The 42405-nt window shown below is 70.4% G+C and carries 57 protein-coding genes; 3 read left to right on the top strand and 54 right to left on the bottom strand.

All coding sequences use genetic code 11. The features are described from left to right. Positions 1-102 precede the first annotated feature (102 nt). The 8 genes from AVP42_RS09740 to glmS form a co-directional block, all read right to left on the bottom strand. Positions 103-468 (bottom strand): DUF4190 domain-containing protein, encoded by a 366-nt coding sequence (locus AVP42_RS09740; protein WP_067948511.1) that lies wholly within the window; start codon positions 466-468, stop codon positions 103-105. 164 nt (positions 469-632) lie between these two features. Beyond that, on the bottom strand, positions 633-1682 hold the full coding sequence (gene tsaD / locus AVP42_RS09745) for a tRNA (adenosine(37)-N6)-threonylcarbamoyltransferase complex transferase subunit TsaD (RefSeq protein ID WP_067948513.1): 1050 nt from the start codon (positions 1680-1682) through the stop codon (positions 633-635). Next, complete coding sequence (gene rimI / locus AVP42_RS09750) at positions 1679-2239, bottom strand: ribosomal protein S18-alanine N-acetyltransferase (RefSeq protein ID WP_082847150.1); 561 nt, start codon at positions 2237-2239, stop codon at positions 1679-1681. The genes tsaD and rimI overlap by 4 nt, the downstream gene beginning before the upstream one ends. Beyond that, positions 2236-2859, bottom strand: coding sequence for a tRNA (adenosine(37)-N6)-threonylcarbamoyltransferase complex dimerization subunit type 1 TsaB (gene tsaB, locus AVP42_RS09755; protein ID WP_067948515.1), 624 nt, complete (start codon positions 2857-2859; stop codon positions 2236-2238). The genes rimI and tsaB overlap by 4 nt, the downstream gene beginning before the upstream one ends. A gap of 10 nt (positions 2860-2869) precedes the next feature. Beyond that, positions 2870-3433, bottom strand: a complete 564-nt coding sequence (gene tsaE / locus AVP42_RS09760; protein WP_082847151.1) for a tRNA (adenosine(37)-N6)-threonylcarbamoyltransferase complex ATPase subunit type 1 TsaE — start codon at positions 3431-3433, stop codon at positions 2870-2872. Then, positions 3430-4569, bottom strand: a complete 1140-nt coding sequence (gene alr / locus AVP42_RS09765; RefSeq protein ID WP_067948517.1) for an alanine racemase — start codon at positions 4567-4569, stop codon at positions 3430-3432. Before alr ends, tsaE begins: the two co-directional genes overlap by 4 nt. Continuing rightward, the gene (locus AVP42_RS09770; RefSeq protein WP_067948519.1) at positions 4566-4940 is read right to left on the bottom strand and encodes a holo-ACP synthase; all 375 of its coding nucleotides are present in this window, start codon (positions 4938-4940) and stop codon (positions 4566-4568) included. Before AVP42_RS09770 ends, alr begins: the two co-directional genes overlap by 4 nt. An 84-nt stretch (positions 4941-5024) precedes the next feature. After that, positions 5025-6875, bottom strand: coding sequence for a glutamine--fructose-6-phosphate transaminase (isomerizing) (gene glmS, locus AVP42_RS09775; protein WP_067948521.1), 1851 nt, complete (start codon positions 6873-6875; stop codon positions 5025-5027). 80 nt (positions 6876-6955) lie between these two features. On the opposite strand from glmS, the gene coaA reads away from it, so the two are divergent. Next, entirely contained in the window at positions 6956-7912 is a 957-nt protein-coding gene (gene coaA / locus AVP42_RS09780; protein WP_067948523.1) for a type I pantothenate kinase, read from the top strand. Between the two features lie 87 nt (positions 7913-7999). On the opposite strand, the gene glmM is transcribed toward coaA, so the two are convergent. From glmM to AVP42_RS09860, 16 genes are all read right to left on the bottom strand, one after another. Next, complete coding sequence (glmM, locus tag AVP42_RS09785) at positions 8000-9361, bottom strand: phosphoglucosamine mutase (RefSeq protein WP_067948525.1); 1362 nt, start codon at positions 9359-9361, stop codon at positions 8000-8002. Between the two features lie 21 nt (positions 9362-9382). Beyond that, positions 9383-9868, bottom strand: a complete 486-nt coding sequence (rpsI, locus tag AVP42_RS09790) for a 30S ribosomal protein S9 (RefSeq protein ID WP_067948528.1) — start codon at positions 9866-9868, stop codon at positions 9383-9385. A gap of 38 nt (positions 9869-9906) precedes the next feature. Continuing rightward, the gene (rplM, locus tag AVP42_RS09795; protein WP_067948530.1) at positions 9907-10353 is read right to left on the bottom strand and encodes a 50S ribosomal protein L13; all 447 of its coding nucleotides are present in this window, start codon (positions 10351-10353) and stop codon (positions 9907-9909) included. 137 nt (positions 10354-10490) lie between these two features. Beyond that, complete coding sequence (locus AVP42_RS09800) at positions 10491-11438, bottom strand: tRNA pseudouridine(38-40) synthase TruA (RefSeq protein WP_082847152.1); 948 nt, start codon at positions 11436-11438, stop codon at positions 10491-10493. A gap of 73 nt (positions 11439-11511) precedes the next feature. Then, the gene (gene rplQ, locus AVP42_RS09805; protein ID WP_067948532.1) at positions 11512-12066 is read right to left on the bottom strand and encodes a 50S ribosomal protein L17; all 555 of its coding nucleotides are present in this window, start codon (positions 12064-12066) and stop codon (positions 11512-11514) included. Between the two features lie 45 nt (positions 12067-12111). After that, on the bottom strand, positions 12112-13098 hold the full coding sequence (locus AVP42_RS09810; protein ID WP_067948534.1) for a DNA-directed RNA polymerase subunit alpha: 987 nt from the start codon (positions 13096-13098) through the stop codon (positions 12112-12114). 177 nt (positions 13099-13275) lie between these two features. Beyond that, positions 13276-13674, bottom strand: a complete 399-nt coding sequence (gene rpsK, locus AVP42_RS09815) for a 30S ribosomal protein S11 (RefSeq protein WP_067948536.1) — start codon at positions 13672-13674, stop codon at positions 13276-13278. A gap of 32 nt (positions 13675-13706) precedes the next feature. Then, on the bottom strand, positions 13707-14087 hold the full coding sequence (gene rpsM / locus AVP42_RS09820) for a 30S ribosomal protein S13 (protein WP_067948538.1): 381 nt from the start codon (positions 14085-14087) through the stop codon (positions 13707-13709). Between the two features lie 164 nt (positions 14088-14251). Further along, positions 14252-14365, bottom strand: a complete 114-nt coding sequence (rpmJ, locus tag AVP42_RS09825; RefSeq protein ID WP_056734976.1) for a 50S ribosomal protein L36 — start codon at positions 14363-14365, stop codon at positions 14252-14254. A gap of 71 nt (positions 14366-14436) precedes the next feature. Then, a complete protein-coding gene (infA, locus tag AVP42_RS09830) occupies positions 14437-14658 on the bottom strand; it encodes a translation initiation factor IF-1 (protein WP_011186713.1) in 222 nt (73 codons plus the stop codon). Between the two features lie 150 nt (positions 14659-14808). Continuing rightward, entirely contained in the window at positions 14809-15957 is a 1149-nt protein-coding gene (locus AVP42_RS09835; protein WP_067948541.1) for a mannitol-1-phosphate 5-dehydrogenase, read from the bottom strand. Continuing rightward, the gene (locus AVP42_RS16895) at positions 15954-16394 is read right to left on the bottom strand and encodes a PTS sugar transporter subunit IIA (RefSeq protein WP_067948543.1); all 441 of its coding nucleotides are present in this window, start codon (positions 16392-16394) and stop codon (positions 15954-15956) included. The genes AVP42_RS09835 and AVP42_RS16895 overlap by 4 nt, the downstream gene beginning before the upstream one ends. A gap of 135 nt (positions 16395-16529) precedes the next feature. Beyond that, complete coding sequence (locus tag AVP42_RS09845) at positions 16530-18083, bottom strand: PTS mannitol transporter subunit IICB (RefSeq protein ID WP_067948545.1); 1554 nt, start codon at positions 18081-18083, stop codon at positions 16530-16532. A gap of 18 nt (positions 18084-18101) precedes the next feature. Next, the gene (ptsP, locus tag AVP42_RS09850) at positions 18102-19787 is read right to left on the bottom strand and encodes a phosphoenolpyruvate--protein phosphotransferase (protein ID WP_082847153.1); all 1686 of its coding nucleotides are present in this window, start codon (positions 19785-19787) and stop codon (positions 18102-18104) included. Positions 19788-19832: 45 nt separating this feature from the next. Beyond that, entirely contained in the window at positions 19833-20099 is a 267-nt protein-coding gene (locus tag AVP42_RS09855) for an HPr family phosphocarrier protein (RefSeq protein ID WP_067948547.1), read from the bottom strand. A 91-nt stretch (positions 20100-20190) separates the two neighbouring features. Continuing rightward, entirely contained in the window at positions 20191-20499 is a 309-nt protein-coding gene (locus tag AVP42_RS09860; protein ID WP_067948549.1) for a hypothetical protein, read from the bottom strand. Between the two features lie 227 nt (positions 20500-20726). Between AVP42_RS09860 and AVP42_RS09865 the strand changes: the two genes are divergently transcribed. Next, the gene (locus AVP42_RS09865; RefSeq protein ID WP_067948551.1) at positions 20727-22601 is read left to right on the top strand and encodes a transcription antiterminator; all 1875 of its coding nucleotides are present in this window, start codon (positions 20727-20729) and stop codon (positions 22599-22601) included. Positions 22602-22611: 10 nt separating this feature from the next. On the opposite strand, the gene map is transcribed toward AVP42_RS09865, so the two are convergent. The 23 genes from map to rpsJ form a co-directional block, all read right to left on the bottom strand. Further along, positions 22612-23439, bottom strand: coding sequence for a type I methionyl aminopeptidase (map, locus tag AVP42_RS09870; RefSeq protein ID WP_082847154.1), 828 nt, complete (start codon positions 23437-23439; stop codon positions 22612-22614). A gap of 9 nt (positions 23440-23448) precedes the next feature. Beyond that, positions 23449-24084: an adenylate kinase gene (locus AVP42_RS09875; RefSeq protein ID WP_067948554.1), complete on the bottom strand. Its 636-nt coding sequence runs from the start codon at positions 24082-24084 to the stop codon at positions 23449-23451. Beyond that, positions 24081-25403 (bottom strand): preprotein translocase subunit SecY, encoded by a 1323-nt coding sequence (secY, locus tag AVP42_RS09880; RefSeq protein ID WP_067948556.1) that lies wholly within the window; start codon positions 25401-25403, stop codon positions 24081-24083. Before secY ends, AVP42_RS09875 begins: the two co-directional genes overlap by 4 nt. Before the next feature lie 115 nt (positions 25404-25518). Beyond that, on the bottom strand, positions 25519-26178 hold the full coding sequence (gene rplO, locus AVP42_RS09885; RefSeq protein ID WP_082847155.1) for a 50S ribosomal protein L15: 660 nt from the start codon (positions 26176-26178) through the stop codon (positions 25519-25521). Beyond that, positions 26178-26363: a 50S ribosomal protein L30 gene (gene rpmD, locus AVP42_RS09890; protein ID WP_067948559.1), complete on the bottom strand. Its 186-nt coding sequence runs from the start codon at positions 26361-26363 to the stop codon at positions 26178-26180. Before rpmD ends, rplO begins: the two co-directional genes overlap by 1 nt. Continuing rightward, entirely contained in the window at positions 26363-27058 is a 696-nt protein-coding gene (gene rpsE / locus AVP42_RS09895) for a 30S ribosomal protein S5 (RefSeq protein WP_067948561.1), read from the bottom strand. Before rpsE ends, rpmD begins: the two co-directional genes overlap by 1 nt. After that, positions 27055-27414 carry a 50S ribosomal protein L18 gene (gene rplR, locus AVP42_RS09900; RefSeq protein WP_067948563.1) on the bottom strand — a complete coding sequence of 120 codons (360 nt, stop codon included), beginning with the start codon at positions 27412-27414 and terminating at the stop codon, positions 27055-27057. The genes rpsE and rplR overlap by 4 nt, the downstream gene beginning before the upstream one ends. 2 nt (positions 27415-27416) lie before the next feature. Next, positions 27417-27953 (bottom strand): 50S ribosomal protein L6, encoded by a 537-nt coding sequence (gene rplF / locus AVP42_RS09905; protein ID WP_067948564.1) that lies wholly within the window; start codon positions 27951-27953, stop codon positions 27417-27419. A gap of 4 nt (positions 27954-27957) precedes the next feature. Beyond that, positions 27958-28356: a 30S ribosomal protein S8 gene (rpsH, locus tag AVP42_RS09910; RefSeq protein ID WP_067948566.1), complete on the bottom strand. Its 399-nt coding sequence runs from the start codon at positions 28354-28356 to the stop codon at positions 27958-27960. Positions 28357-28509: 153 nt separating this feature from the next. Further along, complete coding sequence (rplE, locus tag AVP42_RS09915; RefSeq protein ID WP_067948568.1) at positions 28510-29100, bottom strand: 50S ribosomal protein L5; 591 nt, start codon at positions 29098-29100, stop codon at positions 28510-28512. Beyond that, the gene (gene rplX / locus AVP42_RS09920) at positions 29100-29459 is read right to left on the bottom strand and encodes a 50S ribosomal protein L24 (RefSeq protein WP_067948569.1); all 360 of its coding nucleotides are present in this window, start codon (positions 29457-29459) and stop codon (positions 29100-29102) included. Before rplX ends, rplE begins: the two co-directional genes overlap by 1 nt. Before the next feature lie 2 nt (positions 29460-29461). Beyond that, entirely contained in the window at positions 29462-29830 is a 369-nt protein-coding gene (rplN, locus tag AVP42_RS09925; RefSeq protein WP_067948571.1) for a 50S ribosomal protein L14, read from the bottom strand. Positions 29831-29863: 33 nt separating this feature from the next. Beyond that, positions 29864-30178 (bottom strand): 30S ribosomal protein S17, encoded by a 315-nt coding sequence (rpsQ, locus tag AVP42_RS09930; RefSeq protein ID WP_067948573.1) that lies wholly within the window; start codon positions 30176-30178, stop codon positions 29864-29866. Between the two features lie 2 nt (positions 30179-30180). Further along, positions 30181-30504 (bottom strand): 50S ribosomal protein L29, encoded by a 324-nt coding sequence (rpmC, locus tag AVP42_RS16900; protein ID WP_067948575.1) that lies wholly within the window; start codon positions 30502-30504, stop codon positions 30181-30183. Beyond that, positions 30504-30923 (bottom strand): 50S ribosomal protein L16, encoded by a 420-nt coding sequence (rplP, locus tag AVP42_RS09940; protein ID WP_067948577.1) that lies wholly within the window; start codon positions 30921-30923, stop codon positions 30504-30506. The genes rpmC and rplP overlap by 1 nt, the downstream gene beginning before the upstream one ends. Positions 30924-30925: 2 nt before the next feature. Further along, the gene (gene rpsC, locus AVP42_RS09945) at positions 30926-31675 is read right to left on the bottom strand and encodes a 30S ribosomal protein S3 (protein ID WP_067948578.1); all 750 of its coding nucleotides are present in this window, start codon (positions 31673-31675) and stop codon (positions 30926-30928) included. Further along, a complete protein-coding gene (gene rplV / locus AVP42_RS09950; RefSeq protein ID WP_067948581.1) occupies positions 31675-32040 on the bottom strand; it encodes a 50S ribosomal protein L22 in 366 nt (121 codons plus the stop codon). Before rplV ends, rpsC begins: the two co-directional genes overlap by 1 nt. Before the next feature lie 25 nt (positions 32041-32065). Next, positions 32066-32347: a 30S ribosomal protein S19 gene (rpsS, locus tag AVP42_RS09955; RefSeq protein ID WP_067948583.1), complete on the bottom strand. Its 282-nt coding sequence runs from the start codon at positions 32345-32347 to the stop codon at positions 32066-32068. Positions 32348-32362: 15 nt separating this feature from the next. Beyond that, a complete protein-coding gene (gene rplB, locus AVP42_RS09960) occupies positions 32363-33199 on the bottom strand; it encodes a 50S ribosomal protein L2 (protein WP_067948585.1) in 837 nt (278 codons plus the stop codon). Between the two features lie 19 nt (positions 33200-33218). Further along, positions 33219-33521 (bottom strand): 50S ribosomal protein L23, encoded by a 303-nt coding sequence (rplW, locus tag AVP42_RS09965; protein WP_067948587.1) that lies wholly within the window; start codon positions 33519-33521, stop codon positions 33219-33221. Continuing rightward, a complete protein-coding gene (rplD, locus tag AVP42_RS09970; protein WP_067948589.1) occupies positions 33518-34171 on the bottom strand; it encodes a 50S ribosomal protein L4 in 654 nt (217 codons plus the stop codon). Before rplD ends, rplW begins: the two co-directional genes overlap by 4 nt. A gap of 2 nt (positions 34172-34173) precedes the next feature. After that, entirely contained in the window at positions 34174-34830 is a 657-nt protein-coding gene (gene rplC / locus AVP42_RS09975) for a 50S ribosomal protein L3 (protein WP_067948591.1), read from the bottom strand. 8 nt (positions 34831-34838) lie between these two features. Beyond that, complete coding sequence (gene rpsJ, locus AVP42_RS09980; protein ID WP_017201594.1) at positions 34839-35147, bottom strand: 30S ribosomal protein S10; 309 nt, start codon at positions 35145-35147, stop codon at positions 34839-34841. 513 nt (positions 35148-35660) lie between these two features. Between rpsJ and AVP42_RS09985 the strand changes: the two genes are divergently transcribed. Continuing rightward, a complete protein-coding gene (locus AVP42_RS09985; protein ID WP_067948593.1) occupies positions 35661-36137 on the top strand; it encodes an OsmC family protein in 477 nt (158 codons plus the stop codon). Positions 36138-36204: 67 nt separating this feature from the next. Here the strand turns inward: AVP42_RS09985 and tuf are convergent, their stop codons facing one another. The 7 genes from tuf to AVP42_RS16690 all read right to left on the bottom strand — a co-directional run. After that, on the bottom strand, positions 36205-37398 hold the full coding sequence (gene tuf / locus AVP42_RS09990; RefSeq protein ID WP_067948595.1) for an elongation factor Tu: 1194 nt from the start codon (positions 37396-37398) through the stop codon (positions 36205-36207). A 114-nt stretch (positions 37399-37512) separates the two neighbouring features. Continuing rightward, a complete protein-coding gene (gene fusA / locus AVP42_RS09995; RefSeq protein WP_067948597.1) occupies positions 37513-39627 on the bottom strand; it encodes an elongation factor G in 2115 nt (704 codons plus the stop codon). 127 nt (positions 39628-39754) lie between these two features. Further along, a complete protein-coding gene (gene rpsG, locus AVP42_RS10000; RefSeq protein WP_067948599.1) occupies positions 39755-40225 on the bottom strand; it encodes a 30S ribosomal protein S7 in 471 nt (156 codons plus the stop codon). Then, complete coding sequence (rpsL, locus tag AVP42_RS10005) at positions 40225-40599, bottom strand: 30S ribosomal protein S12 (protein ID WP_022889720.1); 375 nt, start codon at positions 40597-40599, stop codon at positions 40225-40227. Before rpsL ends, rpsG begins: the two co-directional genes overlap by 1 nt. A gap of 308 nt (positions 40600-40907) precedes the next feature. Next, entirely contained in the window at positions 40908-41555 is a 648-nt protein-coding gene (locus AVP42_RS10010; RefSeq protein WP_067948602.1) for a spermidine/putrescine ABC transporter substrate-binding protein, read from the bottom strand. A gap of 72 nt (positions 41556-41627) precedes the next feature. Beyond that, entirely contained in the window at positions 41628-42104 is a 477-nt protein-coding gene (locus tag AVP42_RS10015; RefSeq protein WP_067948604.1) for a DUF6121 family protein, read from the bottom strand. Between the two features lie 9 nt (positions 42105-42113). Next, positions 42114-42405: hypothetical protein (locus tag AVP42_RS16690; protein WP_197466999.1), on the bottom strand; the 292-nt coding region annotated here is incomplete at its 5' end.

Below are 42405 nucleotides of genomic sequence, written 5' to 3' on the forward strand. Positions count from 1 at the left end.
CGGCTCGGCCGGGACCGACGGCTCGGACGGCGTGAGCGGCTCTGCCGGCTCGTCGGGCTGCCTGGGATCGCTCATGTCGAGCCCCTCTCGTACTTCCTTCGATCAGTAGGTGGTGACGTTGCCGCTGCTGATGGCGGCGCCGAGGATGGCGAACCAGACGATCGCGATGATGATGCCGACCACCAGGAGGACGTACCCGATGATCAGGCCGGCGATCGCGAGGCCGCGGCCCTGCTCGCCCGTCTTCTTGATCTGGCTGAGCGCGATGTGGCCCGTGATGATGCCGACGAGCGGGATGAAGAACGACGACACCAGCGAGACGATCGCGAGGACGTTGGTCTTCTGCGACGCCGGGGCGCCGTAGGACTCCGTACCCGAACCGTACGAGGGCGCGCTGCCGTAGGCGGGCGCGGGTGCGGGCGGGGGCGGCGGGACGTCGGAGCGGTTGGGCTCGTTGGGGTCGGTCATGCTGGACTCCTCGTGTGGTTGCCTGGACCCGGCCATGCTGGCAGCGCCACCGGGTGATGTCAACGACCGGCGACGCGGGTCGACGCACCCCGTCATGGGGGCGCACACGCCACAGTAGCGCCCCGCTCGGGCGCCGCGCATCGGGGAGGACTCCCCATTCGCGTTCAGCCCTGGATGTCGGTGACGGGGAGGGTCGAGTCGGCACCGAAGTCGAGCCCCGACGGCTCGTGCCCGGCCATGATGAGCCGCGCGCCCAGCGCCGCGATCATGGCGCCGTTGTCGGTGCACAGCGACAGCGGCGGGATGCGCAGGGCCACGCCCGCGGCATCCGCTCGCTGCTCGGCCACCTCGCGCAGTCGCCGGTTGGCGACGACGCCGCCGCCGAGGAGCAGCCGCGGCACGCCGAGGTCGGTGCACGCGGCGATCGCCTTCGACACGAGCACGTCGACGACGGCCTCGCGGAAGCTCGCGGCGACGTCGGCGAGCGGCACGGGCTCGCCGGCCGCTTCGCGCTGCTCGACCCAGCGGGCGACCGCGGTCTTCAGGCCGGAGAACGAGAAGTCGTAGCGGTGGCGCTCGAGGTCCTTCGGCCGCGTGAGTCCGCGCGGGAAGCGGATCGCGTCGGGATCGCCGCCCACGGCGGCACGGTCGATCTCGGGCCCGCCCGGGTAGGGCAGCCCGAGCAGCCGGGCGACCTTGTCGAACGCCTCGCCCGCCGCGTCGTCGATGGTCTCGCCGAGCAGCTCGACGTCGGAGTCGAGGTCGCGCACGAGCAGCAGCGACGTGTGCCCGCCCGACACGAGCAGGGCCACGCTCGGCGTCTCGAGCGGGCGGTCGCCGATGAGATCGGCGCCGACATGGCCCACGAGGTGGTTCACGGCGTAGACCGGCTTCTCGAGCGAGAGCGCGAGCGCCTTCGCCGCCCCCACCCCGACCATCAGCGCCCCGGCGAGCCCGGGCCCGTTCGTCACGGCGACCGCATCGAGGTCGGCGAGGTCGACGGACGCCTCGTCGAGGGCCGCCCGGATGGTCGGGCCGAGGGCCTCGAGATGCGCGCGTGCGGCGACCTCGGGCACCACGCCGCCGTAGCGCGCGTGCTCCTCCATCGACGAGGCGATCGCGTTGGCGAGGAGCTCGGTGCCTCGGACGATGCCGACGCCGGTCTCGTCGCACGAGGTCTCGATGCCGAGCACGAGCGGGGCGTCGCGGTTCACGGGGCGTCTCCTGCGGGGGTCTGCGTGGTGGGCGTCGGGGCCGGGTCGCGTGCGTCGTCGACGATGGCGACGGATGACGCGGGGCGGGCGACCGCCGGCGGCACCGCCAGTCGCATGACGACCGCGTCGACGCCGTCGGGCTGGTAGTAGCCGCGGCGCACGTCGATCTCGACGAAGCCCAGCGACTCGTACAGGCCGCGAGCGACCGGATTGTCGGCCCGCACCTCGAGGAAGAGCTCGGTGACGCCGCGGCGTCGCGCCTCGTCGATGAGCGCGTGCATCAGGGCGCGCCCGAGCCCGGCACCGCGACGCGACGGGTCGACGGCGATGGTCTGGATGTCGCCCTGGCCGGAGCCCCGCGGGGCGAGGAGCCCGGCATAGGCGAGGATCGCCTCGGGGTCCCGGTCGTCGATCGCCACGAGGTAGTGGGTGTGCTGCGCCGACAGCTCCGAGCGCATCGCCGACTCCGGCCAGGCGTCGGAGGCGAACGTCGCGCGCTCGAGCGCCATGACGGCGTCGAGGTCGTCGGGACGCGCGTGCCGCAGCATGAGGCTCATCCGAGCACCCGCTTCGGGCCGGCCGACACGGTCACGTCGGGTGCGCGGAGGTAGAGCGGCTCGTCGTCGGCGAGCGGCAGGCGCCCGGTGGCGTAAGCGAGCTCGGCGAGCAGTCCGAGCGCGCCGGCCGATACGCGGTCGGCGTCGAGGCGCATGCCGCCGGCCTCGGGCACCGCGTCCCGCGGAGCGAGGCGCGGACCGCCGCTGCGCACGGGCAGGCCGTCGGCGTCGAGTCCGTCGTACTCGGACACGGCGGACTCGCGCCGTCGAGCATCGGTGACGACCTGCAGCCTCCCGGTGCCGCCGTCGACGTACCAGGCGAAGGCGATCGCGTCGTGGCTCACCACCGGGACGAACGGCCGGTTGGCGCCGAGGGCGAAGGCGTGGGCGGCGGCGATGCCGACGCGCAGGCCGGTGAAGGGACCGGGCCCCATGCCCGCCGCGACGGCGGAGAGGTCGGCGGGCCGGACGCCCGCGGCCGCCAGGGCGTCGCGGATGAACCCGCCGACGACCTCGGCGTGCCGCATGGTGTCGGCCGTGCCCGCCTCGGCGAGGACGCCGGCCTCCCGGTCGACCACGGCGACGCTCGTGCCCGTGGACGTGTCGATCGCGAGGAGCATGGCTTCCAGCCTAGTTCGCGGCGTCGCGCGCGGAGCCGGGTCCGGCCTCGAGCCGAACCGCCGTGGCGTACGGCGTGTCCGCCCAGCGCGGCCCGTGCCCGACGAGCTCGACGGTGCGGGGCTCGTCGGACTCGAGGTCCTCCTCCGCGTCCGACGCGTGCTCCGCGTCGTCTCCGTCGGTCGCGACGCCGCCCCGCCGTCGGGCGATCACCACCTCGAGCCACGAGTCGCTGACCCCGTCGAGCAGGCCCGCGCCCCACTCGACGACGACCGCCGCGTGGTCGAAGTCGAGGTCGAGGTCCTCGAGCTCGGCCGCCCCGGACAGGCGGTAGGCGTCGACGTGCACGAGCGGCGCCCCGCCGACGAGGCTGGGGTGCGTGCGGGCGAGCACGAAGGTCGGACTCTGCACCGGACCGCGGACCCCGAGTCCGTCGCCGATGCCGCGCGTCAGCGTGGTCTTGCCGGCGCCCAGGGGTCCGGTGAGCACGACGAGGTCGCCCGCACGCAGCTGCCGGCCGAGTTCGCGGCCGAGCTCCTCCATCGCGTCGGCGTCGGGCACGATGCGGGTGCTCATGCGTCCTCCACGTGGGTGCGCGGAACTCGCGGCCCGATGCGCGTGACGATCTCGTAGCCGATGGTGTCGGCGGCGGCGCCCCAGTCGTCGGCGGAGGGCGCTCCCGCCTGCGGGTCGCCGACGAGCACCACCTCGTCGCCCACGGCCACCTCGTCGTCGCCCACGTCCACCAGGAACTGGTCCATCGCGATGCGGCCCACCACGGGATGGCGGCGTCCGCCGATGAGGACCTCGGCCCGACCCGACGCCTGCCGCGGCACGCCGTCCGCGTAGCCGAGCGGCACGAGCGCGAGCGTGGTCTCGCGCTCCGCGCGCCAGACGTGGTTGTACGAGACCCCCGTGCCGGGGTCGACCCGCCGCACCGCGGCGACGCGGCCGCGCAGGGTCATGACGGGCGTCAGGCCGAGGTCGGCCGCGGTCGTGCCGTCGCCGAACGGGGGGACGCCGTAGAGTCCGATGCCGATGCGGACCAGGTCGAGCCGGGCCTCGGGGAACCGCAGGGCCGCGGCCGTGGACGCGAGGTGCCGCAGTTCGGGGCGGAGGCCCGCCCGGCGCGCCTCGTCGACGCCGCGGAGGAAGGCGGCGAGCTGCTCGGCGTCGGTGTCCGGCGAGGTGTTCGCGAGGTGGCTGAAGATCCCCCGCACGTGGATGCGTCCGGCGGCCTCGAGCTCCGCGGCGCGTTCGACGGCGGCCGGCCAGTCCTCGGGGGCGATGCCGTTGCGGCTGAGGCCGGTGTCGAGCTTGAGGTGCACGTTCGCCGTGCGGTCGACGGATGCCGCGGCATCCGCCATCGCCTCGAGCTGGGCGACGGACGAGACGCCGAGGTCGACGTCGCGCTCGATCGCGTCGGCGAACCGGGCGTCGGGGTCGTGCAGCCATGCGAGGACGGGCGCGTCGATGCCCGCCTCGCGGAGCGCGAGCGCCTCGTGGAGGTCGGCCACGCCGAGCCATCCGGCGCCCCCCTCGAGCGCGGCGCGGGCGACCGGCACGGCGCCGTGACCGTACGCGTCGGCCTTGACGACCGCCATGACGGCGGCCGGGGCCACCCGCTCGCCGATGGTGCGGAGGTTGCGGCGGACGGCATCGAGGTCGATGACCGCCTCGCGGAAGGGGCCGGGCAGGGATCGGTCGGTCACGGCGTGGTTCCTCGGGTCTCGGCTCGCTCGAGCACCACGAAGGCGCTCGCGATGCCGGCGTCGTGGCTCATGGAGAGGTGCACCCGGTCGATGCCGAGGTCGGCGACGTGTCGGGAGAGCGCGCCGGACAGCGCGAAGTCGGGATTGCCGTCGGCGTCGTTCACGATGCGCATGTCGTGCCAGCGGATGACGGCGTGCCCCCCGAGCGCCTTGATCAGCGCCTCCTTGGCGGCGAAGCGGGCGGCGAGCGACCGCGCGGGCCGGTTGCGTTCGCTCTCAGCGAACAACCGGTCGCGCAGGGCCGGGGTGCGCTCGAGCGAGCGCTCGAAGCGCGCGATGTCGACCACGTCGATGCCGATGCCCGCGATCACGCGATCCTCCTCGACTCCACGTTTCCGAGTCTGCCGTACCCGTGCCGTCGCGGGCGCCGATGACCGGCGCCCGCGACGGAGCGGTCACTCGACCGTGACGGACTTCGCCAGGTTGCGCGGCTGGTCGACGTCGAGGCCCTTCGCCTGCGAGAGCTCCATCGCGAAGATCTGCAGCGGCACGACGGCCAGCAGCGGCTCGAACAGCGGTCCGGCGAGCGGGATGCGGATGACCTCGTCGGCGAACGGGAGCACCGCGGCGTCGCCCGCCTCGGCGATCGCGATGACGCGAGCGCCGCGGGCGCGGATCTCCTGGATGTTCGAGACGACCTTCGGGTGGAGGGTCGCCGAGCCGCGCGGGCTCGGGACGACCACGAACACCGGCTGGCCCGGCTCGATCAGGGCGATCGGGCCGTGCTTGAGCTCGCCCGCGGCGAAGCCCTCGGCGTGGATGTACGCGAGCTCCTTGAGCTTCAGCGCGCCCTCGAGCGCGATCGGGTAGCCCACGTGGCGGCCGAGGAAGAGCACCGAGCGGGTGTCGCTCATCCAGTGCGCGAGCTCGCCCACGCGCTCGCCCTGCTCGAGGACGGTCGTGATCTTCTCGGGGATCGCCTGCAGCTCGGCGACCTGCGCCGCGAGCTCCTCCTCCGAGAGGGTGCCGCGCACGCGCGCGAGGTGGAGGCCGAACAGGTAGAGGGCCGTGATCTGCGCCACGAAGGCCTTGGTCGACGCGACCGCGACCTCGGGGCCGGCGTGCGTGTAGACCGCCGCGTCGGACTCGCGCGGGATGGTCGCGCCCTGGGTGTTGCAGACCGAGATGGCCTTCGCGCCCTGCTCGCGGGCGTACTTGACGGCCATGAGCGTGTCCATCGTCTCGCCCGACTGGCTGATCGAGACGACGAGCGTGCCGTCGTCGATGACCGGCTCGCGGTAGCGGAACTCGTGGCTCAGCTCGACCTCGACCGGGATCCGTGCCCACTGCTCGATGGCGTACTTCGAGACCATGCCCGCGTAGGCGGCGGTGCCGCACGCCACGACGGTGATGCGCCGGATGGACCGGAGCGCGTCGTCGCCGAGCTGGTCGAGTTCGGGGATCGAGACCACGCCGTCGACGATGCGACCGCGGATGGTGTTCGCCACGGCGTCGGGCTGCTCGGCGACCTCCTTCGCCATGAACGAGGACCAGCCGCCCTTCTCGGCCGCGGAGGCGTCCCACGCGACGTCGAACGGCTCGACCTCGACCGCGTTGCCGTCGAAGTCGGTCACGGTGACCTCGCCCGCGGTGATCGCGACGATCTGGTCCTGGCCGATCGCGACGGCGCGCTTGGTGAACTCGACGAAGGCCGCGACGTCCGAGCCGAGGAAGTTCTCGCCATCGCCGAGGCCGATGACCAGCGGCGAGTTGCGGCGGGCGCCGACGACCACGCCGGGCTCGTCCTTGTGGACCGCGAGGAGCGTGAAGGCACCCTCGAGGCGGCGGACGGTGCGACGGAAGGCCTCGCGCAGGTCGCCCGTGGCGCGGTACTCCCGGCCGAGGAGGACCGCGGCCACCTCGGTGTCGGTCTCGCTGAGGAACTCCGCGCCGTCGGCGAGGAGCTCCTCCTTCAGCTCGGAGAAGTTCTCGATGATGCCGTTGTGGATGAGCGCGAGCTTGTCGTCGTCAGCCAGGTGCGGGTGGGCGTTGCGGTCGGTCGGGCCGCCGTGGGTCGCCCAGCGGGTGTGCCCGATGCCGGTGCCACCGCGGTGGATCGGGTGGCGGCCGAGCTCGTCGGCGAGGACCTGCAGCTTGCCGGCGCGCTTGGCGAACTCGAGGTCGCCCTCGTCATCGACGACGGCGACGCCGGCCGAGTCGTAGCCACGGTATTCGAGGCGGCGCAGGCCACCCATGAGGACGTCGAGGCTGTTGCGCTCTCCGACGTATCCGACGATTCCACACATGCGCACGATCCTACCGGCGTGTTCCTGAGCGCCGGACCGATGGCCCGCGACCGCGCTCGGGCCGCGACTACACTGTCACGGTGCCGGATCCGCAGAGCCCGTCGACGCACGCTCCCCAGATCTCCCCGTTCATCGAACTGAGCCGGGCCGACTGGGCGGCGCTCGCCCCGTCGATGCCGTCGCCGCTGCGCGAGACCGAGATCGTCCAGCTCCGCGGGCTCGGCGAGCCGCTCGACCCGGTCGAGGTGGCCGAGGTCTACCTGCCGCTCAGCCGGCTGCTGAACCTCTACGTCGGGGGCACCAAGGCGCTGCACGAGGTCACCAGCACGTTCCTGCGCGAGCGGTTCGCGTCGACCCCGTTCGTGATCGGCGTCGCGGGCTCGGTCGCCGTGGGCAAGTCGACGATCGCGCGACTGCTCCGGGAACTCCTCGCGCGCTGGGAGCACACGCCCCGCGTCGAGCTGGTCACCACCGACGGCTTCCTGTTCCCCAACGCCGAGCTCGAGCGTCGCGGTCTCATGGAGCGCAAGGGGTTCCCCGAGTCGTACGACCGCCGCGCGCTGCTGCGCTTCGTCAGCGAGGTGAAGGCCGGCGCCCCCGAGGTGCGTGCGCCGTTCTACTCGCACCTCGCGTACGACATCATCCCCGACGCGCAGGTCACGGTGCGGCGACCGGACGTGCTCATCGTCGAGGGGCTCAACGTTCTCCAGCCGGCCTCGCCGGGCCACAAGCTCGCGGTGAGCGACCTGTTCGACTTCAGCATCTACGTCGATGCGCGCACGAGCGACATCGCCCGCTGGTACGAGGAGCGCTTCCTCAAGCTCCAGCGCGGCGCGTTCACGAACCCGCGCTCGTACTTCCACCGGTTCGCGAGCCTCAGCGAGGACGAGGCGCGCGCCCGCGCGCGGTCGATCTGGCAGTCGATCAACGAGCCGAACCTGCTCCAGAACATCCGTCCCACGCGGTCGCGCGCGTCGCTCGTGCTCCGCAAGGGCAGTGACCACGCGGTCTCGAGCGTCCTGCTGCGCAAGCTCTGACGCGCGGTCCGGCGCAGGTGACGGATGCCGCGGCATCCGTCACCTCGAGGGCGAGCGGATGCCGCGGCGACGCCGTGGGACGGCGGGTCAGTTGGCGAGGCGCTCGCGCACCACGGCCGCGAGCTTCTCGGCGTGGGCCTCGGCGGCCTGCTGGTCGGCGGCCTCGACCATGACGCGCACCATGGGCTCGGTGCCCGAGGGGCGGAGGAGCACCCGGCCGGTGTCGCCCAGCTCGGCCTCGGCGGCCCGCACCGCGGACGCGATCTCGGCGTCGTCGGCCATCGCGTGGTGGTCGACGCCGCGCACGTTGACGAGCACCTGCGGGTACACGGTCATGATCGAGGCGAGCTCGGCGAGCGACTTGCCGGTGCGGGCCATCTCGGCGACCAAGTGGAGCCCGGTGAGCACGCCGTCGCCCGTGGTCGCGAACTCGCTCATGATGACGTGACCCGACTGCTCGCCGCCGAGCGCGAACCCGCCCTCGGCGAGGGCCTCGAGCACGTAGCGGTCGCCGACCTTGGTCTCGACGACGCGGATGCCGCGCTCGGCCATCGCGCGCTTCAGGCCGAGGTTCGACATGACCGTGACGACGAGGGTGTCGTCGGTGAGCGTGCCGCGCTCCTGCATCGACACCGCGAGGATCGCCATGATGCGGTCGCCGTCGACCACGTTGCCGTCGGCGTCCACGGCCAGGCAGCGGTCGGCGTCGCCGTCGTGCGCGATGCCCACGTCGGCGCCGTGCTCGCGCACGGCCTGCTGCAGCAGCTCGAGGTGGGTGGAGCCCACGCCGTCGTTGATGTTCATGCCGTCCGGGTCGGCGCCGATGACGACGACCTCGGCGCCCGCGTCGCGGAAGGTCTCGGGCGAGACGCCGGCGGCCGCGCCGTGGGCGCAGTCGAGCACGACCTTCAGTCCCTCGAGCCGGTTCGGCAGCGTGGCGAGCAGGTGCACGACGTAGCGGTCCTCGGCGTCCGCGAAGCGGCGGATGCGGCCGACGCCGTCGCCGGTCGGGGCGAGCTTCTGCCGGCCGAGGTAGGACTCGATGCGGTCTTCGACCTCGTCGGGGAGCTTGGTGCCGCCGAACGAGAAGAACTTGATGCCGTTGTCGGGCGCGGGATTGTGCGACGCCGAGATCATCACGCCGAAGTCGGCGCGGATGCTGTCGATGAGGAACGCCGTCGCGGGCGTGGGGATGACGCCCGCATCGAGCACGTCGACGCCGGAGCTCGCAAGTCCGGCGGAGACGGCGGCGGTGAGGAACTCACCGGAGACGCGGGGGTCGCGCGCGACGACGGCCACGGGGCGGCGGCCGGCGGCGCGGAGTTCATCGGCGTGCCGGCCCTGGGTGAGGACTGCGGCAGCCGCCTGGGCGAGGCCCAGGGCCAGGTCAGCCGTGAGTTCACGGTTGGCCAGGCCCCGGACCCCGTCGGTTCCGAAGAGCCGAGGCATACGGGGGACCCGTTCTCGCGCTTAGCGCTTCGAGAACTGGGGCGCCTTGCGGGCCTTCTTGAGACCGGCCTTCTTGCGCTCGATGACGCGGGCGTCGCGCGTGAGGAAGCCGGACTTCTTCAGCGTGGGACGGTTGTTCTCGCGGTCGATCTCGTTGAGCGCACGGGCGATCGCGAGGCGCAGGGCGCCGGCCTGGCCCGAGGGGCCGCCGCCGGTGATGCGGGCGATCACGTCGTACGAGCCCGAGAGCTCGAGGACGGTGAAGGGGTCGGTGATGAGCTGCTGGTGCAGCTTGTTCGGGAAGTAGTCCGCGAACTCACGGCCGTTGACCGTGATGGTGCCGGCGCCGGGCACGACGCGCACGCGGGCGATGGCCTGCTTGCGGCGGCCGACGGCCGAGCCCGAGACGTTCAGCACGGGACGGGCGGCAGCGGCCTCGGCGGCCGGAGCGGACTCGGTGGTGTAGCTCTCGGGAGCCTGGTCGATCTGGTCTGCGATCTTCGCCATGGTGGTCTCTCTGAATCCTTTTCGCGTCGGCGCCGGGCTTACTGGGCGACCTGGGTGAGGGTGTACGGCTTCGGCTGCTGAGCCGCGTGCGGGTGCTCCGGGCCGGCGTAGACCTTGAGCTTCTTCAGCTGCTGGCGGCCGAGCGAGTTCTTCGGGAGCATGCCGCGGATCGCCTTCTCGACGGCGCGGACGGGGTTCTTCTCGAGCAGCTCGGCGTAGCCGACCGCCTTGAGGCCGCCCGGGTAGCCCGAGTGGCGGTAGGCCTTCTTCTGCTCGAGCTTCTGGCCGGTGAGGGCCACCTTGTCGGCGTTGACGATGATCACGTGGTCGCCGGTGTCGACGTGGTTCGCGAAGATCGGCTTGTGCTTGCCGCGGAGGATCGCCGCGGCGTGGCTCGCGAGACGACCGAGCACGATGTCGGTGGCGTCGATGACGACCCAGTCGCGCTGGATCTCGTTCGCCTTCGGGGTGTAGGTGCGCGTCACAGTAGTGCTGCTTTCTGATCGAGTGAGGGGTTCGTGAATCCCGCTCCGGCGGGAGTTCGCTCGCGATGCGAGGAGAACGCCACGGTGGAGGGCTCAACATCGGATGCCGACGCAGTCGACGGCACCAAAGGGAAAGCTTAGCCGACGACGCCGTCCACGTGCAATTCCCGACGTGCGCGCGTCTGCTCCGCGCGGGCCGCCAGGTCCTCCTCGGGCGGGTAGCCCACCTCGGTGAGGGTGAGCCCCTTGGCCGGGAGCACCTTGAACGCGCTCGTCCGGGTGCGCGCGTGCATGAGCTCGCCCGGCTGCTCGACCCCGAGCCGCCCCTCCCCCACGGCGACGCCCGAGCCGACGAGCGCGCGGACCATAGAGTGGCAGAACGCGTCGGCCTGGAGCGAGGCGACGAGGACGCCGTCCGCGGCCCGGCGCCACCGGAACGACTGCAGCGTGCGGATCGTCGTCGCGCCCTCGCGCGGCTTGCAGAAGGCAGCGAAGTCGCCGAGGCCCACGAGCGTCTGCGCGGCCACGTCCATCGCCTCGACATCGAGCTCCCTCGGGTACCAGACCGTGCGGTGGCGCTGCAGCGGATCGTGCTCGGCGTCCGCGTCGGCGATGCGGTACTCGTACCGTCGCCAGACGGCCGAGAAGCGAGCGTCGAAGCCCCCGGGCGCGGGTCGCACCGACCGCACGACGACGTCGTCGTCGGCCGACCCCAGGACGCCGCGCAAACGACGCACGAGCACCGCGCCGGGATCGGCGTGCGGATCCGACTCCGCCGTGCCCCGACGGGGGCGCGCGACCGCCCGGAACGCCGCCCGGTCCACGTCGAGGTGGGCGACCTGCCCGGTCGCGTGCACCCCGGCGTCCGTCCGGCCCGCGACGACGAGGCGGGGCGCGACGCCCTCGCGGCGGAAGAGCGTCTCGAGCGCCTGCTCGATCGTGCCCTGCACGGTGCGGAGGCCGGGCTGGCGGCTCCAGCCGGCGAAGGCCGTGCCGTCGTAGGCGAGGTCGAGCCGCAGTCGAACGACGGATGCCTCGGCATCCGCGTCGCCGTCGACGCCCGTGGTCGTGGTGGCCTCGTTCACGGACCCAGCCTAGATGCGCGAGGGGCCCCGGTGCGGATGCACCGGGGCCCCTCGTCGAGCGGGAGCGCGAAGGCTACTTCGCGGCGGCCTCCTCGGCCTCGGTCTCCTCGGCCGGAGCCTCGGCGGACTCCGCCGACGCCTCGGAACCGGCGGCCTCGTCGACCGCGGCCTCGGACTCGGTCACGACCTCGTCCTGGGGCTCCTCGGCGGCGGGCTCCTCGGCGGGAGCGGTCGCGGCGGCCGGCTTCGCGGCGCGCGCCTTCGGCGTCACGGGCTCGAGGACGAGCTCGATGACGGCCATGGGCGCGTTGTCGCCCTTGCGGTTGCCGATCTTGGTGATGCGGGTGTAGCCGCCCTCGCGGTCGGCCACCTGCGGCGCGATCTCGGTGAACAGCTTGTGCACGACCGACTTGTCGCCGATCACGGCGAGCACGCGACGGCGCGCGTGCAGGTCGCCGCGCTTGGCGAACGTGATCAGGCGCTCGGCGAGCGGACGGAGGCGCTTGGCCTTCGTCTCGGTGGTGGTGATGCGCTCGTGCGTGTACAGCGCGGCGGCGAGGTTCGCGAGCAGCAGGCGCTCGTGCGCGGGTCCGCCTCCGAGGCGGGGTCCCTTCGTGGGCTTCGGCATGGTGGTATCTCCAGTGTTGGGGGGTTGGTGCGGCCCGGGGCCTGCTTAGTTCTCGTCCTCGAAGCCCGTGTAGAAGTGGGCGCCGTCGAAGCCGGGGACCGAGTCCTTCAGCGACAGGCCCATCTCGGTGAGCTTGTCCTTGACCTCGTCGACCGACTTCTGGCCGAAGTTGCGGATGTTCATCAGCTGCGACTCCGACAGGGCCACGAGCTCGGACACCGTGTTGATGCCCTCGCGCTTGAGGCAGTTGTACGAACGCACCGACAGGTCGAGGTCCTCGATCGGGATCGAGAGCTCGCTCGAGAGGACGGCGTCGACCGGCGCGGGGCCGATCTCGATGCCCTCGGCGGCGGTGTTCAGCTCGCGGGCGAGGCCGAACAGCTCGACGAGCGTGCGACCGGCCGACGCGATCGCGTCGCGAGGCGTGATGGCGGGCTTGGACTCGACGTCGACCACGAGGCGGTCGAAGTCGGTGCGCTCACCCGCACGCGTCGCCTCGACGCGGTACGTGACCTTCAGGACCGGCGAGTAGATCGAGTCGACCGGGATCTGGCCGGCCTCGGAGTACTCGTTGCGGTTCTGGCTGGCCGAGACGTAGCCGCGGCCGCGCTCGATCGTGAGCTCGAGCTCGAACTTCGCCGAGTCGTTGAGCGTCGCGATGACCAGGTCGGGGTTGTGCACCTCGACGCCCGCCGGAGCGGAGATGTCGGCGGCGGTGACCTCACCGGCGCCCTGCTTGCGCAGGTAGGCGGTGATGGGCTCGTCGTGCTCGCTGGAGACGACCAGGTTCTTGATGTTGAGGATGATCTCGGTGACATCCTCCTTCACGCCCGGCACGGTCGAGAACTCGTGGAGCACGCCGTCGATGCGGATGCTCGTCACGGCGGCGCCGGGGATCGAGGAGAGGAGGGTGCGACGGAGGGAGTTCCCCAGGGTGTAACCGAAGCCCGGCTCGAGGGGCTCGATCACGAAACGCGAACGGAACTCCGAGATGTTCTCTTCGGTGAGCGTCGGACGCTGTGCGATCAGCACGGTGTGATTCCTTTCGGCAGGGTGTCCGCTATATGACACCTGCGAGTTCGAGGATCTTGAGTTGTGAGAGAGAACGGATGCCCGGTGGTCGAGTAGCGCCCGGCGCAGCCGGGCGCGTACCGAGACCGTGCGATCTCGGTACGGCCTGCGGCCTACTCGATCACCGGGAACGGAGTGCTAGACGCGGCGGCGCTTCGGCGGGCGGCATCCGTTGTGCGCCTGGGGCGTCACGTCGTTGATGCTGCCGACCTCGAGGCCCGCGGCCTGGAGCGAGCGGATCGCGGTCTCGCGGCCCGAGCCCGGACCCTTGACGAAGACGTCGACCTTCTTCATGCCGTGCTCCTGCGCCTGGCGGGCGGCCGACTCGGCGGCCAGCTGCGCGGCGAACGGGGTCGACTTGCGCGAGCCCTTGAAGCCGACGCCGCCCGAGGAGGCCCAGCTGATCACGGCACCGTTCGTGTCGGTGATCGACACGATGGTGTTGTTGAACGTCGACTTGATGTGGGCCTGGCCCACGGCGACGTTCTTCTTGTCCTTGCGGCGCGGCTTGCGAGTAGCCGCCTTGGGTGCTGCCATGTTCGAAATCTCCTAGATCTTGGCGCGAGCGGTTACTTGCGGCCGGGCTTCTTCTTGCCGGCGACGGTGCGCTTCGGGCCCTTGCGGGTACGAGCGTTGGTCTTGGTGCGCTGACCGCGGACCGGGAGGCCGCGACGGTGGCGGATGCCCTCGTACGAGCCGATCTCGACCTTGCGGCGGATGTCGGCGGCCACCTCGCGGCGGAGGTCGCCCTCGACCTTGTAGGTACCCTCGATGTGGTCGCGGAGGGCGACGAGCTGGTCGTCGGTGAGGTCCTTGACGCGGATGTTCCCGTCGATGCCGGTCTCCGCGAGCGTCTGCAGCGCGCGAGTGCGGCCGACGCCGTAGATGTAGGTCAGTGCGATCTCCACGCGCTTCTCGCGCGGGATGTCGACTCCTGCCAGACGTGCCATGGTGGCTTCTCCTGTTGGATGTGTCGGAGGTGTGGAGCACTTCCGGTGCCTCGGCCTCCGTCCGAGGGTGTCCCCTCCCGGTGATCGAGTAGCGACGGAGTCGCGTACCGAGATCTCGGGAGGTTCGTGGAAGTGCCGTATTCAGTTCGCGTCGGCGCGGGCGACTAGCCCTGGCGCTGCTTGTGGCGCGGGTTCTCGCAGATCACCATGACGCGCCCGTGGCGGCGGATGACCTTGCACTTGTCGCAGATGCGCTTGACGCTGGGGTTGACCTTCACAGTCGTTGTTTCCTTAGTTCGCTGTCCTCGTGCCCGCGGGGTGCCGCGGGCCGTTACTTTCCGAACAGTCCTTACTTGTAGCGGTAGACGATGCGGCCGCGGGTCAGGTCGTACGGGCTCAGCTCCACGATCACGCGATCCTCGGGGAGGATGCGGATGTAGTGCTGGCGCATCTTTCCGGAGATGTGGGCGAGCACCTTGTGCCCGTTGGTCAGCTCAACCCGGAACATCGCGTTCGGGAGTGCCTCGATGACCGAGCCTTCGATCTCGATGACGCCGTCTTTCTTGGCCATAGCCTCACTATCGCTTGGAGTTTGGGTATTCGGTCGTGCGATGATGATGCACGACCTCGACGGGGCCCATCGGGCATGCCGAAGCGGGCGTGCAAAACACCAAGGGTCAACTATAGGCGAATCCGGCTCGATTCGCCAGTCGGCCGCGTGTCAGCTTGCGGTGCGGCGCGTCACGGCCGCGACCAGGCGATCGTGCAGCGGATGCCCCGGCTCGATGCCGCACACCTCGCGCACGATGGTCTCCGCGTCATCCGTTCGCACGCGCTGCTGCAGCTCGACGCTCTCGGGATCGGCCGGCACGTCGAAGCCGAGCGCCGCCTCGACGGCGTCGAGGAGCCCGTCCACGGGCAGTCCGCGTTCCGCGAGCTCCGCGGCGGGTCCGATGAACCGCTCTCGCCGGCCGAGCTTGCGCAGCGGCTGCCGCCCGACGCGCTCGACCGTGTCGGGCAGCGCCGCGTTGCGGAATCGGCCGAGGATGGTCGCCCGGTACTGCGCCTGCTCCTCCTCGGTGAAGCCGTGCTTGGCGACGATGAGCGCCGAGGTCTCCTCGAGCACGCGCTCCACGCGCGCGGCGACCGACGGGTCGGCCAGTGCGTCGGCGATGCGCTCGTGCCCGGCGAGGAACCCGAAGTACGCCGTGGACGCGTGCCCGGTGTTCACCGTGAACAGCTTGCGCTCGATGTAGGGGCCGAGCCGATCGACGAAATGCGCGCCCGGGATGGGCGGCGGCGCGTCGCCGAACGGCGGACGCTCGATCGCCCACTCCGAGAACGTCTCGACCGTCACGTCGAGGCCCGACTCCCCCGGCTGGCCCGGGACGATCCGGTCGACGGCGGTGTTCGCGAACACCGCGCGACGCTCGAGCGCGAGCCACTCGTCGGGTCCGGCGAGCTTCGCCGTCTCGTCGCGAAGCAGGCTCGTGGCGTCGATGGCGTTCTCGCACGCCATGACGGCCAGGGGCGCGGCATCCGGCGCCCGGTCGCGCAGCGCCTGCAGCACGTGCGGCGCGATGAACCGGAGGATGTTCGGGCCCACCGCGGTCGTCAGCACGTCCGCGTCGGCGAGCTCGGCGGCCAGCGCCGCGGCATCCGCCTGGGAGTTCACCGCCCGGTACCGGTCGACGCGCCGGTCGCGCGCCCCCTCGCCCACCTCGTGCACCGTGTAATCGTCGGATGCCGCGAGCGCATCGATGAGCTCGGCGTTCACGTCGGCGAACACGACCTCGTACCCGGCGTCGTGCAGCAGCAGCCCGATGAACCCGCGACCGATGTTGCCGGCGCCGAAGTGGACGGCCTTCACGAGTCGTTCACCTCGGAGAGGAGCGCGACGAGCTCATCCGACGAGCCGGCCGCGAGGAGCTTGTCGACCTCCTCCTCGTCGGAGAAGACGATCGCGATCTTCGACAGGATCTCGAGGTGCTCGTCGCCGCGGCCGGCGATGCCGACGACGAAGCGCGCCTGCTCGCCGCCCCACTCGATCGGCTCGTCGTAGCGGAGCAGCGACATCGCCGAACGCCGGATGAGGTCCTTGGCCTCGTTCGTGCCGTGCGGAATGGCGAGCCAGTTGCCCATGTAGGTCGACACGGAGCCCTCGCGCTCCAGCATCGAGTCGACGTACGCGGCGTCCACCGCGCCCGCATCGACGAGCACCGCGCCCGCCGCTCGGATGGCGTCCTCGCGGGTCGCGCCGCCCGGCACGATCCGCACGTTCTGGGCGGGCAGGATCTGGTCGCTCATGGGTGCTCCTTCTTCGTCGCGGTTCTCGTGGTTCGGTCTTCGTCGGGCGGGCGATGCGGGTGGCGGATGACGCGACCGCCCGGGCCGGACCCCTGCAGGGCTCGACCCGGGCGGCGCGTCATCCGTTCGGGATCGTCAGCTCCGACCCTTCTGGGCCTCGATCATCTCCACGACCTCGTCGTACTTCGGCGAGTTCATGAAGTTGTCGACCGAGATGTGCACGGCGTCGGGCGTCTGGTGACGTGCGCGCTCCGTCAGCTGGTTCTGCGTGATCACGAGGTCGGCCGACGTGTCGAGGTTCGCGATCGCCTTGTTGACGACCGTGACATCGTCGATGCCCGCCTTCTTGATCTTGTTGCGCAGGACGCTCGCGCCCATCGCCGACGAGCCCATTCCGGCGTCGCAGGCGAAGACGACGTTCCTGATCTCGCGGATCGTGCCGGTCGCGGGACCGCCGCCGCCGCCCGCCTGGGTCGCCGCACCGCCGCGCAGGTTCGCGAGCGCGTCCGAGCTCTTGCCCTTGGCGGCCTCGGTCTGCGTGACGGCGGCGCCGAACGCGTCATCCGTGACGGCCATCGCCTGCAGGTCGCGGCGGCGCGTGGCCCGCAGGATGACCGCCGAGATGAGGAACGTGACCGTCGCCGAGAGGATGACCGACAGGATGACGCCGAGGTAGCTGTCGCTCGCCGTCTGCGCGATCACCGCGAAGATGCTGCCCGGCGCCGCCGGGGCGCGCAGGCCCGCGTCGAAGAGCATGTTGGTCGTGACGCCGGTCATGCCGCCCGCGATGAGCGCGAGGATCAGGATCGGCTTCATCAGCGCGAACGGGAAGTACACCTCGTGGATGCCGCCGAAGAACTGGATCACCGCGGCGCCCGGTGCCGACGCCTTCGCGGCGCCGATGCCGAAGAACGTGAACGCCAGGAGCAGGCCGACGCCCGGTCCCGGGTTCGCCTCGAGCAGGAACAGGATCGACTTGCCCTCCTCCGCGGCCTGCGTGAGGCCGAGGGGGGTCAGCACGCCGTGGTTGATGGCGTTGTTCAGGAACAGCACCTTCGCCGGCTCGATGATGATGCTGGTCAGCGGCAGCAGGTTCGTCTCGACGAGCCAGTTCACCGCACCGGAGAGGGCGTTCATGATGCCGTTCACCAGCCAGGCCACCGGGTAGAACCCGACGACCGCCATGACGAAGCCCCAGATGCCGGCCGAGAACATGTTCACGAGCATCTCGAAGCCCGCCTTGACCTTGCCCTCCCAGAGCGAGTCGAGCCGCTTCATGGTCCAGGCCGCGAGCGGGCCGAGGATCATCGCGCCGATGAACATGTGGATCTGCCCGAGCTGGTTGTCCTCGGGCAGCGTCGCGTTCACCTGCGCGATGAGCAGGTCGGAGCCGGCGATCGCACCGAAGGTCGCGATGCTGCCCACCACGCCGCCGCGGATGCCGTACACCATCGAGCCGCCCGTATAGCCGATCAGGATCGGCAGCAGGTAGTGGATGAACGGCCCGACGATGGTGGCGAGGTCCGCATTGGGCGTCCAGCCGACCCCGATGAAGAAGGCGGTGAAGATGCCCCACGCGATGAGCGCGGGGATGTTCGGCATGATCATGCCGGAGAGGAACGTTCCGAAGCGCTGGACGTGGACTCGGGCTCCCCCGGGTCGCTTCGCCTCAGCTGACGTCGTCGTCATTGCTGCCTCCAGTGCAGGTCACGGCACGGGTGTACCGGTGGGAGTGGGTGCGGATGCGGCGGCGGCCTCCTGGGCCGCCTGCTTCGCCTCGGCCGCTCCCTCAGCGGCCAGGGCGGCCCGGGCGATGCGCTCGGCATCCTCCCGGGTGTGCCGCGCGAGGGAGGCGCGGACGTCTGCGAGTGCCGATGGGGACATCGACAGGCTGGTGGCGCCGAGGCCGACGAGGACCACGGCGAGGAGCGGGTCTGCGGCGGCCTCGCCGCAGATGCCGACGGGGCGGCCGTCGACCCGGCCCGCCTCGCCGACCTGTGCGACCAGTCGCAGCACCGCCGGATGCCACGCATCCTGCAGGTTCGCGACCGTGCCGAGCAGCCGGTCGGCCGCCATCGTGTACTGGGTGAGGTCGTTCGTGCCGATCGACGCGAAGTCGGCGACCTTCAGGATGTGGTCGGCGATGAGCGCCGCGGACGGCGTCTCGACCATGACCCCGGCGACCTTGATGCCGAGCTCCCGGCAGAGGTTCGTGAAGTAACGCGTCTCCTCGACGGTCGCGATCATCGGCGCCATGACCCAGAGGTCGGCCTCGGTCGCGGCATCCGCTGCGGCGAGCGCGGTGAGCTGCTCGCGGAGGATGACCTCGGAGTGCCGGAGGGCGCGGATGCCGCGGAGCCCGAGCGCCGGGTTCTCCTCGGGTGCGTCGTTGAGGAACGACAGGGGCTTGTCGGCGCCGGCGTCGAGGACGCGCACGACGACCTTCCGCCCGGGGAACGCGCTCAGCATGCGCGTGTACTGCGCCTGCTGCTCGGTGACCGACGGCGCGGTGTTCGCATCGAGGAAGAGGAACTCCGTGCGGAACAGGCCCACGCCCTCGGCGCCGAGCCTGGCCGCCTCCTCGGCGCCGTCGGCCGAGCCGAGGTTCGCGAGCAGCGGCACGGGCGTGCCGTCGGCGAGCGCGCCGGGCGTGACGGGCGCGGCGGCGCGGGCCGCGCGCTCGGCGATGCGCTCGCGCGCCTCGGCGATCTGCTCCGGCGTCGGGTCCTGCACGACCAGGTCGTTCGCAGCGTCGACGATGACGGTGTCGCCGTCGGCGAGCGTCGCGGCATCCGCTGCCCCCACGACCGCGACGATCGACTTCTCGCGGGCGAGGATCGCGGTGTGCGAGGTCGGGCCGCCGTCGATGGTGACGAGCCCCAGCACCTGCCCGAGGTCGAGCAGCGCGGTGTCGGCGGGCGCGAGGTCGCGGGCGACGAGCACGAACGGGTGGCCGGGGTTCGGCACGCCGGGAGCGGGCACCTTGAGCAGGTGCGCGACCACGCGCTGGGAGACGTCGTCGAGGTCGGCCGCGCGCTCGCCCATGTAGCCGCCCATCGCGGCGAGCATGTCGCGGAACGACGCGAACGCCTCGAACACGGCGCGCTCGGCGGTCTTGCCGTCGGCGAGTCGCTTCACGATGTCGTCCACGAGCGTCGGGTCCTCGGCCATCATGGCCTGCGCCTCGAGCACGTCCTGCGCGGCACCGCCGGCCTGCGCGCCCATGCGCTGCAGTTCGCCGGCCACGACCGAGAGCGACGCGCGGGCGCGTTCCTCCTCGCGGGCCGGGTCGAGGTGACTCGGCCGGTCCACCGGCTCCGGCAGCCGCTCGGCCATGCGCACGACCGGTCCGACGGCCACGCCCTGGCCGATCCCCGTGCCTCTGAACTCCATCACTCGCCCCTCCGATTCGATTCGTCGGGCGACGGATGCCGCGAGCTACTCGTCGTGATCGGTGCTGAGCAGCTCGACGAGCTCGTCGAGCACGCGCTGCTCGTCGCCCCCGTCGACCGCCACGGTGACCTCGTCGCCGTGGTCGATGCCCTGCGCGATGACGGCGAGGATGCTCGCCGCGTTGACGGGAGTGCCACCGGCTTTCGCGATGGTGACCGTCGATCCCGACGACGCGGCGGCCTGGGTGAACAGCTTCGCCGGCCTGGCGTGCAGTCCGTGGCTCGATCCGACTCGAACAGTGCGTTCCACCATGTTGCAGGCCTCCGTCGCTGGCGTCCGTTCCCGACTTCACCATAGACCCGGGTGTCCGCGCAGGGAACGGGGTTGCGCGGCGTGGGGGCGTTCACGATCGGGCTCCCGTGATCGCGATCGCGAGGTCGAGCGCGGCGTCGCCGTCGAGCGCTCGGGTCTCGCCGGGCAGCACGGCGACGGGCACGGATGCCGCGGCGGCCTGCTGCTCGAGGGCACCCAGTCGCTCGGCGAGGTGCGTCCCCACGAGCAGGGCGTCGGCGTCGGCGAGCTCGGCGGCGAGGGTCTGCTCCCCCGCGGCGCGCACCTCGACGTCGATGCCGCGCGCCTCGGCGGCCCGGCGGATGCGCAGTGCGGCGAAGGTGCTCGACGCACCCGCTCCGCACACGACGACGATCCGCATCGCCTGCCTCCTCGCCCGGCTTCGCCCGGTCCTCTTCGATCGGTCACGGCGGATGCCGCGAACATCCCGAGTCTGCTCGCCCGCCCGGACCGCTGCCACCAGACCTGCTTCCGCACCCCCGGAAGTTCTGCGGCATCCGCTGCCCCGGGCGTGCCGGTGGTGGTTGACTGGCTGGACCGCCCCGCGAGCGCGCGGCGCGGCGGAGTCCCGATCGGAAGCGAGTCGACGTGCCGGAGAAGTGGGAGCGCCTCGTCGAGGTGCTCGCCGACCACGACGACTGGGTCACCGCTGCGCGCCTCGCCGACCGGCTCGGCGTGACGACGCGGACGGTGCGCACGTACGCGGCGCAGGCGAACGCGGGCGGCGAGCCCGTCGTCGACTCGGGCCCGGACGGGTATCGACTCGACCGCGCGGCCTGGGCACGGCGCGCGCAGCGAACCGGGGACGCCGCCGACGCGGGACCCGAGGGGCGTCGCGCCCGACTCATCCGCGACCTCGTCGACGCGCCGGACGGCCTCGACGTCTTCGACGCCGCCGAGCGGCTGCACGTGAGCGAGTCGACGCTCGAGTCCGACCTCGGACGGGTCCGGGCGCGGCTCCGCGGCACGGGACTCGCACTCGAGCGCGAGGGCAGCGTCGTCCGGCTGCGCGGGCCGGAGACGGCGATGCGGCGGCTCGTCGGCGCGCTGGTCCGCGAGGAGGGCCGGCGCGGCATCCGCGACCTCGCGACGCTCCGCGCCGGGTTCCCGCCGGTCGAGGGGTTCCGTCGCGGACTGCTCGACGGCCTGCGCGCCGCCGGATGGGCGCCCAACGAGTACGCGCTCGACGACGTGCTGCTGCACGTCGCGATCGCGGTCGACCGCGTGTCGCACGACCGCACCCTCGAACGCGACGAGGGCACGGCGGCCGGCTCCCCCGCCGACGCCCTCGTGACCCTCGTCGACGAACTGGTCCGCGACGAGTTCGACGTCCACCTGCCGCCCGCCGAACTGGCGCACCTCGCTCGACTCATCGGCACGCGGGCGGCCACCCGACGCGACGGTCCCGCCCGCATCGACGTCATCCGGGGCATCGTGGGCCGGATCTCGCAGGAGTGGCTCGTCGACCTCGGCGACGACGAGTTCCTCGAGCGCCTCGCGCTGCACGTCGACAACCTCGCGGCGCGCGCCGCCGAGCAGAGCTACTCGCGCAATCCGCTCACCGCCTCGATCAAGGCCGCCTACCCGCTGATCTACGACCTCGCCGTCTACCTGGCCGCGGAACTCGGGCGACTCGAGGGCATCACGGTGAACGACGACGAGATCGCCTACCTCGCGATGCACCTCGGCGCCGCGCTCGAGCGGACGCGGTCGCGCGGCGATGCCGTGCGCGTCGCGGTGGTCGCACCGGAGTACCACGACGCCCGGGACCTCCTGCTCGAGCGACTGCGCGCCGGGCTGGACGACGACGTCGAGCTCCTCGTCGGCGGCGCCGTGCCGCTCGAGGGGCCGGCGGCATCCGGCGACGACGCCGACCTCGTCGTGTCGGTCCTCCCGCCGCGCGTGCCGCAGCCCGGCGTCGTCACCGTCGCACCCTTCCCGACCGCCGACGACGTCGAGCGCGTGCGGCAGGAGCTCGCGCGGATCCGCCGCGGGCGACGCCGTGCGCGCCTGGCGTCGACGCTCACGAGGACCATCGGCCCCGACCTGTTCGTGCGCGGGGTCGGCGGACGCGGGCGCGAGGAGGTCATCCGCCTCCTCGGCGACCGGCTGCTCGCGGCGGGCGTCATCGACGACGCCTACCTCGAGGGGGTGCTCGAGCGGGAGCGCATGTCGTCGACCGCGTTCACCGACCTGCTCGCCGTGCCGCACGCGATGACGATGACGGCGGAACGCAGCGCCATCGCCATCGCCATCGACGAGCGCCCGATCGCGTGGGGCGAGGCCGAGGTGCACGTGGTGGCACTCATCGCGTTCGCGGAGTCGGGCCGGGCCGAGTTCCAGGCCGTGTTCGACCAGTTCGTCGAGGCCTTCTCCGACCCTGAGAACGTGCGCCGGCTGGTGCGCGGCGCGGTCGACTACCCAGGATTGCTCGCCGAGCTGTCCGTGCTCATGGCCCCCTGAGGCCGCGCGCTCAGGGGATCGGCACGGGCGCCACGCCGAACGGCGCGAGCCCCGCAGCGCCGCCGTCGGGCGCCGTCAGCACCCAGATGCCGTCGCGGTGCACCGCCACGCTGTGCTCGAAGTGGGCGCCATCGGCCCCGTCCGACGTCGCCACGGTCCACCCGTCGTCGCGGACGAACGTGTCGGGCCCACCGGCGACGACCATCGGCTCGATGGCGACGACGAGGCCGGGCTGCACGCGCGGCCCCCGTCCGCGCACGGCGTGGTTGTAGACCGTGGGCTCCTCGTGCATCTCGCGCCCGATGCCGTGGCCGCCGTACCCCTCGATGATCGAGTAGGGGCCGGATGCCTCGACCGAGGCCTCGATCGCCTCGCCGACCTCGTTGAGGTGACGAGCCGTCGCGAGGCGCGCGATGCCCGCCCAGAGCGCCCGCTCGGTCGCGTCGGCCAGCGCCTGGCGGGCCCGGACGACGTCGGGCCGCCCGGGATCGGGCAGGACCACCGTGAAGGCGGCGTCGCCGTTCCATCCGTCGATCTCGGCACCGCCGTCGACCGAGACGAGGTCGCCCGGGGCGAGCGCCCGGTCGCCGGGGATCCCGTGGACCACGTCGCTGCCGACCGACACGCAGAGCGTGTGGCCGTAGCCGGGGACCAGCGCGAAGTTCGGGCGGCCGCCGCGCTCGCGGATGAGCGCCTCGGCGGCCGCGTCGAGCTCGAGCGGGGTCGCGCCGACGGCGAGCCGTTCGCGCACGAGCGCGAGGGCGGCCGCGGTCGCCTCGCCCGCCGGGATCATCGCGCGCAGCTCGGCGGGCGACTTCAGCGGGTGGCGGCGGAACACGCGCTCGGGCTAGGCCGCGCCGGTGGCGGCGGCGGCGCCGTCGCCGTTCGGCACCAGGCCGCGCTCGGCGAGCGCGTCGAAGATCCGCCCGGTGACGTCGTCGAGCGTGCCGACGCCGTCGATGCGGAGCACGAGGTCGCGCTCGCGGTACACGTCGAGGATCGGAGCGGTCTCGCGCTCGTAGATGGCGAGGCGGTTCGCGATGACCTCCTCCGTGTCATCCGTGCGGCCCTGGTCGAGGGCGCGCTGGCGCAGACGCGCGATGCTCTCGTCGCGGGGCACCACGAGCTCGATCACCGCGTCGAGCGCCTCGCCGCGGCCGGCGAGGAACTCGTCGAGGTGCGCGACCTGGCCGCGGTTGCGCGGGTAGCCGTCGAGCACGAAGCCGCCCGCGGCGTCCGGCTGGGCCAGGCGGTCGCGCACGAGTTCGCTCGTGAGCTCGTCGGGGACGAGGTCGCCCGCCTCGATGATCGCCTGGACCTGCTTGCCGAGCTCGGTGCCGCCCTTGACGTTCTCGCGGAAGATGTCGCCGGTCGCGACCTGCGGCACGTCGAAGGCCTCGGCCACGAGCACGCCCTGCGTGCCCTTGCCGGACCCCTGCGGGCCGACGATCAGGAAGCGGGCGGAGGGTGCGGGGTGCGTCATCGGAGGAGTCCTTCGTAGTGGCGCTGCTGGAGCTGTGCGTCGATCTGCTTCACGGTCTCGAGGCCGACACCCACGATGATGAGGATCGACGCGCCGCCGAAGGGGAAGTTCTGGTCGGCGCCGACGACCGCGAACGCGATCAGCGGGATGAGCGCCACGAGGCCGAGGTAGAGCGAACCCGGCAGGGTCACTCGGGTGAGCACGTAGTCGAGGTACTCGGCCGTCGGGCGCCCGGCACGGATGCCGGGGATGAAGCCGCCGTACTTCTTCATGTTCTCGGCGACCTCGTCGGGGTTGAACGTGATCGCGACGTAGAAGTACGTGAAGCCGACGATGAGCAGGAAGTACACGAGCATGTACAGCGGGCTGGAGCCCTGCGTGAGGTTGTTCGTGACCCACACGACCCAGGGCTGCGGCTCCTCGCCGGCGGCGGGCTGGTTGAACTGCGCGATGAGCGCCGGCAGGTACAGCAGCGACGAGGCGAAGATGACGGGCACGACGCCGGCCATGTTCACCTTGATCGGGATGTAGGTGTTGTTGCCGCCGTACGTGCGGCGGCCGACCATGCGCTTGGCGTACTGCACCGGGATGCGGCGCTGCGACTGCTCGACGAAGACGACCGCGAGGACGATGACGAGGCCGATGGCCAGCACGACCGCGAACGTGTCGAAGCCGCGCGAGACGGCGATGCCCCACAGCGAGCCGGGGAACGTGGCGGCGATCGAGACGAAGATGAGCAGCGACATGCCGTTGCCGATGCCGCGCTCGGTGACGAGCTCGCCGAGCCACATGATGAGGCCGGTGCCGGCGGTCATGGTGATGACCATGAGGAGGATCGCGTACCAGGCGTCGTTGGTGATGAGCTGCGTGCACGCGGGGTCGGAGTTCGCCGGGAACAGCGCACCCGAGCGGGCGACCGTGATCAGCGTGGTCGACTGGAGGACGCCGAGCGCGATTGTGAGGTAGCGCGTGTACTGCGTGAGCTTGGCCTGGCCGGCCTGGCCCTCCTTGTAGAGGGTCTCGAAGTGCGGGATGACCACGCGGAGCAGCTGCGTGATGATCGACGCCGTGATGTACGGCATGATGCCGAGCGCGAAAATCGACAGCTGGAGGAGCGCGCCGCCGGAGAAGAGGTTGACGAGCTCGTAGAGGCCCGAGGCCCCCTGGTTCGCCGCCAGGCACTGCTGGACGTTCGCGAAGTCCACGAACGGCGCGGGGATGAACGAGCCGAGTCGGAACAGGGCGATGATGCCCAGCGTGAACCCGATCTTCCGGCGAAGGTCGGGGGTGCGGAAGATCCGCCCGATGGCGTTGAACACTCGTCCTCCTGTTGCTCCGTCGTGGAGTCAGTCGTTATGCGGCTCGAGCCTGTCGAGACCCCCGTGAATCATACGCGAGGTCCCGACAGGCCCGAACTCGTTGTGGTGCAGCGGCCTACTTGACCGAACCGCCGGCGGCGACGATCTTCTGCTCGGCGGAGCCGGAGACCTTGTCGACCGCGACGTTGAGCTTCACCTGGATGTCACCGTTGCCGAGCACCTTGACGCGCTCGTTCTTGCGGACGGCACCCTTGGCCACCAGGTCGTCGACGGTGACGTCGCCGCCCTTGGGGTAGAGCTCGGCCAGCTTCTCCAGGTTGACCACCTGGTACTCGACCCGGAACGGGTTCTTGAAGCCGCGCAGCTTCGGCGCACGCATGTGGTACGGAAGCTGCCCGCCCTCGAAGCCGGGGCGGATGTTGTTGCGGGCCTTCGAGCCCTTCGTGCCGCGACCGGCGGTCTTGCCCTTCGAACCCTCACCGCGTCCGACGCGGGTCTTGTCCTTCTTGGCACCGGGCGCCGGGCGCAGGTGGTGCACCTTCAGCACGGGCTCGCGCACGGCGTCGTCGGCGGCCTTGGGGGCGGCCTTCTTCGCCGGGGCCTTCTTCGCCGGAGCCTTCTCGGCCGCGGTGTCGTCCGCCTTGGCGGACTTGGCCGGGGCCTTCTTCTCGGCGGCCTTGGCCGGAGCCTTCTTCTCAGCGGCGGCCTTGGCCGGCGCCTTCTTCGCGGGAGCCTTCTTCGGGGTCTCCTCGGTTGCCTTCTTGTCGTCGGCCATTAGTCGATCTCCTCAACCTTCACGAGGTGGGCGACCGTCTTCACGTAACCGCGGTTCTGCGGCGTGTCCTCGCGGACGACGGAGTCGCCGATGCGCTTCAGTCCGAGGCTGCGGAGCGTGTCGCGCTGGTACTGCTTCTCGCTCACCTTGGACTTGATCTGGGTCACCTTGAGCTGCTTGGCCATCAGGCACCTGCCTTCGCTGCTGCGGCGGCCTCGGCCGCCTGGGCCTCGGCACGCAGCAGACGGGCCGGGGCGACCTCGTCGTAGTCGAGACCACGACGGGCGGCGACGGCGCGGGGCTCCTCGAGCTGCTTCAGCGCCTCGACCGTGGCGTGCACGATGTTGATGGTGTTCGACGAACCGAGCGACTTGCTCAGCACGTCGTGGATGCCCGCGCACTCGAGCACGGCGCGGACCGGACCACCGGCGATGACACCGGTACCGGGGCCGGCCGGACGCAGGAGGACGACACCGGCGGCCGCCTCGCCCTGCACCGGGTGCGGGATGGACGAACCGACGCGGGGAACGCGGAAGAAGTTCTTCTTCGCCTCCTCGACGCCCTTCGAGATCGCGGTCGGCACCTCGCGGGCCTTGCCGTAGCCGACGCCCACGAGGCCGTTGCCGTCGCCCACGACGACGAGCGCCGTGAAGCTGAAGCGGCGGCCGCCCTTGACGACCTTCGACACGCGGTTGATGGTGACGACGCGCTCGAGGAACTGGCTCTTCTCGGCGTCGCGGTCGCGACGGTCACGGCCCTGGCCGCGGTCGCGGCCGCCACGACGGCCCTCGCGCTCGTTGCGCTGCGGCTCCGAGGAAGCTGCCGTCTCGACGGGTGCCTCTGCGGTCACCTCGGTCTCCTTCACAGTGTTCTCGCTCACAGGTTCAGCCCTGCCTCTCGCGCTCCGTCGGCGATCGCTGCGACACGACCGGCGTACTTGTTGCCGCCGCGGTCGAACACGACCGACTCGATGCCCGCCTGCTTGGCCCGCTCGGCGACGAGCTCGCCGACCTTCTTGGCCTTGGCGGTCTTGTCACCGTCGAACGCGCGGAGGTCGGCCTCCATGGTCGAGGCGGATGCCACGGTGTGGCCCTTGCTGTCGTCGACGACCTGCACGAAGACGTGGCGGGCCGAGCGCGTCACCACGAGACGCGGGCGCAGCTCGGTACCGACGATCTTCTTGCGAAGCCGGGTGTGGCGGCGCGAACGCGCAGCCGACTTGCTCTTGACGGCCATGATTACTTACCAGCCTTTCCGGCCTTGCGACGCACGACCTCGCCGGCGTAGCGGATGCCCTTGCCCTTGTAGGGCTCGGGCTTCTTGATCTTGCGGATGTTGGCGGCGGTCTCGCCGACGGCCTGCTTGTCGATGCCCGAGACGGTGATCTTGTTGTTGCCCTCGACCGTCAGGGTGATGCCGACCGGCGGCTCGACGGTGACCGGGTGCGAGAAGCCGAGCGCGAACTCGACCGAGGAGCCCTTCTGGGCGACGCGGTATCCGGTGCCGACGATCTCGAGGCCCTTGGAGTAGCCCTGGGTGACGCCGATGATGTTGTTCGCGATGAGGGTGCGCGTGAGGCCGTGCAGCGAACGCGAGTCGCGCTCGTCGTCGGGGCGGGTGACGAGGACCTGGTTCTCCTCGACCTTGACCTCGATGGGCTGCGCCACGGTGAGCGCGAGCTCGCCCTTCGGGCCCTTCACGGTGACGGCGCGGCCGTCGACCTTCACGTCGACACCGGCGGGGATGTCGATGGGGAGTCGTCCGATTCGTGACATGGAACTACCACACGTAGGCGAGGACTTCCCCACCCACGCCCTTCTTCTCGGCCTGGCGGTCGGTGAGCAGACCGCTGGAAGTGGACAGGATCGCGACGCCGAGGCCGCCGAGCACCTTGGGGATCTCGGTCGACTTGGCGTAGACGCGGAGGCCGGGCTTCGACACGCGCTTGATGCCCGCGATCGAACGCTCGCGGTTCGGGCCGAACTTGAGCTGCAGCGTGAGCGTCTTGCCCACGCGCGCGTCGGTGACCTCGAAGCCGGCGATGTAGCCCTCGCTCTTGAGGATCTCCGCGATGTGCGCCTTCAGCTTGGAGTGAGGCATCGACACGGAGTCGTGGTGCGCCGAGTTCGCGTTGCGCAGGCGCGTCAACATGTCAGCGACCGGGTCGGTCATCGTCATGACGGATGTTTCCTAACGTTCACCAGGTTTCAGGACCCGTTACACGGGGACTGACCTGTGGTGGTGGCGGGACGCGGTTGCGAACCGCCGGATGCCGGAGCCGGCCGGACCTCGGGAGAGGCCCGGCCAGCGGGCACAAACTCGTAGAGTCTACTACGCGTTGTCGGTCGACTTGAACGGGAAGCCGAGCGCCCTGAGCAGCGCACGACCCTCGTCGTCGGTCTTGGCAGTGGTCACCACGGTGATGTCCATGCCGCGGACGCGGTCGATCTTGTCCTGGTCGATCTCGTGGAACACGGACTGCTCCGTGAGACCGAAGGTGTAGTTGCCGTTGCCGTCGAACTGCGCGTCCGAGAGCCCGCGGAAGTCGCGGATACGGGGCAGCGCGAGCGAGAGCAGGCGGTCGAGGAACTCCCACATGCGGTCGCCGCGCAGCGTCACGTGGGCGCCGATGGGCTGACCCTCGCGGAGCTTGAACTGGGCGATCGACTTGCGGGCCTTGGTGACCTGCGGCTTCTGACCGGTGATGCGGGTCAGGTCGGCGATGGCGCCGTCGATGACCTTGCCGTCACGGGCCGCCTCGCCGACGCCCATGTTCACGACGATCTTCACGAGGCCGGGGACCTGGTGCGGGTTGGCGTAGCCGTTCGCCTCGGTCAGCGACTTCGTGATCTCGGTCTGGTACTTCTGCTTGAGGCGCGGCTGGATCTTGCCAGCCGGCGCGGCAGTTGCGGTGTCGGTCATTACAGGTCCTTACCTGACTTCTTCGCGTAGCGGACGCGGACGGTCTTCTCGACGCCGTCCTTCGTCACGGTCTCGTTGCGGAAGCCGACGCGGGTCGGCTTCTTCGTCTCGGGGTCGACGAGCGCGACGTTCGACACGTGGATCGGAGCCTCGTGGGTCTCGATGCCGCCGGTCTTCGTGCCGCGCTGCGTCTGGCCGACGCGCACGTGCTTGGTGACGTAGTTCACGCCCTCGACGACGACGCGGTTCTGGTCGACGAGCACCTCGATGACCTTGCCCTGCTTGCCGCGGTCTCCGCCGCGAGCCTGGCTGCGGCCCGAGATGACCTGGACGAGGTCGCCCTTCTTGATCTTCGCCATGGTTACAGCACCTCCGGCGCCAGCGAGATGATCTTCATGAACTTCTTGTCGCGGAGCTCCCGGCCGACCGGCCCGAAGATGCGGGTGCCACGGGGGTCACCGTCGTTCTTGAGGATCACCGCGGCGTTCTCGTCGAACTTGATGTAGGAGCCGTCGGGACGACGGGTCTCCTTCACGGTGCGGACGACGACGGCCTTGACCACGTCGCCCTTCTTCACGTTGCCGCCAGGGATCGCGTCCTTGACGGTGGCGACGATGACGTCGCCGAGGCCCGCGTAGCGGCGGCTGGAGCCACCGAGCACGCGGATGGTGAGCAGCTCCTTGGCACCCGTGTTGTCGGCGACCTTGAGCCGGGATTCCTGCTGAATCACTTCGTACTCCTTCTGAGAGGCAAGCCCTGGGGCTTACTTGGCCTTCTCGACGATCTCGACGAGGCGCCACCGCTTGGTGGCGCTGAGCGGGCGGGTCTCGGAGATCACGACGAGGTCGCCGATGCCGGCGGTGTTCTGCTCGTCGTGCGCCTTGACCTTCGAGGTACGGCGGATGACCTTGCCGTACAGCGGGTGCTTCACGCGGTCCTCGACCTCGACGACGATGGTCTTCTCCATCTTGTCGCTGACGACGTAGCCACGGCGGACCTTGCGGTAGCCGCGGGCGTCGGCGTCCTTGACGTCGTGCTCGGCCGACTCGTGGCCCTTCGTCTCCTTGGCGGTTGCCATGACTAGGCCTCCTTCGTCTCTGCGGCCTCAGCCGTGGCATCCGCCTCGGCCTTGGCCTTCTTGGTCTTCTTGGCCGGGGCGGCGGGCGCCTCGACCGGAGCCGGCGTCGCACGGATGCCGAGCTCGCGCTCACGGATGACCGTGTAGATGCGAGCGATGTCGCGCTTCACGGCACGCAGGCGGCCGTGGCTCTCGAGCTGTCCGGTGGCGGCCTGGAAGCGGAGGTTGAACAGCTCCTCCTTGGCCTTCTTGAGCTCGTCGACGAGACGCTCGTCCTCGAAGGTGTCGAGCTCGACGACAGCGAGCTCCTTGGATCCGACGGCCATTATGCGTCGCCCTCCTCGCGCTTGATGATGCGTGCCTTGAGGGGCAGCTTGTGGATGGCACGGGTCAGGGCCTCGCGAGCGAGTTCCTCGGAGACGCCCGAGACCTCGAAGAGGACGCGACCCGGCTTGACGTTGGCGACCCACCACTCGGGCGAACCCTTACCGGAACCCATGCGGGTCTCGGCCGGCTTCTTCGTGAGCGGACGGTCGGGGTAGATGTTGATCCACACCTTGCCGCCTCGCTTGATGTGACGCGTCATGGCGATACGAGCGGACTCGATCTGACGGTTGGTCACGTAGGCGGGGCTCAGGGCCTGGATGCCGAACTCGCCGAAGGTGACCTTCGTGCCGCCGGTGGCCTGGCCCGAACGGCCGGGGTGGTGCTGCTTGCGGTACTTGACTCGACGGGGAATCAACATGGTTATGCCTCAACTCCTGCGGCCGCCGGCTCCTGCGAACGGGGCGCACGACGGGGACGGTCACTGCGCTCGCGCGACGGCTTCTGGGAGGCCTGCTCGCGGGCGAGTTCCTTGTTGGTGATGTCGCCCTTGTAGATCCAGACCTTCACGCCGATGCGGCCGAAGGTGGTCTTGGCCTCGTAGAAGCCGTAGTCGATGTTCGCGCGGAGCGTGTGCAGCGGCACGCGACCCTCGCGGTAGAACTCCGACCGGCTCATCTCGGCACCGCCGAGGCGGCCCGACACCTGGATCCGGACGCCCTTGGCGCCGGCGCGCTGCGCGCCCTGCAGGCCCTTGCGCATCGCGCGGCGGAAGGCCACGCGGGCGGAGAGCTGCTCGGCGATGCCCTGCGCGACGAGCTGGGCGTCGGCCTCGGGGTTCTTCACCTCGAGGATGTTGAGCTGGATCTGCTTGCCGGTGAGCTTCTCGAGGTCGGCGCGGATGCGCTCGGCCTCGGCGCCGCGGCGGCCGATCACGATGCCGGGACGCGCCGTGTGGATGTCCACGCGGACGCGGTCGCGGGTGCGCTCGATCTCGATGCGCGAGACACCGGCGCGGTCGAGCGACGTCTGGAGCAGGCGACGGATCTTGACATCCTCGGCGAGGTAGTCGGCGTAGCGCTGACCGGGCTTCGTCGAGTCGGAGAACCACCGCGACACGTGGTCGGTGGTGATGCCGAGACGGAAGCCGTACGGGTTGACCTTCTGACCCATTACTTCGTACCCTCCTCGGGCGTGCCGAGCACGACGGTGATGTGGCTCGTGCGCTTGTTGATGCGGAAGGCACGACCCTGCGCGCGCGGCTGGAATCGCTTGAGGGTGGTGCCCTCGTCGACGAATGCGCGCTTGACGTAGAGGTCCTGCTCGTCCAGGTGGGTGTTCGTGGCATCGGCCTTGACGCGAGCGTTCGCGATGGCCGAGGCGACGAGCTTGTACACCGGCTCGCTCGCACCCTGGGGGGCGAACTTCAGGATGGCCAGGGCCTCCTGTGCCTGCTTGCCGCGGATCAGGTTGACGACGCGGCGGGCCTTCATGGGGGTCACGCGGATGTGACGCACGCGTGCGATCGACTCCACCATTTCTCTCCTCCTTCACGCCACCGCGTCAGCGGCGGCGGCCCTTCTTGTCGTCCTTCACGTGTCCACGGAAGGTGCGGGTGGGCGCGAACTCGCCGAGCTTGTGACCCACCATGGTCTCGGTGACGAACACCGGGATGTGCTTGCGGCCGTCGTGCACGGCGATCGTGTGGCCGAGCATGGCCGGGACGATCATCGAGCGACGCGACCACGTCTTGATGACGTTCTTCGAACCCGCTTCGTTCTGCGCGGCGACCTTGCGAAGCAGGTGCTCGTCGACGAAGGGGCCCTTCTTGAGGCTGCGAGGCATCTTCTCTTACTCCTACTAGCGCTTCTTGCCGACGGTGCGACGACGGACGATGAGCTTGTCGCTCTCCTTGTTGGGACGACGCGTGCGGCCCTCGGGCTGGCCCCACGGGCTCACCGGGTGACGACCACCGGAGGTCTTGCCCTCACCACCACCGTGCGGGTGGTCGATCGGGTTCATCGCGACACCGCGGACGGTCGGGCGGACACCCTTCCAGCGCTTGCGGCCGGCCTTGCCCCAGTTGATGTTCGACTGCTCGGCGTTGCCGACCTCGCCGACGGTCGCGCGGCAGCGCGCGTCGACGTTGCGGATCTCGCCCGACGGCAGGCGGAGCTGCGCGTAGGGGCCGTCCTTCGCCACGAGGCGCACCGACGCACCGGCCGAACGCGCCAGCTTCGCGCCGCCGCCGGGGCGGAGCTCGATGGCGTGCACGACGGTACCCGTCGGGATGTTGCGCAGGGGCAGGTTGTTGCCGGGCTTGATGTCGGCGCCGGGGCCCGACTCGACCGGGTCGCCCTGCTGCAGCTTGGTCGGCGCGAGGATGTAGCGCTTGGTGCCGTCCACGAAGTGGAGCAGCGCGATGCGCGCGGTGCGGTTGGGGTCGTACTCGATGTGAGCGACCTTGGCCGGCACGCCGTCCTTGTCGTTGCGCTTGAAGTCGATGACGCGGTACTGGCGCTTGTGGCCACCGCCGATGTGGCGGGTGGTGATGCGGCCCTGGTTGTTGCGGCCACCGGTCTTCGACAGCGGGCGGAGCAGCGACTTCTCGGGCGTCGAGCGCGTGATCTCGGCGAAGTCGGCGACCGACGAACCGCGACGACCCGGGGTCGTGGGCTTGTACTTGCGAATAGCCATAGTGAGTTTCCTCTGCTCCTTAGCCGACAGCCGTGAAGATGTCGATCGAGCCGGACTTGAGGGTGACGATCGCGCGCTTGGTGTCCTTGCGCTTGCCGATGCCGAAGCGCGTGCGACGCGTCTTGCCCTGGCGGTTCAGGGTGTTGATCGAGGCGACCTGGACGTTGAAGATCTTCTCGATCGCGAGCTTGATCTCGGTCTTGTTCGCACGGGGGTCCACGATGAACGTGTACTTGCCCTCGTCGATCAGGTTGTAGCTCTTCTCAGAGACGACCGGCGCGATGATGATGTCGCGCGGGTCCTTGTTGTGCGCGGCGCTCATGCGGAGACCTCTTCCTTCTTCGCCGTCTTCGCGGCGATGAACGCCTCGAGCGCGGCCTGGCTGAAGACGATGTCGTCGGCGACGAGCACGTCGTAGGCGTTCAGCTGGTCGACCGGCAGGACGTGCACGGTCGGGATGTTGCGCACGACGCGCTCCGACAGCTCCTCGTCGCGGGTGAGGACGACGAGCTGGTGCTTCGACGGCGAGATGCCGGCGAGGAGCGCCACGGCGTCCTTCGTCTTGGGGGTGTCGCTCGCGAACGAGGTGACCGCGTGGACGCGGCCGCCGCGGGCCCGGTCGGAGAGGGCGCCGAGCAGGGCTGCGGCGATCATCTTCTTGGGGGTGCGCTGCGAGTAGTCGCGCGGCTGCGGGCCGTGGACGACGCCACCGCCGGTCATGTGCGGCGCGCGGATCGAGCCCTGGCGGGCGCGGCCCGTGCCCTTCTGCTTGAAGGGCTTGCGGCCGGCGCCGGAGACCTCGCCGCGGCGCTTGGTCTTGTGCGTGCCCTGGCGCGCGGCGGCGAGCTGGGCGACGACGACCTGGTGGATGAGCGGCACGTTCGTCTGCGCGTCGAAGAGCTCGGCGGGCAGCTCGGCCGTACCGGCCTTCTTACCGGTGACGTCGAGGACGTCGATGGTGGGGGCGGCCATGGTCAGGCTCCCTTCACAGCGTTGCGGACGAACACGAGACGGCCGCGCGCACCGGGGACGGCGCCCTTGACGAGCAGCAGGCCCTTCTCGGCGTCGACCGCGTGCACGCGGAGGTTGAGGACGGTCACGCGCTCGCCGCCCATGCGGCCGGCCATGCGCATGCCCTTGAAGACGCGGCTCGGGGTCGACGAGGCGCCGATCGAACCGGGCTTGCGGTGGTTGCGGTGCGCACCGTGCGACGCGGAGACGCCCGCGAAGTTGTGGCGCTTCATGACACCGGCGAAGCCCTTGCCCTTGGAGGTGCCGACGACGTCGACCAGCTGGCCGGCCTCGAAGGTGCCGTCGACCGTGAGCTCCTGGCCGAGCGAGTACTCGGCGGCGTCAGCGGTGCGGATCTCGGTGACGTGGCGGCGCGGGGTCACGCCGGCGGCGTCGAAGTGGCCGGTGAGCGGCTTGGTGACCTTGCGCGGGTCGATGGCGCCCGCGGCGATCTGGATGGCGGTGTAGCCGTCCTTCTCGGGGGTGCGGAGCTGCGTGACCACGTTGGGGGCGATCTCGATGACGGTGACCGGGATGAGCTTGTTGTTCTCGTCCCACACCTGGGTCATGCCGAGCTTGGTGCCGAGCAGACCCTTCACGTTCTTGGTAGTGGCGGACATGTCGTACCTCAGAGCTTGATCTCGATGTTGACGTCGGCCGGAAGGTCGAGACGCATGAGCGAGTCGACGGCCTTGGGCGTCGGGTCCACGATGTCGATCAGGCGCTTGTGGGTGCGCATCTCGAAGTGCTCGCGGCTGTCCTTGTACTTGTGGGGCGAACGGATGACGCACACCACGTTCTTCTCGGTCGGAAGCGGCACGGGGCCGACGACCGTGGCGCCCGCGCGGGTCACCGTGTCGACGATCTTGCGCGCCGAGGTGTCGATGACCTCGTGGTCATACGACTTCAGTCGAATGCGGATCTTCTGTCCCGCCATTGCTGACTCTCTCTCTGTCAAGGCGTCTTACCCCTTCCGAGGGCATCGGACGCCGCGTAGCTACTCCGTGTGAAGCACCACTGTTCTTCTGTCAAAGGCCGGTGATCGAGCCTGTCGAAGCCACCCCGCTGACGCGGTGGCCTCGGCACGCTCGACCTTCGAACCCCACCGACCCCCGCGCTCGGGCGTGTCGCACTCGCGCGTTCGGGCATGGCGGACCCATGCTCGAAGTGGTTGTCGGTTGTGTGTCCTGCTGCCCGCGGCCTAGCCTGACCCGTACTCGCCCATCTGGGCCTTCCGGTGGCTATGCACTGCCTGGCAGTGATTCGAACGGCACGCAGCAAGGCACGCCGTTCGAAATGTTGAACTAGAAGAGTTTGCCACAGCGGCCGCGTGCGTGCAACCCGGGCGTGTCGCGCCCCGCCGGCTCACTGCGACCTCCCAGCCGAGCGGATGCCGCGCACCTCGCGCCGTGGTGGAATCGGATGGGGAACCGCCCGACAGGAGGACGCGATGAGCGAGCAGACGACCGAGCACGTGCACCAGGTGAGCGAGCGGATCGGACCGGGCAGTGTCTCGGTCGCCCGCGTCGCCCCGCGGCGATACGTGGGCCTCAACGAGAAGGGCGCGACCGTGCAGATCGGCGGCGCCGAGCTCGAGGGCGAGCACTTCACCCCGGGCGAGCTGCTGAAGCTCGCGCTGGCCGGCTGCGTGGGCCTCAGCGTCGACCGGGTGGCCTCCCGGCGCCTCGGCGACGACTTCGAGATGACGGTGTGGGCCCACGGCAGTTCCGACGCGGAGTCCAACCGCTACCAGCGCATCGCGGAGGAGGTCCTCGTGGACCTGTCCATGCTCGAGCCGGACGACCGCGCCAAGCTCGTGGGCATCATGGCCCGGGCGATCGAGAAGGGCTGCACGGTGGGCCGGAGCGTCGAGGGCGCCATCGACGTCGACACCGAGATCGACGGGACCCACCTCCCGGCGCACTGACCGCGGACACGACGAAGGGGGCCGGGCCGAAGCCCGACCCCCTTCTGAGGTCGCTGTCGCGGAGACCTTACTTGATGATCTTCGTGACGGTACCGGCGCCGACGGTCCGGCCACCCTCGCGGATGGCGAAGCCGAGGCCCTCCTCCATGGCGATCGGCTGGATGAGCTCGACCGTCATGTCGGTGGTGTCGCCGGGCATGACCATCTCGGTGCCCTCGGGCAGCGTGATGACGCCGGTGACGTCGGTGGTGCGGAAGTAGAACTGCGGACGGTAGTTCGCGTAGAACGGGTTGTGACGGCCGCCCTCGTCCTTCGAGAGGATGTACGCGGTGCCCTCGAAGTTGGTGTGCGGGGTCACCGAGCCGGGGGCCACGACGACCTGGCCGCGCTCCACGTCCTCACGCTTGGTACCACGGAGCAGGAGACCGCAGTTCTCGCCGGCCCAGGCCTCGTCGAGCTGCTTGTGGAACATCTCGATACCCGTGACCGTGGTCTTCTGCGTCGGGCGGATGCCGACGATCTCGACCTCGGAGTTGATCTTCAGCGTGCCGCGCTCGGCGCGACCCGTGACGACCGTGCCACGACCGGTGATGGTGAAGACGTCCTCGATGGGCATGAGGAACGGCTTGTCCTTGTCGCGCACCGGGTCCGGGATGGACTCGTCGACGGCCTCCATGAGGTCGAGGACCGACTGCACCCACTTCTCGTCGCCCTCGAGCGCCTTGAGGCCCGAGACGCGGACGACCGGAGCGTCGTCGCCGGGGAAGCCCTGGCTCGAGAGGAGCTCGCGGACCTCGAGCTCGACGAGCTCCAGGATCTCCTCGTCGTCGACCATGTCGGCCTTGTTCAGCGCGACGAGCAGGTACGGCACGCCGACCTGCTTGGCGAGCAGCACGTGCTCACGCGTCTGGGCCATGGGGCCGTCGGTCGCGGCGACCACCAGGATCGCGCCGTCCATCTGGGCGGCACCGGTGATCATGTTCTTGATGTAGTCGGCGTGACCCGGGGCGTCGACGTGCGCGTAGTGGCGCTTCGGCGTCTCGTACTCGACGTGCGAGATGTTGATCGTGATGCCGCGCTGGCGCTCCTCGGGAGCCGAGTCGATCGACGCGAAGTCGCGCTGCACGTTGGTGGCCGACGGGTACTTGTCGGCGAGCACCTTCGAGATCGCCGCGGTGAGCGTCGTCTTGCCGTGGTCGACGTGACCGATCGTACCGATGTTGACGTGCGGCTTGGTCCGCTCGAACTTGGCCTTAGCCACTGTGGGTCCTCCTCAGGATCCGTGTAGCAGCACCGGGCGCCGGATTGCGACCGGAGTGCTACGGGGGGTTGTGTTGTTATGTTACGCGAACCTGTCGGCTCGTGCGTTCGGGCGCTACTCGCCCTTGTTCTTCTGGACGATCTCGTCGGCGACAGCCTTCGGGACCTCCGCGTAGCTCTCGAACTCCATCGAGTACACGGCGCGTCCCGAGGTCTTCGACCGCAGGTCGCCGATGTAGCCGAACATCTCCGAAAGCGGGACGTGCGCACGCACGACCTTCACGCCGGCGGCGTCCTCCATGGACTGGATCTGGCCGCGGCGCGAGTTCAGGTCGCCGATGACGTCGCCCATGTACTCCTCGGGAGTACGGACCTCGACGGACATCAGCGGTTCGAGCAGGACGGGGTTCGCCTTCCGAGCGGCTTCCTTGAAGCCCATCGAGCCGGCGATCTTGAACGCCATCTCCGAGGAGTCGACGTCGTGGGCGGCGCCGTCGAGCAGGATGCCCTTGACGCCGACCATCGGGTAGCCGGCGAGGATGCCGTACTGCATCGCGTCCTGGAAGCCGGCGTCGACCGAGGGGATGTACTCGCGAGGAACGCGGCCACCCGTGACCTTGTTCTCGAACTCGTACGTCTTGTCGCCCTCGACGGCGAGGGGCTCGATCGCGAACTGGATCTTCGCGAACTGGCCCGAACCGCCGGTCTGCTTCTTGTGCGTGTAGTCGTGCTTCTCGACGGCACGCTTGATCGTCTCGCGGTAGGCCACCTGCGGCTTGCCGACGTTGGCCTCGACCTTGAACTCGCGCTTCATGCGGTCGACGAGGATGTCGAGGTGCAGCTCGCCCATGCCCTTGATGACCGTCTGGCCGGTCTCCTGGTTGAGCTCGGTGCGGAAGGTCGGGTCCTCCTCGGCGAGCTTCTGGATGGCGGTGCCGAGCTTCTCCTGGTCGGCCTTCGTCTTCGGCTCGATGGCCACCTCGATGACGGGCTCCGGGAAGGTCATCGACTCGAGGACGACCTGGTTGTCCGGGTCGCACAGGGTGTCGCCGGTCGTGGTGTCCTTGAGGCCGATCACCGCGTAGATGTTGCCCGCGGTGAGCGAGTCGACCGGGTTCTCCTTGTTGGCGTGCATCTGGAAGATCTTGCCGATGCGCTCCTTCTTGCCCTTGGTCGAGTTGATGACCTGGGCACCGGAGTCGAGGCGACCCGAGTACACGCGCACGTAGGTGAGGCGACCGAAGAAGGGGTGCACCGCGACCTTGAACGCGAGGGCCGAGAACGGCTCGGTCGCGTCGGCGTGGCGCTCGATGACCTTCTCCTCGTCGCGCACGTCGTGGCCCTGGACGGGCGGCACGTCGAGCGGCGACGGGAGGTAGTCGATGACCGCGTCGAGCATGGGCTGCACGCCGCGGTTCTTGAACGCCGAGCCGCAGAGGACCGGGTAGACCTCGGAGTTGATCGTGAGCTTGCGGATCGCGCCCTTGATCTCGTCCTCGGTGAGCTCCTCGCCGCCGAAGTACTTCTCGAGCAGCGCGTCGTCGGTCTCCGCGACGGTCTCGAGGAGCTGCTGGCGGTACTGCTCCGCCTTCTCCTTGAGCTCGGCCGGGATCTCCTGGATCTCGTACTTCGCGCCCATGGTCACGTCGCCCTTGGCGTCGCCGGGCCACACCAGGGCCCGCATGTAGACCAGGTCGATGACGCCGACGAAGTCGTTCTCGGCGCCGATCGGCAGCTGGAGCACGAGCGGCTTCGCGCCGAGGCGCGAGATGATCGTGTCGACGGTGAAGTAGAAGTCCGCGCCGAGCTTGTCCATCTTGTTGACGAAGCAGATGCGGGGCACGTTGTACTTGTCGGCCTGGCGCCAGACGGTCTCGGACTGGGGCTCCACGCCCTCCTTGCCGTCGAAGACGGCGACCGCGCCGTCGAGCACGCGCAGCGAGCGCTCCACCTCGACGGTGAAGTCGACGTGGCCGGGCGTGTCGATGATGTTGATCTGGTTCTTGTTCCAGAAGCACGTGACCGCGGCCGACGTGATGGTGATGCCGCGCTCCTTCTCCTGCTCCATCCAGTCGGTCGTCGACGCGCCGTCGTGCGTCTCGCCGATCTTGTGGTTGACGCCCGTGTAGAACAGGATGCGCTCGGTGGTGGTGGTCTTGCCGGCATCGATGTGGGCCATGATGCCGATGTTGCGGACCTTGTTCAGGTCGGTGAGCACGTCAAGTGCCACGGGGTTCCTCCGGATGAAGTTGGAAGGGGCTTGGGGTGTCGGTGGTCGAGTAGGCCGCTCCGCGGCCGTACCGAGACCTCGCGAGGTCTCGGCACGCGGCTTCGCCGCTACCCGACCACCGGAGTGACTACCAGCGGTAGTGGGCGAAGGCGCGGTTCGACTCGGCCATCTTGTGGGTGTCCTCGCGGCGCTTGACCGCGGCACCCAGGCCGTTCGAGGCGTCGAGGATCTCGTTGGTGAGACGCTCGGTCATGGTCTTCTCGCGGCGGGCCTTGGCGTAGCTGGTGAGCCAGCGGAGCGCCAGGGTGTTCGCACGGTGGGGCTTGACCTCGACGGGGACCTGGTAGGTCGAGCCGCCGACGCGGCGCGACCGGACCTCGAGGGTCGGGCGCACGTTGTCGAGGGCCTTCTTCAGGACCGCGACGGCGTCCTGGCCGGACTTGTTCGCGACGTTCTCGAGCGCCTCGTAGACGATGCGCTGGGCGAGGTCCTTCTTGCCGTCGACGAGGATCTTGTTGACGAGCTGGCTGACGACCGGCGAGCCGTAGACCGGGTCGGCGACGACGGGGCGCTTCGGAGCGGGTCCCTTGCGAGGCATTACTTCTTCTCCATCTTCGCGCCGTAGCGGCTGCGGGCCTGCTTGCGGTTCTTCACGGCCTGCGTGTCGAGCGCACCGCGGATGATCTTGTAGCGCACACCGGGGAGGTCCTTCACACGACCGCCGCGCACGAGCACCATCGAGTGCTCCTGCAGGTTGTGGCCCTCACCGGGGATGTAGGCGGTGACCTCGGTGCCGTTCGAGAGCTTGACACGGGCGACCTTGCGGAGCGCCGAGTTCGGCTTCTTGGGGGTGGTGGTGTACACACGGGTGCACACGCCGCGCTGCTGGGGGTTGGCCTTCAGGGCGGGCGCCTTGGTCTTCGTGACCTTGGGCGAGCGACCCTTGCGGACCAACTGCTGAATGGTTGGCACTGCTTCTCCTTGATGGTGCTGCACGGTGACAGCGTTGATGGGTTTCACATCACGACCCACCGGCACCGCCGAGCGGCGCTGCCGTACGTGGTGGGTATGCCGTGGGGGCGTTCCGGCCTCGGCGGCCGGAGCCCTGGTGTGCGCCATGATGAGAACCCGCATCGTGTCCGATCTCCGGCTGGCGGATCGCGGGCATGAACGAGCGCGCGGCAGAGCGCACACCCGATCAATGGTAATCGGGCGTCACGGTGCGGTCAAATGGCGACGGATGCCGCGGGCACGCCCTGAGCGAACGGACGCCGCCCGGCTCAGCCCGGCCAGCCGGGGGCGTCGAGCTCGCGGTCCAGGTCGGCGAGCAGCTCGGCGACCTGCGGCTCCACGAGCCGCTCGACGGCGTTGGCGATCCGCTGCCGGTGCTGGGCGAGTTCGATGCAGATGCGGCGTCCGAGCTGCTTGGCGAACTCGTCGGCGAGGCGGACCTCCTCGCGCAGGGCCTCCTTCTCCTCGGGGGTGAAGGGACGCGGGGCCGGTTCGAAGGCCTCGGCCGCGGCATCCGCTTCGAGCCCCTGGAGGGTGAACAGGAACGGCGAGCCGGGCGTCGGTTCGGGATCGAGGTCGAGGCCGAGGAACTCCGGATCGAGCCCCTCGCCCGCGCGGTAGGGCCGACGCGCCTTGCGCTCCTCGGCGAGGCGGATCTCGCGATGGAGCATCGGCAGGTTGCGGGCCGTGTAGTCGTCGACCGCGCCGTCGATGATGCCCTTCATGCGCATGCTGAACGCGTGCTGCACGGGGTGGGGCACGTCGGTGTCGAGGCCGGCGGCGGCGAGGATCGGCGATCCGAAGCAGCGCGTGCAGAGCCGCACGCGACCGCGGTGCGTGCCCGGCCTCCATCGCGGCAGCCACGCCAGCCAGCGGTCGACCTCGTGGCTCACGCGAGCCTCGACCGAACCCTCCACGCGGTTCACCCTACTGCGGCGGCCCGGCCGCGGCGCCGAACCCGCGAACGGATGTCGCGCGGGACGCGCGCCTCACTCCTCGCCGTCGCGCTCCCACGGCCACTTCGGGCGCTCGACCCCGCCCTGCTGGGCACGCACGGTGACCGCGGCGAGGAGCGCGACCAGGGCCCCCGTGACGGGGATGATCGCCCCGAAGCCCACGGTCATGAACGACAGCGCGAACAGCAGCGAGGCGAGGATCGTGCCCGTGGCGGCCGCGTACGACACTGTCGCCCCGACGACGCCGGCCGCCCAGGTCGCCAGCACCGCGAGGCCCGCGAGCGACCACGGGCGGAGGCCGCGGCCGAGCCCCCGACCCAGCAGCACGAGCAGGGCGATGACGGATGCCGCGACCGTGAGGGGTGCGACGAGTCGCCCCGCCTCGGGGTCGGGGACGGGCTCGACGTCGGCGAGCAGGCTCACGAACCCGAACGCGGCGACGATGAGTGCGACGTGCAGGGCGGCCGCGAATCCCGCGACGGCCCAGGATGAGGTCGAGTTCGTCGCCATGTCCCGAGCCTACGCCCGGGTGCTCGGAGCGCCTCGGCCCGGCGCGACCCGCGCGGCGCGTCGGGCGAGGGAGGCGAGCGCGGCGATCGAGATCGCCGACATCCCCTGGAGCGCCACGATCGCCCCGACCGCCCTCCCGGTCTCGGGGTCGGTCAGCGCGACGGCGCCGGAGGCGATCGCGCCCAGCCCGGAGACGACCGCGAGGGCGGTGAGGCCCCGCGACCGGAGCCGGTCGGCCCGCGGCGCGCGCGCTCGTCCGCGGCCGCCGGTCCCGGCGAGGATCGCCGCGGCGGCGACCGCC

This window comes from Agromyces sp. NDB4Y10 (assembly GCF_001620055.1).
GTDB lineage: Bacteria > Actinomycetota > Actinomycetes > Actinomycetales > Microbacteriaceae > Agromyces > Agromyces indicus.

Coding starts and splice junctions, on each gene's coding strand:
- rpsJ (WP_017201594.1), bottom strand. CDS start 35,147: ATGGCGGGACAGAAGATCCGCATTCGACTGAAGTCGTATGACCACGAG.
- glmM (WP_067948525.1), bottom strand. CDS start 9,361: ATGCCTCGGCTCTTCGGAACCGACGGGGTCCGGGGCCTGGCCAACCGT.
- ptsP (WP_082847153.1), bottom strand. CDS start 19,787: ATGGAGTTCAGAGGCACGGGGATCGGCCAGGGCGTGGCCGTCGGACCG.
- rplO (WP_082847155.1), bottom strand. CDS start 26,178: ATGGCCGACGACAAGAAGGCAACCGAGGAGACCCCGAAGAAGGCTCCC.
- rpmC (WP_067948575.1), bottom strand. CDS start 30,504: ATGGCCGTCGGATCCAAGGAGCTCGCTGTCGTCGAGCTCGACACCTTC.
- rpmD (WP_067948559.1), bottom strand. CDS start 26,363: ATGGCCAAGCAGCTCAAGGTGACCCAGATCAAGTCCAAGGTGAGCGAG.
- rpsI (WP_067948528.1), bottom strand. CDS start 9,868: ATGGCGAAGATCGCAGACCAGATCGACCAGGCTCCCGAGAGCTACACC.
- AVP42_RS16895 (WP_067948543.1), bottom strand. CDS start 16,394: ATGAGCGACCAGATCCTGCCCGCCCAGAACGTGCGGATCGTGCCGGGC.
- rplQ (WP_067948532.1), bottom strand. CDS start 12,066: ATGCCGAAGCCCACGAAGGGACCCCGCCTCGGAGGCGGACCCGCGCAC.
- rpsM (WP_067948538.1), bottom strand. CDS start 14,087: ATGGCACGTCTGGCAGGAGTCGACATCCCGCGCGAGAAGCGCGTGGAG.
- rplV (WP_067948581.1), bottom strand. CDS start 32,040: ATGGTGGAGTCGATCGCACGCGTGCGTCACATCCGCGTGACCCCCATG.
- rpsQ (WP_067948573.1), bottom strand. CDS start 30,178: ATGGCAACCGCCAAGGAGACGAAGGGCCACGAGTCGGCCGAGCACGAC.
- infA (WP_011186713.1), bottom strand. CDS start 14,658: ATGGCCAAGAAAGACGGCGTCATCGAGATCGAAGGCTCGGTCATCGAG.
- rplD (WP_067948589.1), bottom strand. CDS start 34,171: ATGGCCGCCCCCACCATCGACGTCCTCGACGTCACCGGTAAGAAGGCC.
- AVP42_RS09985 (WP_067948593.1), top strand. CDS start 35,661: ATGAGCGAGCAGACGACCGAGCACGTGCACCAGGTGAGCGAGCGGATC.
- rpsG (WP_067948599.1), bottom strand. CDS start 40,225: ATGCCTCGCAAGGGACCCGCTCCGAAGCGCCCCGTCGTCGCCGACCCG.
- tsaB (WP_067948515.1), bottom strand. CDS start 2,859: ATGCTCCTCGCGATCGACACGTCCACGGGCACGAGCGTCGCCGTGGTC.
- rimI (WP_082847150.1), bottom strand. CDS start 2,239: ATGAGCCTCATGCTGCGGCACGCGCGTCCCGACGACCTCGACGCCGTC.
- AVP42_RS09845 (WP_067948545.1), bottom strand. CDS start 18,083: ATGACGACGACGTCAGCTGAGGCGAAGCGACCCGGGGGAGCCCGAGTC.
- rpsS (WP_067948583.1), bottom strand. CDS start 32,347: ATGCCTCGCAGCCTCAAGAAGGGCCCCTTCGTCGACGAGCACCTGCTT.
- rpsC (WP_067948578.1), bottom strand. CDS start 31,675: ATGGGTCAGAAGGTCAACCCGTACGGCTTCCGTCTCGGCATCACCACC.
- rplE (WP_067948568.1), bottom strand. CDS start 29,100: ATGACCGACACCGCAACTGCCGCGCCGGCTGGCAAGATCCAGCCGCGC.
- rplX (WP_067948569.1), bottom strand. CDS start 29,459: ATGGCGAAGATCAAGAAGGGCGACCTCGTCCAGGTCATCTCGGGCCGC.
- AVP42_RS09855 (WP_067948547.1), bottom strand. CDS start 20,099: ATGGTGGAACGCACTGTTCGAGTCGGATCGAGCCACGGACTGCACGCC.
- tsaE (WP_082847151.1), bottom strand. CDS start 3,433: ATGAGCACCCGCATCGTGCCCGACGCCGACGCGATGGAGGAGCTCGGC.
- AVP42_RS09875 (WP_067948554.1), bottom strand. CDS start 24,084: ATGACGCACCCCGCACCCTCCGCCCGCTTCCTGATCGTCGGCCCGCAG.
- rplR (WP_067948563.1), bottom strand. CDS start 27,414: ATGGCCGTCAAGAGCAAGTCGGCTGCGCGTTCGCGCCGCCACACCCGG.
- rpsH (WP_067948566.1), bottom strand. CDS start 28,356: ATGACGATGACCGACCCGGTCGCTGACATGTTGACGCGCCTGCGCAAC.
- rplC (WP_067948591.1), bottom strand. CDS start 34,830: ATGTCCGCCACTACCAAGAACGTGAAGGGTCTGCTCGGCACCAAGCTC.
- rplW (WP_067948587.1), bottom strand. CDS start 33,521: ATGAGCGCCGCGCACAACAAGGACCCGCGCGACATCATCATCGCGCCG.
- AVP42_RS10015 (WP_067948604.1), bottom strand. CDS start 42,104: ATGGCGACGAACTCGACCTCATCCTGGGCCGTCGCGGGATTCGCGGCC.
- glmS (WP_067948521.1), bottom strand. CDS start 6,875: ATGTGTGGAATCGTCGGATACGTCGGAGAGCGCAACAGCCTCGACGTC.
- rpsK (WP_067948536.1), bottom strand. CDS start 13,674: ATGGCAGCACCCAAGGCGGCTACTCGCAAGCCGCGCCGCAAGGACAAG.
- rplP (WP_067948577.1), bottom strand. CDS start 30,923: ATGTTGATTCCCCGTCGAGTCAAGTACCGCAAGCAGCACCACCCCGGC.
- AVP42_RS09860 (WP_067948549.1), bottom strand. CDS start 20,499: ATGCGGATCGTCGTCGTGTGCGGAGCGGGTGCGTCGAGCACCTTCGCC.
- rplB (WP_067948585.1), bottom strand. CDS start 33,199: ATGGCTATTCGCAAGTACAAGCCCACGACCCCGGGTCGTCGCGGTTCG.
- AVP42_RS09740 (WP_067948511.1), bottom strand. CDS start 468: ATGACCGACCCCAACGAGCCCAACCGCTCCGACGTCCCGCCGCCCCCG.
- rplF (WP_067948564.1), bottom strand. CDS start 27,953: ATGTCACGAATCGGACGACTCCCCATCGACATCCCCGCCGGTGTCGAC.